This is a genomic window from Streptomyces sp. NBC_01296 (assembly GCF_035984415.1).
In the GTDB taxonomy this organism is placed as follows: domain Bacteria; phylum Actinomycetota; class Actinomycetes; order Streptomycetales; family Streptomycetaceae; genus Streptomyces.
The window spans coordinates 1522738-1578999 of record NZ_CP130720.1 but is presented as its reverse complement, the minus strand read 5'-3'; the positions used below and the strand labels follow the sequence as shown (position 1 = coordinate 1578999).

51 protein-coding genes and 2 pseudogenes (2 of these 53 cut by a window edge) are annotated in these 56262 nt (G+C 72.6%); 25 read left to right on the top strand and 28 right to left on the bottom strand.

From position 1 onward, the window contains the following. From OG299_RS07510 to OG299_RS07500, 3 genes are all read left to right on the top strand, one after another. Positions 1-204: the 3' end of a SpoIIE family protein phosphatase gene (locus OG299_RS07510; protein WP_389866463.1), read on the top strand. Its footprint begins 1896 nt before the window's first position; the window shows 204 of its 2100 coding nt (coding positions 1897-2100); the start codon falls outside the window, past its left edge; it ends in the stop codon at positions 202-204. A 99-nt stretch (positions 205-303) separates the two neighbouring features. Beyond that, positions 304-1164 carry an Fpg/Nei family DNA glycosylase gene (locus OG299_RS07505; protein ID WP_327360984.1) on the top strand — a complete coding sequence of 287 codons (861 nt, stop codon included), beginning with the start codon at positions 304-306 and terminating at the stop codon, positions 1162-1164. A 26-nt stretch (positions 1165-1190) separates the two neighbouring features. Further along, positions 1191-1604 (top strand): hypothetical protein, encoded by a 414-nt coding sequence (locus OG299_RS07500; protein WP_327360983.1) that lies wholly within the window; start codon positions 1191-1193, stop codon positions 1602-1604. A gap of 63 nt (positions 1605-1667) precedes the next feature. Here OG299_RS07500 and OG299_RS07495 read toward each other — a convergent pair whose 3' ends face one another. Together OG299_RS07495 and OG299_RS07490 are read right to left on the bottom strand one after the other, a co-directional pair. After that, a complete protein-coding gene (locus tag OG299_RS07495; protein ID WP_327364474.1) occupies positions 1668-2132 on the bottom strand; it encodes a hypothetical protein in 465 nt (154 codons plus the stop codon). Positions 2133-2357: 225 nt separating this feature from the next. Continuing rightward, the gene (locus OG299_RS07490) at positions 2358-2897 is read right to left on the bottom strand and encodes a sigma-70 family RNA polymerase sigma factor (protein WP_266635337.1); all 540 of its coding nucleotides are present in this window, start codon (positions 2895-2897) and stop codon (positions 2358-2360) included. Between the two features lie 264 nt (positions 2898-3161). On the opposite strand from OG299_RS07490, the gene OG299_RS07485 reads away from it, so the two are divergent. Further along, positions 3162-4370: a CapA family protein gene (locus OG299_RS07485; RefSeq protein ID WP_266635338.1), complete on the top strand. Its 1209-nt coding sequence runs from the start codon at positions 3162-3164 to the stop codon at positions 4368-4370. A gap of 36 nt (positions 4371-4406) precedes the next feature. Here OG299_RS07485 and OG299_RS07480 read toward each other — a convergent pair whose 3' ends face one another. After that, the gene (locus OG299_RS07480; protein WP_266635339.1) at positions 4407-4868 is read right to left on the bottom strand and encodes a universal stress protein; all 462 of its coding nucleotides are present in this window, start codon (positions 4866-4868) and stop codon (positions 4407-4409) included. Positions 4869-4928: 60 nt separating this feature from the next. On the opposite strand from OG299_RS07480, the gene lysX reads away from it, so the two are divergent. Continuing rightward, the gene (gene lysX / locus OG299_RS07475) at positions 4929-8258 is read left to right on the top strand and encodes a bifunctional lysylphosphatidylglycerol synthetase/lysine--tRNA ligase LysX (RefSeq protein WP_327360982.1); all 3330 of its coding nucleotides are present in this window, start codon (positions 4929-4931) and stop codon (positions 8256-8258) included. A gap of 103 nt (positions 8259-8361) precedes the next feature. Next, on the top strand, positions 8362-9261 hold the full coding sequence (locus tag OG299_RS07470; protein ID WP_327360981.1) for a polysaccharide deacetylase family protein: 900 nt from the start codon (positions 8362-8364) through the stop codon (positions 9259-9261). A gap of 36 nt (positions 9262-9297) precedes the next feature. Here OG299_RS07470 and OG299_RS07465 read toward each other — a convergent pair whose 3' ends face one another. Further along, positions 9298-9996: a class F sortase gene (locus OG299_RS07465; RefSeq protein ID WP_266635342.1), complete on the bottom strand. Its 699-nt coding sequence runs from the start codon at positions 9994-9996 to the stop codon at positions 9298-9300. A gap of 352 nt (positions 9997-10348) precedes the next feature. On the opposite strand from OG299_RS07465, the gene OG299_RS07460 reads away from it, so the two are divergent. Further along, positions 10349-10891, top strand: a complete 543-nt coding sequence (locus OG299_RS07460) for a hypothetical protein (protein ID WP_266635343.1) — start codon at positions 10349-10351, stop codon at positions 10889-10891. A gap of 174 nt (positions 10892-11065) precedes the next feature. Here OG299_RS07460 and OG299_RS07455 read toward each other — a convergent pair whose 3' ends face one another. The 3 genes from OG299_RS07455 to OG299_RS07445 form a co-directional block, all read right to left on the bottom strand. Further along, a complete protein-coding gene (locus OG299_RS07455) occupies positions 11066-11659 on the bottom strand; it encodes a hypothetical protein (RefSeq protein ID WP_327360980.1) in 594 nt (197 codons plus the stop codon). A 259-nt stretch (positions 11660-11918) separates the two neighbouring features. Further along, a complete protein-coding gene (locus tag OG299_RS07450; protein ID WP_266635345.1) occupies positions 11919-12689 on the bottom strand; it encodes a bestrophin-like domain in 771 nt (256 codons plus the stop codon). Positions 12690-12731: 42 nt separating this feature from the next. Further along, complete coding sequence (locus OG299_RS07445) at positions 12732-12890, bottom strand: hypothetical protein (RefSeq protein ID WP_266635346.1); 159 nt, start codon at positions 12888-12890, stop codon at positions 12732-12734. Between the two features lie 872 nt (positions 12891-13762). On the opposite strand from OG299_RS07445, the gene OG299_RS07440 reads away from it, so the two are divergent. Together OG299_RS07440 and OG299_RS07435 are read left to right on the top strand one after the other, a co-directional pair. Continuing rightward, positions 13763-14593, top strand: coding sequence for an SAM-dependent methyltransferase (locus OG299_RS07440; RefSeq protein ID WP_266635347.1), 831 nt, complete (start codon positions 13763-13765; stop codon positions 14591-14593). A gap of 125 nt (positions 14594-14718) precedes the next feature. Next, positions 14719-16884 (top strand): putative bifunctional diguanylate cyclase/phosphodiesterase, encoded by a 2166-nt coding sequence (locus OG299_RS07435; protein WP_323179134.1) that lies wholly within the window; start codon positions 14719-14721, stop codon positions 16882-16884. 104 nt (positions 16885-16988) lie between these two features. On the opposite strand, the gene OG299_RS07430 is transcribed toward OG299_RS07435, so the two are convergent. After that, positions 16989-18107: an FAD-dependent oxidoreductase gene (locus OG299_RS07430; RefSeq protein WP_327360979.1), complete on the bottom strand. Its 1119-nt coding sequence runs from the start codon at positions 18105-18107 to the stop codon at positions 16989-16991. 106 nt (positions 18108-18213) lie between these two features. On the opposite strand from OG299_RS07430, the gene OG299_RS07425 reads away from it, so the two are divergent. Then, positions 18214-18855: a TetR/AcrR family transcriptional regulator gene (locus OG299_RS07425; protein ID WP_327360978.1), complete on the top strand. Its 642-nt coding sequence runs from the start codon at positions 18214-18216 to the stop codon at positions 18853-18855. A gap of 54 nt (positions 18856-18909) precedes the next feature. Here OG299_RS07425 and OG299_RS07420 read toward each other — a convergent pair whose 3' ends face one another. Then, the gene (locus OG299_RS07420; protein ID WP_327360977.1) at positions 18910-19788 is read right to left on the bottom strand and encodes a LysR family transcriptional regulator; all 879 of its coding nucleotides are present in this window, start codon (positions 19786-19788) and stop codon (positions 18910-18912) included. 94 nt (positions 19789-19882) lie between these two features. Here OG299_RS07420 and OG299_RS07415 point away from each other — a divergent pair, with 94 nt between their 5' ends. From OG299_RS07415 to OG299_RS07390, 6 genes are all read left to right on the top strand, one after another. Further along, the gene (locus OG299_RS07415; protein WP_266635351.1) at positions 19883-20587 is read left to right on the top strand and encodes a succinate dehydrogenase cytochrome b subunit; all 705 of its coding nucleotides are present in this window, start codon (positions 19883-19885) and stop codon (positions 20585-20587) included. Between the two features lies 1 nt (position 20588). After that, positions 20589-22571: a fumarate reductase/succinate dehydrogenase flavoprotein subunit gene (locus OG299_RS07410; RefSeq protein ID WP_327360976.1), complete on the top strand. Its 1983-nt coding sequence runs from the start codon at positions 20589-20591 to the stop codon at positions 22569-22571. Next, positions 22568-23314 (top strand): succinate dehydrogenase/fumarate reductase iron-sulfur subunit, encoded by a 747-nt coding sequence (locus OG299_RS07405; protein ID WP_327360975.1) that lies wholly within the window; start codon positions 22568-22570, stop codon positions 23312-23314. The genes OG299_RS07410 and OG299_RS07405 overlap by 4 nt, the downstream gene beginning before the upstream one ends. A gap of 202 nt (positions 23315-23516) precedes the next feature. Then, on the top strand, positions 23517-25244 hold the full coding sequence (locus OG299_RS07400; RefSeq protein WP_327360974.1) for a stealth family protein: 1728 nt from the start codon (positions 23517-23519) through the stop codon (positions 25242-25244). Positions 25245-25457: 213 nt separating this feature from the next. Next, the gene (locus tag OG299_RS07395; protein WP_327360973.1) at positions 25458-26111 is read left to right on the top strand and encodes a hypothetical protein; all 654 of its coding nucleotides are present in this window, start codon (positions 25458-25460) and stop codon (positions 26109-26111) included. Between the two features lie 46 nt (positions 26112-26157). Then, entirely contained in the window at positions 26158-28170 is a 2013-nt protein-coding gene (locus OG299_RS07390) for an SGNH/GDSL hydrolase family protein (RefSeq protein ID WP_327360972.1), read from the top strand. Here OG299_RS07390 and OG299_RS07385 read toward each other — a convergent pair. After that, a complete protein-coding gene (locus OG299_RS07385; protein ID WP_327360971.1) occupies positions 28134-30545 on the bottom strand; it encodes an excinuclease ABC subunit UvrA in 2412 nt (803 codons plus the stop codon). The two genes, OG299_RS07390 and OG299_RS07385, sit on opposite strands and share 37 nt — an antisense overlap. A gap of 92 nt (positions 30546-30637) precedes the next feature. After that, entirely contained in the window at positions 30638-31627 is a 990-nt protein-coding gene (locus OG299_RS07380) for an LLM class flavin-dependent oxidoreductase (protein ID WP_266635358.1), read from the bottom strand. A gap of 53 nt (positions 31628-31680) precedes the next feature. Between OG299_RS07380 and OG299_RS07375 the strand changes: the two genes are divergently transcribed. Beyond that, on the top strand, positions 31681-32175 hold the full coding sequence (locus OG299_RS07375; protein ID WP_266635359.1) for a phosphatase domain-containing protein: 495 nt from the start codon (positions 31681-31683) through the stop codon (positions 32173-32175). A 50-nt stretch (positions 32176-32225) separates the two neighbouring features. Here the strand turns inward: OG299_RS07375 and OG299_RS07370 are convergent, their stop codons facing one another. From OG299_RS07370 to OG299_RS07345, 6 genes are all read right to left on the bottom strand, one after another. After that, on the bottom strand, positions 32226-32831 hold the full coding sequence (locus tag OG299_RS07370; RefSeq protein ID WP_327360970.1) for a hypothetical protein: 606 nt from the start codon (positions 32829-32831) through the stop codon (positions 32226-32228). Beyond that, complete coding sequence (locus OG299_RS07365; protein ID WP_327360969.1) at positions 32828-34003, bottom strand: MAB_1171c family putative transporter; 1176 nt, start codon at positions 34001-34003, stop codon at positions 32828-32830. The genes OG299_RS07370 and OG299_RS07365 overlap by 4 nt, the downstream gene beginning before the upstream one ends. A 1-nt stretch (position 34004) precedes the next feature. Beyond that, positions 34005-34697 (bottom strand): hypothetical protein, encoded by a 693-nt coding sequence (locus OG299_RS07360; RefSeq protein ID WP_327360968.1) that lies wholly within the window; start codon positions 34695-34697, stop codon positions 34005-34007. 178 nt (positions 34698-34875) lie between these two features. Continuing rightward, positions 34876-35430 carry an XRE family transcriptional regulator gene (locus OG299_RS07355; protein WP_266635363.1) on the bottom strand — a complete coding sequence of 185 codons (555 nt, stop codon included), beginning with the start codon at positions 35428-35430 and terminating at the stop codon, positions 34876-34878. A 419-nt stretch (positions 35431-35849) separates the two neighbouring features. Continuing rightward, complete coding sequence (locus tag OG299_RS07350; RefSeq protein ID WP_266635364.1) at positions 35850-36746, bottom strand: RNA polymerase sigma-70 factor; 897 nt, start codon at positions 36744-36746, stop codon at positions 35850-35852. 58 nt (positions 36747-36804) lie between these two features. After that, a complete protein-coding gene (locus OG299_RS07345; protein WP_405706158.1) occupies positions 36805-37944 on the bottom strand; it encodes an NAD(P)/FAD-dependent oxidoreductase in 1140 nt (379 codons plus the stop codon). 308 nt (positions 37945-38252) lie between these two features. On the opposite strand from OG299_RS07345, the gene OG299_RS07340 reads away from it, so the two are divergent. Beyond that, positions 38253-38825, top strand: coding sequence for a dihydrofolate reductase family protein (locus tag OG299_RS07340; RefSeq protein WP_266635366.1), 573 nt, complete (start codon positions 38253-38255; stop codon positions 38823-38825). Positions 38826-38868: 43 nt separating this feature from the next. On the opposite strand, the gene OG299_RS07335 is transcribed toward OG299_RS07340, so the two are convergent. Beyond that, the gene (locus OG299_RS07335) at positions 38869-39435 is read right to left on the bottom strand and encodes a DinB family protein (RefSeq protein ID WP_266635367.1); all 567 of its coding nucleotides are present in this window, start codon (positions 39433-39435) and stop codon (positions 38869-38871) included. A gap of 66 nt (positions 39436-39501) precedes the next feature. Then, the gene (locus tag OG299_RS07330; protein WP_327360966.1) at positions 39502-40653 is read right to left on the bottom strand and encodes an FAD-dependent oxidoreductase; all 1152 of its coding nucleotides are present in this window, start codon (positions 40651-40653) and stop codon (positions 39502-39504) included. Between the two features lie 158 nt (positions 40654-40811). Between OG299_RS07330 and OG299_RS07325 the strand changes: the two genes are divergently transcribed. Continuing rightward, on the top strand, positions 40812-41417 hold the full coding sequence (locus tag OG299_RS07325) for a TetR/AcrR family transcriptional regulator (RefSeq protein ID WP_327360965.1): 606 nt from the start codon (positions 40812-40814) through the stop codon (positions 41415-41417). Positions 41418-41444: 27 nt separating this feature from the next. Here the strand turns inward: OG299_RS07325 and OG299_RS07320 are convergent. Beyond that, positions 41445-42031 (bottom strand): annotated as a pseudogene (locus tag OG299_RS07320) (DNA glycosylase AlkZ-like family protein). A 230-nt stretch (positions 42032-42261) separates the two neighbouring features. Here OG299_RS07320 and OG299_RS07315 point away from each other — a divergent pair. Further along, complete coding sequence (locus tag OG299_RS07315; protein WP_327360964.1) at positions 42262-43251, top strand: helix-turn-helix transcriptional regulator; 990 nt, start codon at positions 42262-42264, stop codon at positions 43249-43251. 73 nt (positions 43252-43324) lie between these two features. Further along, a complete protein-coding gene (locus OG299_RS07310; RefSeq protein ID WP_327360963.1) occupies positions 43325-43882 on the top strand; it encodes a pyridoxamine 5'-phosphate oxidase family protein in 558 nt (185 codons plus the stop codon). A 12-nt stretch (positions 43883-43894) separates the two neighbouring features. Here the strand turns inward: OG299_RS07310 and OG299_RS07305 are convergent, their stop codons facing one another. Beyond that, a complete protein-coding gene (locus tag OG299_RS07305; protein ID WP_327360962.1) occupies positions 43895-44662 on the bottom strand; it encodes a PIG-L deacetylase family protein in 768 nt (255 codons plus the stop codon). 17 nt (positions 44663-44679) lie between these two features. Next, on the bottom strand, positions 44680-45636 hold the full coding sequence (locus OG299_RS07300; protein ID WP_327364473.1) for a GlxA family transcriptional regulator: 957 nt from the start codon (positions 45634-45636) through the stop codon (positions 44680-44682). A 141-nt stretch (positions 45637-45777) separates the two neighbouring features. Here OG299_RS07300 and OG299_RS07295 point away from each other — a divergent pair, with 141 nt between their 5' ends. Further along, positions 45778-46371 carry an MBL fold metallo-hydrolase gene (locus OG299_RS07295; protein WP_327360961.1) on the top strand — a complete coding sequence of 198 codons (594 nt, stop codon included), beginning with the start codon at positions 45778-45780 and terminating at the stop codon, positions 46369-46371. A gap of 45 nt (positions 46372-46416) precedes the next feature. Here the strand turns inward: OG299_RS07295 and OG299_RS07290 are convergent, their stop codons facing one another. Further along, a complete protein-coding gene (locus OG299_RS07290) occupies positions 46417-48465 on the bottom strand; it encodes a calcium-binding protein (protein WP_327360960.1) in 2049 nt (682 codons plus the stop codon). 192 nt (positions 48466-48657) lie between these two features. Then, a complete protein-coding gene (locus OG299_RS07285) occupies positions 48658-48873 on the bottom strand; it encodes a dodecin (protein WP_266635375.1) in 216 nt (71 codons plus the stop codon). Between the two features lie 175 nt (positions 48874-49048). On the opposite strand from OG299_RS07285, the gene OG299_RS07280 reads away from it, so the two are divergent. From OG299_RS07280 to OG299_RS07270, 3 genes and pseudogenes are all read left to right on the top strand, one after another. After that, positions 49049-50311 carry an extracellular solute-binding protein gene (locus OG299_RS07280; protein ID WP_327360959.1) on the top strand — a complete coding sequence of 421 codons (1263 nt, stop codon included), beginning with the start codon at positions 49049-49051 and terminating at the stop codon, positions 50309-50311. A 135-nt stretch (positions 50312-50446) separates the two neighbouring features. Beyond that, a complete protein-coding gene (locus OG299_RS07275) occupies positions 50447-51316 on the top strand; it encodes a GNAT family N-acetyltransferase (RefSeq protein WP_327360958.1) in 870 nt (289 codons plus the stop codon). Further along, positions 51313-51840 (top strand): annotated as a pseudogene (locus OG299_RS07270) (lysophospholipid acyltransferase family protein); the annotation flags it as partial. The gene OG299_RS07275 and the pseudogene OG299_RS07270, both read left to right, overlap by 4 nt. A gap of 239 nt (positions 51841-52079) precedes the next feature. Here OG299_RS07270 and egtD read toward each other — a convergent pair. The 4 genes in view from egtD to egtA are tightly spaced (at most 38 nt apart) and all read right to left on the bottom strand, a layout consistent with a single transcriptional unit that may run on beyond the window. After that, positions 52080-53114: an L-histidine N(alpha)-methyltransferase gene (gene egtD, locus OG299_RS07265; protein ID WP_327360957.1), complete on the bottom strand. Its 1035-nt coding sequence runs from the start codon at positions 53112-53114 to the stop codon at positions 52080-52082. Then, positions 53111-53923, bottom strand: coding sequence for an ergothioneine biosynthesis protein EgtC (egtC, locus tag OG299_RS07260; RefSeq protein WP_327360956.1), 813 nt, complete (start codon positions 53921-53923; stop codon positions 53111-53113). Before egtC ends, egtD begins: the two co-directional genes overlap by 4 nt. Continuing rightward, the gene (gene egtB / locus OG299_RS07255) at positions 53923-55272 is read right to left on the bottom strand and encodes an ergothioneine biosynthesis protein EgtB (RefSeq protein ID WP_327364472.1); all 1350 of its coding nucleotides are present in this window, start codon (positions 55270-55272) and stop codon (positions 53923-53925) included. Before egtB ends, egtC begins: the two co-directional genes overlap by 1 nt. 38 nt (positions 55273-55310) lie before the next feature. Beyond that, positions 55311-56262, bottom strand: the 3' portion of a protein-coding gene (gene egtA / locus OG299_RS07250; RefSeq protein ID WP_327360955.1) for an ergothioneine biosynthesis glutamate--cysteine ligase EgtA. Its footprint extends 377 nt past the window's final position; the window shows 952 of its 1329 coding nt (coding positions 378-1329); its start codon lies off the right edge, out of view; the stop codon is at positions 55311-55313.

Here is a 56262-nt window from a genome sequence, read left to right as displayed (position 1 = left end):
ACCCTGCGGGTCCTGCCGGGTGCGCAGCGCAGACTCCGCGTCGAGGTCGAGGACCGCTCCAGCGCGCTCCCGCGCCGCCGCGAGGCGGGCGAATCGGGCGTCTCGGGCCGCGGGCTGATGCTGGTGGACCGCCTGGCGGACGTCTGGGGCGTGGAGTCCCGGGGCAGCGGCAAATGCGTCTGGTGCGAGTTCGCGATGTCCTGACCTCCACCTCCACCGCCGCCCCGGCCCGAGCGGTGCGGGCCCGGCGTGCAGCTCCCGGTTCGGGTCGCCGGTACGGGGCTCGCGCGGCAGGCTGGGTGCATGCCCGAGCTGCCCGAGGTCGAGGCCCTGAGGGAGTTCCTCGACGAGCACCTCGCCGGGCGGGTGGTGGAGCGCGTCCTCCCGCTCGCCGTCAGCGTGCTCAAGACGTACGACCCGCCGCTCACCGCCCTGGGCGGGCAGCCGGCCGGGTCCACCACCCGGCACGGCAAGTTCCTCGCGATCCGGATCGGCGAACTCCACCTCGTCACCCACCTGGCCCGGGCCGGCTGGCTCCGCTGGCAGGACACCCTGCCCGACAAACCGCCCCGCCCCGGCAAGGGGCCGCTCGCGCTCCGCGTCGTCCTCGAGGGCGGCGGCGGCTTCGACCTCACCGAAGCCGGCACCCAGAAGCGCCTCGCGGTGTACGTCGTCCGCGACCCCCAGGAGGTGCCCGGCATCGCCCGCCTCGGCCCCGACCCGCTCTCCGAGGGCTTCGACCGGGACGCGTTCGCCTCGCTCCTCGCCGGGGAGCGACGGCAGATCAAGGGCGTGCTGCGCGATCAGGGCGTCATCGCGGGGATCGGGAACGCCTACAGCGACGAGATCCTGCACGCCGCGAAGGTCTCGCCCTTCAAACTGGCCGCCTCCTTCGACGAGGAGCAGATCACCCACCTGTACGAGGCCGTCCGGCGGACCCTGCGGGAGGCCGTCGAGCGCGCGCACGGCGTGGCCGCCGGGAACCTCAAGGCCGAGAAGAAGAGCGGGCTGCAGGTGCACGGCCGGGACGGGGAGCCGTGCCCGGTGTGCGGGGACACCGTCCGCTCGGTGTCGTTCGCCGACTCCTCGCTCCAGTACTGCCCCACCTGCCAGACCGGCGGCAAGCCGCTCGCCGACCGCAGGCTCTCCCGTCTCCTCAAATGACGTCCCCCTGCGTAGACTCCGGCCCCATGGCCGAGCAGCAGCCGCAGCACCAGCCGCCGCCGCCCCGGCGGGAGATCGTCACGGGTGTGCCCCGCGGCGCCCGCCGCCGCCCGCCCGCGCACACCCCGGCCCGTTCGGAGATCTCCGAGCAGACCACCCTGGGCGCCACCTACGTACGGGCCCTGATGCGCAGCCAGCTCCGGGCCGGGCTCGGCGTGCTGGGCGCCCTCGCGCTGGTCGTCGGGACGCTGCCGGTGCTGTTCGCGCTGCCGCGCTCCTCCTCGGGGCCGCTGGTCTGGGTGGCGCTCGGCCTGGTGGTGTACCCGGTGATGTGGCTGATCGCCCGGTGGTACGTCACCCGGGCCGAGCGCAACGAGGCCGATTTCACCGGCCTGGTGATGGATCCGGCCGAGGCGCCGGGCCCGCACCGGCCCGCCTGACCCGCGGGGCTTCCGCGTCCGGCACGTGCCCCGCGCCGGTGCCCCGCCTCGGAGCTCCCCGCGTCAGAACAGGTGCATCGCCAAGTGCCCCAGCGGCAGCCCGAGCTGCCAGGCCGGGGTCCACACCCGCGCGTTCTCGTCCAGGCCCAGCGGGGCGTCGGCGTGGCCGTGCCGGCCCGGGTCGAGGTTGGTGGCGAACAGTTCGGTGCGGTCCAGCCAGCGCCAGGCCGCCCGGGCCAGTTCGAGGTCCGGGTCCTCACCGCGGCCGTGCTCCCTCGCCTCCTCGCCCAGCGCGAGGAACCGGGTGTGCACCCAGTCCCGCCAGGGGTGCCCGTACGCCGTCAGCGACAGCCATTCGTCGAGCTGCGAGACCACCCGGATCCCGGAGAGCTCGCCGGCCGCGTCGGAGAGGTAGATCGTCAGCGCGAGCGTGTCCCGCCCGGCGCGGAACTCCAGGGTACTGACCGGGATCAGCCGGCCCGTGCGCAGCAGTTCGTCGGCGATGTACTCCGCATAGAGCCATGCCATGGGCACCGCGAGCCCGCCGTCACTGGTGCCGTTCGTACCCTCGGGCTGCACCGTTCCACCTTCTCCCGCGCGTCGAGCTTCCCGTCGTCAGCCATGAGCCTTCACCGAGCGGCGCGCGGAACGGGGGATGTTTACCCAACTTGAACGCTCTGAGGCCGATTTCGGTGCGCTTTGTGTCCGATCCGCGTGCATTCGGTTCGTTCGCTGCGTGGTTCCCCCGGGTGCTCAGGCGCCGAGGTCGTACCCGTACCCCTGGAGGCCCTTCTTCAGGGCGCGCAGTGCGTAGTACGTACGGGATTTGACCGTTCCTGCCGGAATCCCGAGTTCTGCAGCCGCCTCGGCCACCGAGCGGTCCTGGAAGTAGACCTGCATCAGCACCTCGCGGTGCTCCGGCCCGAGCGAGCCCACGGCCCGCCGGACATCGATCGCCGTGACCGAGCCGGCCACCGCGTCCTCGGGCGCGGGCGCCTGCTCCAGTCCCTCCGGGTCCACCTCCTGCGGCCGTGACAGCCGCGCCCGCCGGGCGTCGATCGCCAGGCGCCGCGCCACGGTGAACAGCCAGGGCCGCATGGACTCGTGGTCGCTCTCCAGCACCTCCGGGTGCTGCCAGGCCCGGACCAGGGTCTCCTGCACGAGGTCCTCGGCGCGCTGGGAGTCCCCGGCCGTGAGGCCGACCAGAAAACCGAACAGGGCCCGCCCGTGGTCGCGCTGGAGTTCGGCCAGCGCCTCGGGATCCGTGCGCAGGAGGGTGGGGGAGAGGGGCACGAGTGGCTCCTTCCTGGGTCCGTTCGGGTCCGACGGACTCACCCTCACCTGCACGGAGCGCCCCGGGAACCGTCCGGTCCCGGCGGTGCGCCCAAGCACCCCGGTCATCCGGTGGGCGGCCGCGCCCGGCGGTGAACGGTCGAACGGCGCGGCGAACGGCCGCCGGGGTGAGGCCGGGCGGTCCCGGAGCCGTTCCCCGACTGGTGACGTCCACCTCCATGGATTACAGATGGTCAGATAGTCCTACTAATGAGAGCTGGCCCCATGACCAAGCACACCCGGCAGGCCCTCGCGCTCCTGTCGGCTGTCCTCCTGGCGGCGGCCGCCGCAGGCTGTTCCGCCGGGAAGGAGCGCGCGCCGGCCCGCCTCGGCAACTCCCGCGCCCCGGCGCCGTCCAGCGGCTCCGGGTCCCACGCGGCCCCGGACGGCGCCGCGAAGGGCTTCACCCTGGTCGCGACCGGCGACGTGCTGCCGCACGACTCCGTCATCAAGCGGGCGGCGGCCGACGCGGACGGCGACGGCCACGACTTCAGGCCGATGTTCTCCCTGGTCAAGCCGGTGGTCTCGGCCGCGGACCTGGCCATCTGCCATATGGAGACCGTGTACGGGGAGGACGGCGGGCCGTTCACCGGCTACCCGGCCTTCCAGTCCCCGCCCGAGGTGGCCGACGGGCTCAAGGACGCCGGGTACGACGGCTGTTCCACCGCCTCGAACCACACCCTGGACGCCGGGGCCGAAGGTCTGAAGCGCACCCTCGACAAGTTCGACAAGGCCGGTCTGAAGCACGCCGGTTCGGCCCGTACGGCGGCCGAGGCGGCTACGCCGACCCTGTACACGGCGGGCTCCGCGAAGGTCGCGCACCTGGCGTACACGTACGACACGAACGGCTACCCGCTGCCGGAAGGCCAGCCGTGGGCCGTCAACCTGATGGAGAAGGACAAGATCATCGCGGATGCGCGGGCCGCCCGGAAGGCGGGCGCGGACGTGGTCCTGGTCAGCGTGCACTGGGGCACGGAGTGGCAGACCGAGCCGGACGAGAAGCAGCTCGCGCTCGGCAAGGCGCTGACGGCCGCGCAGACCGGCGGGCGCCCCGACATCGACATGATCCTGGGCACGCACGCACACATCCCGCAGCCCTACGAGAAGGTCAACGGGACGTGGATCATCTACGGCATGGGCGACCAGGTCGCCGGCGAGATGTTCAACTACTCGGGCGCGCGGGACATGCGCGGCAACTACGGCTCGATCGGCCGCTTCACCTTCGCCCCGCCGGCAGCCGCGGGCCGGCGCTGGCAGGTCACCAAGGCCGAGTTCGTCCCGCAGATGATGGACCTGTCCGCCGGCAAGGTCGTCAACCTGCCCGCCGCCCTCGCGCGGTCCTCGGACGGGGAGTACGAGGAGGCGCAGGAAGCCATCAGCGAGGCCGTCCTCAGCCGCGGCGCGGCCAAGGACGGCCTGACGATGGCCAAGTAACCGCAGCCCCCGGCCGCCCCCGTCACCGCCGGCCCGTCACGGAACCACCGTGACGGGCCAGCGGCCCGCCTTGACCAGGCGGATCGCCACCGAGCCGACGATGCGGTGCCCGGCCTGCTCGGAAGCACCGACCACCACCGCGTCCGCCGTCAGCTCCTGCGCCGCGCTCACCAGGCCTGCGTACGGATCGCCGCGGAAGGTGTGGAACTGCCAGCGCACCTCGTAGATGCCCTTGAGCCGCTCCGCCGCGTCCCGGATCTCGGCCACCAGCCCCTCCGCGATCTCCCCGGTGGTGTCGGCCACCGGCGCGCCCAGCGAGGCCCCGGCCGGCATCACCGGCTGGACGTACACCAGCGCCAGCAGGGCGTTCTGCCGCCGGGCCAGCCCCGCCGCGTACGCCGCCGCCCGCAGGGAGGACTCCGACCCGTCCACCCCGGCGAGGATCACCTTGGGGCCGTCCGTACCGCGTTCGAATCCCGTGTTCACATGCTCGGTCACCCTCCCGAGGCTATTACCTTCGCCGCGCGCAGCGGCGTCGGCCTCCCTACAGTGCGAACCATGAGTGCCACCGTGGAGGAGACCCGGGGCACCCGGAACCGCTTCCTGAACCGGGTGCCCGACGCATTCGCCGCGTTCTTCGGAGCGCTCGGACTGCTGTGCGCCCTACTGGCGCTCTCCCCGACGCTGCGGCACCTCCTGCGGCACATCGTGCGGTTCCTCGACGAGATCGTCGTGCCCGTCAGCGCCAACCTGGCCTACGCCGTCTTCCTCTTCCTGCTCGCCGCCGCCCTCGGCACCCGCAAGAAGGTCGCCTGGTGGATCGTCGTCACCTATCTGGCCCTGCTCGTCCTGGTCGACCTGCTGATCATCGCCGACGACTACTACTGGATCGGCGGCCCCTCGATGGCCATCGCCGTCGCCGCCCTCGGGATCCTGGTCGCCGCCCGCAAGGAGTTCTACGCCGCCTCCCGGCCCGGTGCCTTCTGGCGGGCCCTGCTCGTCCTGGGCCTCGGCCTGCTCGTCGCCGTGCTCCTCGGCTGGGGCCTGGTCGCCCTGTTCCCCGGCACCCTGCCGAAGGGGCAGTGGCTGGACTGGGCCGCCCGGCAGGTCTTCGGCGGCCTCGTCTCTCCCCGCCAGTTCGACGGCCACCCGCCCCGCCCGCTGTACTTCTTCCTCGGCCTGTTCGGCGCCCTCGCCCTGCTGAACGCCGCCTCGACCCTCTTCCGCTCCCAGCGGCTGACCGCCGCCCTGCACGGGGACGAGGAGCCCCGGATCCGCGCGCTGCTCGCCGCCTACGGCCGCGGCGACTCCCTCGGCTACTTCGCCACCCGCCGCGACAAGGCCGTCGTCTTCGCCCCCAACGGCAGGGCCGGCGTCACCTACCGCGTCGAGGCCGGCGTCTGCCTCGCCAGCGGAGACCCGGTCGGCGACCCCGCCGCCTGGACCCCCGCCGTGGACGCCTGGCTCACCGTCGCCCGCCGCCACGGCTGGCAGCCCGCCGTCATGGGCGCCTCCGAGGAAGGCGCGACCGGGTACGCCCGCTCCGGGCTCAGCGCCCTCCAGCTCGGCGACGAGGCGATCCTGCACGTCGCCCACTTCGACCTCGACGGCCGCGACATGCGCGTCACCCGCCAGGCCGTCAACCGCGTCAAGCGCACCGGAGCCTCCACCGTCATCCGGCGCCACTCCGCCCTCAGCGACGACGAGATGCAGCGGATCATCGAACGCGCCGACACCTGGCGCGACACCGAGACCGAGCGCGGGTTCTCCATGGCCCTGGACCGGCTCGGCGACCCCGCCGACGGGGACTGCCTGCTCGTCGAGGCCTTCGACGCCCGGGGCGAGCTGATCGCCCTGCTGTCCTTCGTCCCCTGGGGCAAGGACGGCATCTCCCTCGACCTGATGCGCCGCGACCGCAGCGCCCCCAACGGCGTCATGGAGTTCATGGTCGCCGAGCTGTGCGCCGCGGCGCCCGGCCTGGGCGTACGCCGTATCTCCCTGAACTTCGCGGTCTTCCGCTCGGCCTTCGAGGAGGGCGGCCGGATCGGCGCCGGGCCGGTGCTCAAGCTGTGGCGCAAGCTGCTGCTGTTCTTCTCCCGCTGGTGGCAGCTGGAGGCCCTGTACCGCTCGAACGTCAAGTACGGGCCCGAGTGGTACCCGCGGTTCCTCTGCTACCAGGACGCCGGCTCGCTCGCCCGGGTCAGCCTCGCCTCCGGCATCGCCGAGGGCTTCGTCTCCGTACCCAGCCTGCGCAAACTGTGGGGCAACGCGCACGCCAGGGGGCTCACCGCGCCCGCCTCCACCGAGGGGCTGCCCTCGCTCGACTCCCTCGCCCTCGACCTCGTGGGCGTGGAGGCCGAATCGGCCGCGCGCGCCGAGCGGCTGCCCGAACAGGTCCGGGTCCGCCACGACAAGATGGAGCGGATCCGGGCGGCCGGCACCGACCCGTACCCCGTCGGCATCCGGCAGCGCACCCACACCGTGGCCGAGCTGCGGGCCGCCCTCCCCGGCCACCCGCCGGGCACCCTCCCCGGCCACCCGCCCGGCGCCCGCTCCGGGGAGCAGGCCACGCTCGCCGGCCGCGTGATGCTCGTACGCGACCTCGGCGGCGTGGTCTTCGCCGTCCTGCGCGACTGGTCCGGGGACATGCAGCTGATGTTCACCCGCGACGAGAGCGGCGCCGCCGTACTGGACTCCTTCACCTCCCAGGTCGACTTCGGCGACCACGTGGTGGCGAGCGGCGAGATCGGCGCCAGCCGCAGCGGCGAGCCGTCCCTCCTGGTCTCCTCCTGGCAGCTCACCGGGAAGTGCCTGCGCCCCCTGCCGGACAAGCGCAAGGGTCTCGCCGACCCCGAGGCCCGCGTCCGGCGCCGCTACCTCGACCTGGTCGCGAGCCCCGAGGCGCGGGACGTCGTACGGGCCCGCTCCTCGGCCGTCCAGGCACTGCGCCAGGGGCTGCTGGACCGCGGCTACCTCGAGGTCGAGACCCCGATGCTCCAGCAGATCCACGGCGGGGCCAACGCCCGGCCCTTCCGGACCCACATCAACGCCTACGACCTCGACCTGTACCTGCGCATCGCACCCGAGCTGTACCTGAAGCGGCTGTGCGTCGGCGGCCTGGAGAAGGTCTTCGAGATGGGCCGCACCTTCCGCAACGAGGGCGTCTCCTACAAGCACAACCCCGAGTTCACGATGCTGGAGGCCTACCAGGCCTTCGCCGACTACGACGTGATGCTCGACCTCACGCGCGAGCTGATCCAGGGCGCCGCGACGGCCGCCTTCGGCTCGCCGATCGCCCACAAGGCCGGCCCGGACGGACAGCTCGTCGTCCACGACATCTCCGGGACCTGGCCGGTCAAGACGATGTACGGAGCCATCAGCGAGGCGCTCGGCGAGGAGGTCGACGCCGACACCGCGGAACCCGTGCTGCGCCGGCTGTGCGAGCGGGCAGGAGTACCGCACGCGCCCGAGGACACCCGCGGCGACGTGGTGCTGGAGATGTACGAGCGGCTGGTCGAGGAGAAGACGAAGCTGCCGACCTTCTACAAGGACTTCCCCACCGACGTCTCCCCGCTGACCCGGCAGCACCGGAGGGACCCGCGCCTCGCCGAGCGCTGGGACCTCGTGGCGTTCGGGACGGAACTGGGCACCGCGTACTCGGAGCTGACCGACCCGGTGGAACAGCGGCGCCGGCTCACCGCCCAGTCGCTGCTCGCGGCGGGCGGCGACCCCGAGGCGATGGAACTCGACAACGACTTCCTGGACGCCCTGGAGTACGCCATGCCGCCGACCGGCGGTCTGGGCATCGGGGTCGACCGGCTGGTCATGTTCCTCACGGGCCTGACGATCCGCGAGACGCTGCCGTTCCCGCTGGTGCGGCGCGGCTGATCGGGTGAGGGGAAGCCTGCGCGTTCGCGCCTCTCGACATCAGCGGGGATGTCGTTGATACGTAGTAATAATGAAAAATGACGAGCCGACAGTAGGGCGACGCATGCTCCTGCGTACCGCCGTCTTCCTCGGAGTGGCCGCCGCCTCCGGACTCCTCACCGGCGGCGAGACCGGAGCCCCCGGACAGAACACGGCGGGCGGCGCACCCGGCGCGGGCCTCGGCGCCGGACCCGGCGGCGGCCCGGCGGTCGGACAGCCGGGACCCGGCGGAGCCGCCGGACCGGGCGGAGTCCGCGCCCTGCGGCCGCAGGCGCCCGGGCAGGCCGCGTACCGGCTGAGCCCCATGACCTCCGAGACCCCGCTGCGCCCGCCCGCCGCGAAGCCCGCCGTACGGACCCGGCCCATCCTGGAACTGCCCGCCGACGCGAGCACGGCGAGCGCCATGGTGCTCACCTTCGACGACGGGCCCGACCCCCGCTACACGCCCGACATCCTGGACACCCTCGCCCGGTACGGCGTCCGCGCCATGTTCTTCGTCTGCGGGGAGATGGCCACCGACAACCGGGACCTGCTGCGCCGGATGGCCGCCGAGGGCCACCTCATCGGCAACCACACCTGGACCCATCCGCTGATCCCCACGCTCAGCCGGCCCGCCCTCGCCTCCGAGATCGCCCGCACGAGCGAGGTCGTACAGCAGGCGGTGGGGGAGGCCCCGCAGTGGTTCCGGGCGCCGTACGGGGCGTGGAACCGGGCCGCGTTCGAGATCGGGGCCGAGCTGGGCATGGAACCGCTCGCCTGGACCGTGGACACCCTGGACTGGAAGGAGCCGGGCACCGCCACGATCGTCTCGAACGTCCTCAAGGGCGCGGCGCCCGGAGTGATCGTGCTCAACCACGACGCGGGCGGCGACCGCTCGCAGAGCGTCCAGGCGGTGAGCACCTACCTGCCCCAACTCCTGGCCCGGGGCTACCGGATGACGCTTCCCGCGCTGCCGCCCCGCTGAGGGGTCCTCTCCCCCGGCGGGGCGGTGCGCCGTCGTTCAGCGCGTCTCCACCATCCGGGCGAAGACGACCACGTTGCCGTCGTAGCCCCGGGCCTTGGAGTAGCCGCCGCCGCAGGTGATCACCCGGAGCTCCGCGTGCCCGGTGTCCCCGTACACCCGGGCTCCGGGGAAGGTCTCCTTCGAGAAGACCTCCACCCCGTACACCTCGAACACCGCCGTGCGCCCGTCGTACCGCTCCACCTCGATGTGGTTGCCCTTGCGCAGCGAACCCAGGCCGTAGAAGACCGCCGGGCCCTGTGCGTTGTCGACGTGGCCCACGATCACCGCCGAGCCGCGCTGCCCCGGCGAGATGCCGTTGAGGTACCACCCGGCCAGATTCGGGTCCTGCGGCGGCGGGGCTTCGATCCAGCCCTGCCGGTCGAGCCCCACCGTCATCACCGGCGCGTCCACCCTGATGTTGGGGATCCGGACGCGCTGGACCGACGAGTGCTCCAGCGGCTCCACCTCCACCGGTGGCGCGGGCTGGTGCTGCATGGGCTGCTCGCCCTGCACCGGCGGATTCGCCGGCAGCTGCTCGGCAGGCACCCCGACCGCCGCGGCGGCGGTCGGCTGCGGCGGGCCGTCGGCGACCTCCGCCCCGTTGCGCATCATGGCGAGGCCGCTGAGCATGACCAGTGCGAGCACGCCCCACGGGGATCGTCTTCTCGGTGGCTGCTCGCTCTCGTCCTCGGTCATGGCTCTCCCTTCCCGACGCGGGGGTCCCGACCCGCGTTCTTGTCCCACCCCTGTACGCCCTTCTCCACGCACGCTAAGGCTGCGTGCGCAAGACGGCGATCGGTGAAGGGCGAACGGGTGGCCGGGCCGGAAGGGGTGCGCCCATCCAGGTATTCGTCACATAAATGCCTGACGGGTCGTGACCTGCGGATCCGTCAGCCAGGCCGCGCGAGCCTCGGCGTGTCGCTCAACCTTGCGGCCCAAAGCCGGAAATGCGCTGGTTGCGAGCCGCCCGGAGGGTTCGTCGTGGGAGGCGTTCTCGTCGATCTTCCCGGGCGACCGCTCCGGGGCGCTTCCCGCTGGAGGTTCCACCATGCGTGTTCTCCGCGCCCTCACCGTGGCCGCGGCGGCCTTCGTCGCCGTCGGGCTCAGTACCCCGTTCGCCGCCGCGAACCCGTCGGACCCGCTGGGCGGATCTCCGTCGGGTCTGGGAGGCAACGGGGGCAACACCGGCAACGGGCCAAGCAATGTCACCGTCAACCCGTACTCCGTGCACCAGGGCTCGACGATGCAGGTCAGTGCGGCCGGCTGCCGCCACGGCGGCACTGTCTGGTCGGCCGGCAACTTTCCCCAGACGAACCTCTCGGCCGGGTCCATCGGGTTCGCCACCGTCCGGATCTTCAACCACGCCTCGCCCGGCAACCACACGCTGTCGGTCAAGTGCCACGACAACAGCCTGGTCGCCACGCACCGGTTCACGATCCTCAACGGCAACGGCGCACAGGGCGGTCTCGGCGGCTCGTTCGGCCCGTCCACCGCCGAGACCGCCATCGGGGCGGGCCTCGTCGGCGCGTCGGCGCTCGGCGCGGGCGTCCACGTGATGCGCCGGCGCCGTCCCGTCCGCGGGCGGGCCTGACGGCGCCGCCTCCCCGGTCGCAGCCCGGGAACCGCCGGTCGCCCCGAATCCTCGGCCAGGACTCGGGGCGACCGGCGGTCGGTGCTCTTGTGTGTGGTGTGGCTGTGGTGCGGTCTGCCGTTCGTCGCCCGTTGCGTGTTCGTCGAGCGTCGGTCGCGCGTCCGCGGAGGGCGCTCAGTGGCCGCGTGCGCAGCGGCGGCGGCGGAGGAGGGCGTACGCCGTACCGCCGGCGGCCGCGAGGAAGAGCCCGGCGCCCGCGCAGAGCTCCCGGGGATCCATCCCGGCGACACTGCCGCCCAGGCCGCCGCGGACACCGAGGGAGGCGCCGCCGGTGGCGGTGGAGGTGACGGCCGTATTGGCCCTCGCGGTGGCCGTCGACGTGGAACTGGTGGTGGGACGGGTGGTGCCGCCGGTGATGGTGAGGTCGGCCGAACCGGTCTCCCCGTTGCAGGTGAAGGAGACGGAATACACGGCTCCGCGACGGGCGTCGCGGTCGACGGTCACCCGAGCGGTCTGGCCGCGCGCGATGCTCACGGTGTCGAAGACCCCGGAGGAGGCGGTGGCGTAGGCGGCGTTGCAGCCGGTGACGGAGAGCACCGTCTTGCCGCCGGGGGCGACCGTCGACGGGGTGATGGCGAAGCCGAACGAGGTGATGGGCTGGGCCTCGGCCGCGGTCGCGGAGGGCGCGCCGAGGACGCCGAGCGCGAGTACGGCGCCCGTGGCGCCGACGCTCAGCAGGGCTGTGGCGTTGGTACGTATCGCACCCATGGTTGTTCTCCGGATCCCCGAGGAGCAGCCGCGGAACGGTTTCCGCACGTGGGGGGTCGTGCGCCTCGATGCCCGCCACGCTAGGCGCGGCCGCGGTGACCCGCGATCAGGAACGGGCGAATGGGGCACGGCCATGGGCCGAACCGGGGACGGGAGGCCCGTCCCCGGTTTGCCGGGCGGCTGCGGGGGCACGCGGGGGCCCCGGAATCCAGGCACCCCGGCATCCCCGCAGGCCGGGTACCGTCGGCAACCCGGCGCCTCAGTCGCCGAGCCCCAGATGCGGGAACTGTGCGAGGAAGGGCTCGGCGGTCGCCGCGATGCCCCGCCCGAACGGTGCGTCGAAGTCCCAGATCAGGAACAGCAGGAAGGCGATCAGCGCGCTGAACAGGCCCGCCAGCAGCAGCTCCCGGAACGAGCGGCGGATCTGCAGGGTGAAGACGAGGCCCACCGTCACCAGCGCGCCGGCGATCAGCCCGAACCACACCACCCCGGGCATCGTCGCCCCCGCGCTCTGGCCGCGGGCGCTGCGCGCGTCGTCCACCAGCGCGACCTGGTCCACCAGCGGCTGGTACGCCTGCCCCTCGTGGTCGGTCTGCGGCGCGTAGTCCGTGACGTCCCGGCGGATGCGGTCCAGCAGCTCCCCGCTGCGGTCGGTGAGATTGCCGCTGTCGGCCATCTCCTTCCACTCCGTGTCCACCACGTACGTCACGTACGCGTCGACGTCGGACCTGATCTTCCCCCGCACCTCGGCCGGATAGACCTCGGAGCGGACGCTGATCTCGTGCAGGGCCTGGGCCTCCTGGCGCACGTACTCCTGGGCGGCGCCGCGGCCCTCCCAGACACCGGCGATCGCCAGGCCCAGCACGATCGCGTAGATCACCCCGATCATCATCGTCATGTACTCGATGACGTCCGGGGTTTCGTTGGGATCGTCGTCGTCGCCGATCCGCCGGTGGTTGAAGAAGGCGATGGACAGCACCACGGCGCAGGCCGCGGCCATCGCGAGGGACAGGACGAGCCATTCCGACAAGATGACTCCCAAATCGGTCACGAGGGGGTGTGCGGGGCGGGTCTAGCGCGGGCGCAGTGCGACGATCGCGAGCACTGCGGGAGCCGCGGTCATCAAGGTGAAGGTCACCGGTGAGATGTGGTGCTCGGGCCGCTTGGCGACCGTCGTGCGGTAGGCCGGCCTGGCCACGGGCTTCTTCGGGGGCGGGGCCGGGGGCGTCATCGCGGGGGCCGGCGCCTTCACCTCGAGCGGCGGGGGCGGTACCGGCCTGGGCGGGGCGGGCGCGGGAGGCTTCGGCTTCGCCCGCGGAGCGGGCGGGGGAGTGGGCGGGGGAGTGGGCTTCGGAGCCGGCGGAGGCGGAGGCGGCACGGGCGGCGGAGTCGGCTTCGGGGGCGGCTTCGGCGCCGGGGGAGGCGGTGGGGTCGGGGTCGGGGTGGGGGTCGGCTCCGGCGGGCACGGCGGGGGAGGCGGTGGCGGGCAGTGGTGTGCCCCGTGTCCTGCGTGGCCGCCGCCTCCGGGGTGGCCCCCGTGTCCGTTGTCGTGTCCGTTTCCGTGGCCGCCGCCCTGCCCGCCGGGAGGCCCGTCGCCGTGATGTCCGCCACCCCGGCCGCCTGCGGTCGCACCGCTTCCGGCGGCCGCGACCAGCCGGACGGCGGCCGCGCCGTCCCCGGCGTCGATCGTTGCGTAGGCGCAGCTATCAGCCACGGCCGGCGTGGCGGACAACGCCGCCCACAGCAGGACCGGGACCACCAGCAGGCGTCTGGTACAGGCTCTGTTCACCCGGGGAGCATGGGCTCACGTGCGCCCGCGCACGCGGGGCTCGGCCGTGGTTCGCCTGAACGGGTGGAGCGAAGACCGTAGAGGTTTGAGCCACGGAACGAAGTATTCCGGTCATGTGTCCGCGTATTCCCATAAGCGATTTATCGGTTTCGGTCATTCGCTGCGGGAGGGGCCGCGGAGGTCTTTGGTGTGTGATGAAGAACGGATCACCAATTTCCGCTTTTACTCGCTCCGTTGGGCAATGATCAGTACATTCGGCTCGGACAGGCGTCCGATCCCGGACGATCGCGCAGGACTACGGCTTGGAGACCCCGATGGAGCGCCCCGCCTGGGCCCCGCCAGGTATCGACATATCGGTGCCGAGCGTGTCCCGCATCTACGACTACTACCTGGGCGGCTCCCACAACTTCGAGGTCGACCGCCAGGCCGCCCGCCGCGCCATGGAGTTCCTGCCGGGCCTGCCCAAGATCATGCAGGCCAACCGCGCCTTCATGCGCCGCGCCGTCCGCTACGCCGTGGCCCAGGGCGTCACCCAGTTCCTCGACATCGGCTCCGGCATCCCGACCTTCGGCAACGTCCACGAGATCGCCCAGGCCGCCAGCCCCGAGGCCCGCGTGGTCTACGTGGACCACGACCCGGTGGCCGTCGCACACAGCCGCGCCGTCCTGGCCGGCGACGACCGCACCGGCATCGTCGCCGCCGACCTGCGCAAGCCGCGGGACATCCTCGCCGCCCCCGAGGTCTCGCAGCTGCTGGACCTCGAACGCCCGGTCGCCCTGCTGCTCGTCGCCGTCCTGCACTTCCTGGAGGACGCGGACGACCCGTACGCCGCCGTCGCCGAACTGCGCGAGGCCCTGGCCCCCGGCAGTCTCCTGGTGCTCACGCACGCCTCCTACGAGGGCATCCCGCTCTCCCAGGAGGTCGCGGGCGGGATGGTCGGCGTCTACCGGGACATCCGCAACCCGCTCGTGATGCGCAGCGGTGAGCAGATCACCCGCTTCTTCGACGGGTTCGAGGTGGTCGATCCCGGTGTCGTGTCGATGCCGCTGTGGCAGCCCGAGGGCACCGAGGACCCGGAGGACAGCGAGGCGCCCGAGGACCCGTACGCGTTCTCGGGCTTCGGCGGAGTGGGACGCAAGGCGTGAGATCCACGGCCGCGGTGCCTTCCGGCACACCGACCCCGAAGAACGCAGAACCCGCGCAGGCAGCGGAGCCCGCGCAGGGAGCGGAGCCTCCGTCCGCGCTCACAGGCCCGTCGGCTCCGGCGGGCCTGGCGGCGGGTCCCGCCGCGCTGCGGAGCGGGCTGGAGGACCGGATCGGGCGCTTCGCGACCATCTGGGGACGGGCGATCTTCCCCGTCACCGCGACCTCGCTGACCCGAGTCGAGTTCGAACAGCACCTCATCCCGCTCGCCCGCACCCTCGCCGAGGCCCTGCACGCCCGGCCCTTCGACGCGGGCGTCGCCCAGCGGGTCGGGGCCGAGCTCGTCGCCGTGCACTGCACCGACCCGGAGGCGCTGGCCGGCACGCTCGGCGTGGTCGAGTCGTACCTCGTGCTCTACTGCGGACCCGACGGCGTCGGCGTGGAGGGCACCGAGGAGTACCGGTCGCGCTGCGCCCGTCTCCAGCACGGGATCGCGGCCGGGTTCGCCCGCGCCCTGCGCGAGCGGACCCTCAAGGAGCAGGAGGCCATCGCCCGCTCCGCGCTGACGGCCCGCATCGACGCCCAGCAGGCCCTGCACGCGAGCGAGGAACGCTTCAAGGCGGTCTTCGAGGGCGCGGCCATCGGCATCGGCATCGCCGACCTCCAGGGCAACGTCCTCGAGGTCAACGACGCGCTGCTGCAGATGTTCGGCGGGATGGGCGGGCACGTCCGGGGCCGCAACGTCAGCGAGTGGGGCCACCCCGACGACGCCCCGCACGTCTGGCGGATGTACGGGGAACTCGTGCGCGGCGAGCGCGAGAGCTACCGCGTCGAGAAGCCGTACTACCGCCACGACGGGACCGTGCTGTGGACCAACCTGACGGTGTCGCTGCTGCGCGACGCCGAGGGCGTGCCGCAGTACCAGCTGGCGCTGATGGAGGACACCACCGAGCGCCGGCTGCTGAACCTGCGGCTCCGCTACGAGGCCACGCATGACGCCCTGACCGGGCTGCCGAACCGGACGCTGTTCTTCGAACGCCTGGAGAAGGCCCTGAGCGGGGCCGGCGGCAGCCGCTTCGGGCTGTGCTACCTGGACCTCGACGGGTTCAAGGCGGTCAACGACAGCCTCGGCCACTCGGCGGGCGACCGGCTCCTGGTGGAGGTCGCCGACCGGCTGTCGAGCTGCGCGACGGGCCCCGGCGAGGTCGTCGCACGACTCGGCGGCGACGAGTTCGTGGCGCTGACCACCGGTTCGGACACCGAGGAGAAGGTGACCGAACTCGCCGTCCGGATCCTGTCCGCCCTGTCCGTGCCCATCCGGATCGAGGGCCGCGAGCTGTCGGTCCGCGGCAGCATCGGCATCGTGGAGGGCCCCGCCCGGGAGCGCACCGCGGCGGAGGTGCTGCGCAGCGCCGACATCACCATGTACCGGGCCAAGGCGGCCGGCGGCAACCGCTTCGAGTTCGCCGACGCCGAGGCCGATGCCCGCGCGATCACCCGGCACGGCCTGACCAACGCCCTCCCGGCGGCGCTGGAACGCGGCGAGTTCTTCATCGAGTACCAGCCGCTGGTCCACATGCACGACGGCAGCGTCCACGGCGCCGAGGCGCTGGTTCGCTGGTCGCACCCGCAGTACGGGGTGCTCGGGCCGGACCGCTTCATCCCGCTCGCCGAACGGACCGGGCTGATCGTGCCGCTCGGCCGCTGGGTCCTGGAGGAGGCCGTCCGCCAGGCCCGCAACTGGCAGCGCCAGCACGGCGGCTCCGCCCTGCGGATCAACGTCAACCTCTCGCCGACCCAGCTGCACCACCCCGGCCTGGTCGCCGACACCGTCGCGGTGCTGGAGAACTCGGGCCTCGCCCCGGGCGCCCTGTGCCTGGAGGTCACCGAATCGGCCCTGATCGGCGCCGACGACGAACTCCTGGAACCGCTGCGCCGGCTCGCCGCCCTCGGCGTGGACATCGCGCTCGACGACTTCGGCACCGGCTACTCGAACCTGGCGAACCTGCGCCGCCTTCCGGTCAGCGTCCTGAAGCTGGACCGCTCCTTCACCAAGGGGATGCAGCAGCAGCCCGCCAACCCGGTCGACGTCAAGATCGTGGAAGGCATCGTCGCGCTGGCCCACAGCCTCGAACTCGCCGTCACGGTCGAGGGCGTCGAGACCGGCGCCCAGGCCGCCCAGCTGCGCGACCTCGGCTGCGACACCGCCCAGGGCTGGTACTACGCCCGCCCCGGCGCCCCCGACCGCATCCACACCCTCTCCCTGTCGGACGCCGTGCCCACGCCTTCCTGACGCCGGCTGCGGACTCGGACCCCCGACCCCGAGCGGCCGGTCGGCCCGACCTGCCGCGTCTGCCCGGACCCGGCCGGGCTGACCGGCTCCCCGGCGGGCGCCGGTCACTCCAGGCCGGCCTCTATGCCCCGGCCGGGCGTCCGGACAGCTTCCACGACGCGCTCGTACCGCCGTGAGGTGTCGGCCACCACCTCGGTGACCACCGGCAGCCGCTCGGCCTCGTAAGCGTCGAGCACCTCTTCCCCGGCTTCCCCGCCGAGAGCGGCCCCGAGGGTCCGCGCCAGGGCGGCCGCATCCGAGATGCCGGTGTTCATCCCGAGCCCGCCGGCTATGGGGTGGACGTGTGCGGCGTCCCCGGCGAGGAAGACCCGCCCCTCGCGCATCCGGCCGGCCACCCGGGCGTTGACCCGCCAGGTGGAGAGCCAGGTGGCGTCAGTGAGCCGGATCTCGGGCATCCGGGCGTGCCGGTCGAAGAGCCGCTGGAAGCTCTCCAGCGAGGGCGGCAGCTGCTCGCCGTGCTCGTCCGTCTCGGGTGTGGCCTGCAGCTGGAAGGTGTCCGTCCCCGGCATGGGGCAGAGCATGGTCCCGCCGCCCTCCGAGGTGAACCACTGGTGCCAGTGGTCCCGGCTGAGCCCGGGGGCCCGGACGTCCCCGACGACCATCGCGGTTTCCTCCTCCGTGCTCCCCTCGAAGGGGATTCCGAGGAGCTTGCGGGTGGTGCTGCGCCCGCCGTCGCACCCGGCGAGGTAGCGGGCCTCGATCACGCTGCCGTTCGCGAGCTCCGCCCGGACCCCGGTGGCGTCCTGGGTGATGCCGGCGAGCCGGGCGCCGTACTCGATCGTCACGCCCAGCCCGGCGAGCCGCTCGCGCAGCGCCCCCTCGATCTGCCACTGCCCGATCAGGATCCCGGTGCCGGCCACGGGGGTGTCGTTGATGTGCTCCCCGTCGAAGTACTTGCGCAGGACCACCTCCTCGTAGCCGATGGCGGTCAGGGACTCGGCCACGCCGAGCCCCTCGAAGATGTCGAGGCTGCTCTGCTGGAGTCCCTTGCCGCGGGACTCGTGGTGCGGCTCGGTGCGCTGGTCGATGAGGCGGACGGAGGCCCCGCGCAGGGCCAGGTCGCAGGCCAGGGTCAGCCCCGTGGGCCCGGAGCCGACGATCAGCACGTCGGTCGGCGCGTCGGTCACCGAGTCGGTCATCGAGTTGGTCAGTACGTCGGTCATCGGAGTTCCTCTCCTCGTCGTTGCCTCAAGGAAAGCGGCTCCCGACAGAAAATGCAACCCGGTTAAGAAAATTACCGAGTCACGCATTTCGTGGTACGCTCGCGTCATGGAGAACACGAAGGGTCTGCGCGAGAACAAGAAGCTCCGTACGCGGGGCCGACTGGCTGCCACGGCGCTGGAGCTCTTCCTGGAGCGGGGCTTCGATGCGGTGTCGGTGGCCGATGTCGCCGCCGCGGCCGAGGTGTCCAAGCCCACCCTGTTCCGGTACTTCCCGAGCAAGGAGGACCTGGTCCTCGACCGGTTCGCCGACCATCAGGACGAGGCGGCGCGCATCGTGCGCGACCGGCCCGCAGGGCAGACGCCGGTGGGAGCGGTCCATGCGCACTTCCTGGGCGCCCTCGCAGAACGGGATCCGATCACCGGCCTGTGCGACCACCCCGGGGTGCTCGCGTACCAGCGGCTGCTCTACACCACGGCCAGCCTGGAGACCCGGCTCGGCCACTACACCGACCGCGAGGTGGAACTGCTGGCCGCCGTGCTCGAAGCGGAGTCCGTCCCGCCGCTCGCCGCCCGGCTCGCGGCGACGCACGTGGTGGCGGTCCGGCACGAGCTGGGCCGCGAGAACTGGCGGCGTCTGGACTCCGGCCAGAGCGCCGACGACGCCCACCCGGCGGCCGTGGCCGACGCGGAGCTGGCCTTCACGATGCTGGCCGGCGGGCTCGACAAGGCTCTCCCCATAGCCGGTTAGCCGGGTGGCCGGAGCCCGACGCCCTCCCGCGGGAAGGTGCGGGCGGCGGCGGATTCAGCCGAGCAGGATGCGCTTCAGCTCGCGGGCCGCGCGTGGCGGAGCGACGTCCGTGCGGTGGGCCAGGGCGATCGTGCGGCGCAGGGGGGAACCCGCCAGAGGCGTGGCGCGCAGCCCCGGGCCGGCGTGGTCGACGACCATCGCCGGGACGACCGCGACGCCGAGCCCCGCGCGGACGAAGCCCAGGATCGCGTCCATCTCCCCGCCCTCCACCGTGAACACCGGCTCGAAGCCCTCCGCCCGGCAGGCGGCCACCGTCAGGTCGCGCAGGTCGTAGCCGTGGCGGAACATCACCATCGGCTCGTCGCGCAGCGCGGACACCGTGAGCGGACCGCCGCCCGCCGGAGGCGGCAGCTCCGCCGAGGAGACCACCACCAGGTCCTCCGTCAGCAGCTCCACCGTGCTCAGTGCCGGAGCCGAGGGCGGCAGCGGCAGTGCGATCAGCGCCAAGTCCAAGGCACCGCGCGCGAGTTCCCGTACGAGGTCCAGCGAACCGCTCTCCTCGATCAGCAGCTCGATCCCCGGATGCGCGGTGTGGAAGGACCGCAGCACATGCGGCAGCAGGCCCGTACACACGCTCGGCGTGGCCCCCAGCCGGACCCGCCCGCGCCGCAGCTGCGCCAGTTCCTGCACCTCGAGCCGCGCGGTGTCCGCATCCGCCAGGATCCGCCGGGCCAGCGGCAGCAGCGCCTCGCCGGCGTCGGTGAGCGCGATGTTCCCACGCGCCCGGCTGAACAGCTCCGCCCCCAGCTCCCGTTCGAGCGCCTTGATCTGCTGCGAGAGCGAGGGCTGGGCGACATGCACCCGTTCCGCAGCGCGGGTGAAGTGCCGGGTCTCGGCGACGGCCACGAAGTACAGGAGCTGCTGGAACTGCATCGCCCCAGGATACGCCGTACATAGGGAGCACCTATCGAGATGAGCGTCATCATGTCTTGGACCTCTTGGGACTTTGGTCCCTACCGTCTGTGGCATGGCTCTGGCAACGCGGACGGGCCGACGACCGTCCACCACGCGAACGCTCTGGGACTCCACCGTCGGCAAGAAGTCCGTGATGGCGGTGTCCGGGCTGATCATGCTCGGATACCTGGTCGTCCACATGATCGGCAACCTCAAGATCTTCTTCGGTCCGGGGGACTTCAACGGGTACGCCCACTGGCTCCGCCACATGGGCGAGCCCTTCCTGCACAGCCACTGGGGCCTGTGGGCGGCCCGCGTCGTCCTGCTCGCAGCCGTCGTCGCGCACGCCGTGTCCGCGTACCAGCTCAGCCGCCGCGACATCAAGGCCCGCCCGGTCAAGTACGCCCACAAGCGCCGCCGCGCGAGCTACGCCACCCGCACCATGCGCTGGGGCGGCGTCATCCTCGCCCTGTTCATCGTCTGGCACCTGCTCGACCTCACCACGCTCACCGTCAACGAGCGCGCATGGGCCGGCCACCCCTACGAGAACGTCCTCGCCACGTTCTCCACCTGGTACGGGAACACGATCTACATCGTGGCGATGGCCGCCCTCGCGGCGCACGTCCGGCACGGCTTCTGGAGCGCCGCCCAGACCCTCGGCGCGGGCAACGCCCGGCGCGACCGCGCCCTCAAGGTCCTCGCCAACGCCCTGGCCCTCGTCCTCTTCGCGGGCTTCGTCTCCGTCCCCGTAGCCGTCATGACCGGAGTGGTGAGCTGACATGAGCAACGACTACGCCCACACCGACTACGTCCACAGCGACTACACCCGCTACGGCACCGGCGAGCCGATCGCCGACACCAAGGCCCCCGACGGCCCCATCGCCGAACGCTGGGACCGCCGCCGTTTCGAGGCCAAGCTCGTCAACCCGGCCAACCGCCGCAAGCACACCGTGATCGTCGTCGGAACCGGCCTGGCCGGCGGGGCGGCCGGCGCCACCCTCGCCGAACAGGGCTACCACGTCGTCCAGTTCTGCTTCTCCGACTCCCCGCGCCGGGCCCACTCCATCGCCGCGCAGGGCGGCATCAACGCCGCCAAGAACTACCGCAACGACGGCGACTCGGTGCACCGCCTCTTCTACGACACCGTCAAGGGCGGCGACTTCCGCGCCCGCGAGTCGAACGTCCACCGCCTCGCCCAGATCTCCGTCGAGATCATCGACCAGTGCGTGGCCCAGGGCGTCCCCTTCGCCCGCGAGTACGGCGGCCTCCTCGACACGCGCTCCTTCGGCGGCGTCCAGGTCTCCCGCACCTTCTACGCCCGCGGCCAGACGGGCCAGCAGCTCCTCCTCGGCGCCTACCAGGCACTGTCCCGGCAGATCGCCGCAGGCAACGTGGAGATGCACGCCCGCACCGAGATGCTCGACCTGATCACCGTCGACGGAGTGGCCCGCGGCATCGTCGCCCGCGACCTGGTCACCGGCAGCATCGACACGTACTACGCGGACGCGGTCGTCCTGGCCAGCGGCGGCTACGGAAACGTCTTCTACCTCTCCACCAACGCCATGAACTCCAACGCGACCGCCGTCTGGCGGGCGCACCGGCGCGGCGCCTACTTCGCCAACCCCTGCTTCACCCAGATCCACCCCACCTGCATCCCGCGCACCGGCGACCACCAGTCCAAGCTCACCCTGATGAGCGAGTCCCTGCGCAACGACGGCCGCATCTGGGTCCCCAAGGCCCAGGGCGACACCCGCCCCGCCGCCGAGATCCCCGAGGCCGAGCGCGACTACTACCTGGAGCGGATCTACCCCTCCTTCGGCAACCTCGTGCCCCGCGACATCGCCTCCCGCGCCGCCAAGAACGTCTGCGACGAGGGCCGCGGGGTCGGCCCCGGCGGGCAGGGCGTGTACCTCGACTTCGCCGACGCCATCCGCCGCATGGGCCGGGACGAGGTCGCCGAGAAGTACGGCAACCTCTTCGAGATGTACGAGCGGATCACCGCGGAGGACCCGTACGAGGTCCCCATGCGGATCTATCCCGCCGTGCACTACACGATGGGCGGCCTGTGGGTCGACTACGACCTCCAGACCACCGTCCCCGGCCTCTTCGCGATCGGCGAGGCCAACTTCTCCGACCACGGGGCCAACCGCCTCGGCGCCTCCGCCCTGATGCAGGGCCTCGGCGACGGCTACTTCGTGCTCCCCTCCACCATCAACGACTACCTGGCCCGCCACCCGCACCAGGAAGCCGTCGACGACAGCCACCCCGAGGCCGCGGCCGCGATCCGCGAGACCCGCGACTGCCTCGCCAAGCTGATCGCCGTCGACGGCGACCGCACCCCCGACTCCTTCCACCGCGAGATCGGCGAGCTCATGTGGGAGTACTGCGGCATGTCCCGCACCGAGGAGGGCCTGCGCAAGGCGCTGGACCGGATCCCGCACATCCGCGAGGAGTTCTGGAAGCGGATCAAGGTCCCGGGCAGCGGCGAAGAGTTCAACCAGTCCCTCGAGAAGGCCAACCGCATCGTCGACTACCTGGAGCTCGCCGAGCTGATGTGCCTCGACGCCCTCCACCGCGCCGAGTCCTGCGGCGGACACTTCCGCGAGGAGTCCCAGACCCCGGACGGCGAGGCCGCCCGCCGAGACGAGGAGTTCGGCTACGCCGCCGCCTGGCAGTACCAGGGCACCGGCGCGGCCCCCGTCCTGCACAAGGAAGACCTCGTCTTCGAGTACGTCCACCCCACCCAGCGGAGCTACGCATGAGGCTCAACCTGCGCGTCTGGCGCCAGCAGAACCCCGACACCCCCGGCGCCATGGTCACGTACGAGGTCGACGGCATATCCCGCGACATGTCGTTCCTGGAGATGCTCGACACCCTCAACGAGGACCTCATCCTGCGCGGCGAGGACCCGGTCGCCTTCGACCACGACTGCCGCGAAGGCATCTGCGGCGCGTGCAGCCTCGTGATCAACGGCGACGCCCACGGCCCCGAGCGCACCACCACCTGCCAGCTCCACATGCGCTCCTTCGCCGACGGCGACACCATCGACGTCGAGCCCTGGCGGGCCTCCGCCTTCCCGGTGGTCAAGGACCTCGTCGTGGACCGCAGCGCCTTCGACCGGATCATCCAGGCCGGCGGCTACGTCACCGCCCCGACCGGATCGGCCCCCGAGGCACACGCCACCGCCGTGCCCAAGGCCGACGCCGACTTCGCCTTCGAGCACGCCGAGTGCATCGGCTGCGGTGCCTGCGTGGCGGCCTGCCCCAACGGCTCCGCGATGCTCTTCACCTCCGCCAAGGTCAACCACCTGAGCGTGCTGCCGCAGGGCTCGCCCGAGCGGGAGACCCGCGTACTCGACATGGTGGCCCAGATGGACGGCGAGGGCTTCGGCGGCTGCACCCTCACCGGGGAGTGCGCCACGGCCTGCCCCAAGGGCATCCCGCTGCCGTCCATCGCCGCCATGAACCGCGAGTGGCTGAGGGCGGTCCGCAAACACGGAGCGTGAGGCCGCAGGACCGGAGCCTGAGAAGTGCCTGTGAGATGCGGACAAAGGGACTCCAGACACTTGCGTGAAAAATGAACGACGGGAAAGGTGGAGGTGAACGAGGCATCCGCCCCTGCCTGCCGGACGGCACCGCACCCCCTCACGCCGGGTGCCGCCCGCATCCTCGGGTGCCGCACACCGGCGCCGTCCCGCGAGGTCGTATATGCAGGGCCTTTCCCGTCTTCCCCTCCCCGTCGGCCTGCGCCGGATCGTACGGACGCTGCGCCGGCCCGGCGGCGTACCGAAACAGCCGGACGCCTCCCAGCGGGAGCGCACGGGGAGCGGGAGCCAGGCGCTGCCCCCGCGCGGCCGCACCCGTGAGGACGAGCTGCTGGAGAAGCTGCCGGGCCTGGTCCGGCACCGCGGCCGGCTCGCCCGGGTCCGCGACGACCTGCTGCCGGCCGGCGCCCGGGACGCCAGCCTGAACGCGGTCGCCGAGGCACTCGAAGCGGCCGCCGTCCCGTACGGACTGGTCCCCGACGGCGGGCTCCGGCACCGGGTGGCCATCGCCCCGGACGACCGCGCCGCCGCCCTGAAGGCATGCGCCGGAGCCTTCGCAGGGCTCCCCGTGTACGCCCGGCTCCTCGGGGACGGCGGGGAAGCGGGGGAGATCCTCGCCGAGGCACTCCCCGAAGCGGTCGCGGCCCGAGAGTCCGGGCCCGCCGACCCACCGCACCCGAAGATCAAGGGCGTCCGCCTCTTCCAGCCGGTCGTCACCTCCGGCCGGACCCTGGCCTACGGCCCCGACACGGGCTGCGACCTGGAGTTCTGGGAAGCCGCCGATTCCGGCGTCGGCGCGATCGCCGGCCTGCGCGAGACCCCGTACGGCTGGTGGGTGCCCACCCTCGAAGCGACCTCCAGCACCCGCATCGGCGAACGCGACCACCCCGTCGTCGACGCCTTCGCGGGCCGCTTCCCCGACGACATCGACTTCCCCGTCGACGCCGTGATCACCTGGGTCGACGCCGCCGACCCCGCCTGGCGCCGACGCCGGGACCACGCCGCCGCGGCCGAGGCCGGCACCGGCCGCCACGCCCTCGTCGACCACGCCGAGAACCGCTACCGCGACCGCGGGGAACTCCGCTACTGCCTGCGCTCCATCGCCGCCCACGCGCCCTGGATCCGCCGCGTCTTCGTCGTCACCGACGACCAGACCCCGCCCTGGCTCGCCACCGGCCACCCCCGGCTGACCGTCGTCGACCACCGCGAGCTGTTCGCGGACCCCGCCGGCCTCCCGGTGTTCAACTCCCACGCCATCGAGAGCCAGCTCCACCGCATCCCCGGCCTCGCCGAGCACTTCCTCTACTTCAACGACGACATCTTCCTCGGCCGCCCGCAGCGCCCGCAGAACTACTTCCTCTCCTCCGGACTGCCCAAGGTCTTCCACGACCGGCGGGCCGTGGCCCCCGACGCCCCGAGCGATGACGACGACGTCTTCACCGCCTCCCAGAAGGCCACCCGGCACGCGGTGGAACAGGCCGTCGGCCGCACCTACCCGCACATCCTGGCCCACACCCCCTACCCGCTCAGCCGCTCCCTCTTCGCCCACGTCGAGGAACGGCTGCCCGGCCGGCTCACCACCACCAGCCGCTCGGTCTTCCGCAGCGCCGACGACCTCGCACCCGTCACCCTCGCCTCCCACCTCGCCCTCGCCGACGCCCGCGCCGTCGAGGGCGAACTGCACCACGCGTACGTCAGCACCGGCCGGGCCGACGAGATCGACCGGCTGCCGGGCCTCGCCGCCGACCGCTCGGCCGACGCGTTCTGCCTCGCCGACGACGACGCCGGACCCGGCCTGTCGCCCCTGGAGCAGCAGCGAGCGGTCACCGCGTTCCTCGAGGCGTACTTCCCGGTGCCCTCCCCGTACGAGAAGTCCCGGCCGACGGGCTGACCGGCTGACCGGGTCGGCTCACCGGGTCGGCTGACCGGGTCGGCTCACCGGGTCGGCTCGCCGACCGGCTGACCCCGACCGGCTGACCCCGACCGGCTGACCCCGACCGGCGGACCCCGATCGGCGGATCCGATCGGCCGACCGGGCGCTCGTGGCGGCCGTACGACGCGCCGCGCCCCGCCGGCGTCCGGCACGTGGGGGACAGTGGGCCCCATGCCACAAGCCCCCGCCGGGTCCGGACCGCGCCGCCGCACCCTCCTGGCGGCCGCCGCCCTCGCCCCGCTCGCGATGGCCGGCTGCTCCGGGGAGGACCTGTCCGGCACCTCGGGCCACGGCCCGAAACCCGCGCCGAAGGACGCCCTGGTCATGCTGATCCGGCATGCGGAGAAGCCGTACGCCGGGGACCTGGGCGAGGACGAGGACGGCAACGAGAACCCCGGATCCCTCGCCGGGCGCGGCCGGCGCCGCGCTGAGGAACTGCACCGCCTCTTCCCGCCCGCCGGCGGTTCCGATCTGCCCCGCCCCACGGTCGTCTTCGCGGCCGGCGGCCCGGCAGGAGCCCCCGCCCGCTGCCGCCAGACGGTCGAGCCGCTGACCGCGGCCCTGCGTACCCCGCTGCGTGGGGAGTTCGCCGTCGGCGCCGAACCGGCCCTGGCCCGCGCCGCACTGGCCGCGCGCATGCCCGTACTCGTCTGCTGGGAGCACACCGGCATCCCGCGCCTGATCCACGCCCTCGGCGCCCACCAGGTCCTCGGTATCCCCGCCGTCTGGCCCGACCGCTACGACCTGGTGTGGGTGCTCACCCGCCGGCAGGGCCGGTGGAGCTTCCGCGAACTCCCGCAGCACCTGCTGCCGGGGGATGCCTAGGGGGTGTCCGCAAGTCGTCGTCCGACCGGCAGAAGGGTGCAGGGACATGCACGGTGACGAGTCGGCAGGGCCGGCCGGCCGGCGGGACGTGCGCGGCATGCTGATGTGGTGGGGGCCGCGGGCGCTGTTCGTGGTGGGCGCCGTGGTGCTCGTCGTGGAGTCCAGCCGCGGGGTGCCGCTGCCGGAGCTGTACGGGGCCCTGGGCTTCTTCGGCGTCTGCAGTGCCGTCTTCGTCGGACGACAGCTGGGGGTCGGGCACGAGCGGGACCCCGGCGGGCGCATCCCGCGGTGGCTGCTGCGGGCGGCCGGCCTGCTGAGCACCGCCGGAGTGGTGGTGCTCGTCCTCCATCTGGTGGGAGTGGAGGGGGACGCCCTGCCGCTCGTCGGGTCGGTGCTCCTGCTGCTCGGTCTGGGCTGGTTCGTCGAGGCGTGGCGGGGAATCGATCCGGGCCGGCCGAGGAGGCCCCTGGTGCTGTGGGGCGTGGCCCTGATGGCCCTGACCGCGCTGGTGGCGGTCATCGCAGCCCTCGTGTTGCCCAGGGCCAAGGGCGGTCTCTACACCGGCCTGCTCATCACCCTCGGCGCGGCCCTCTTCGTGCTCCTCCCGCTCGGCCTCAACCTCCTGTCCGAATGGGGTGTACGCCTCTTGCGGACCCGGCGCTCCGCCGCGGGACCGGGGGCCGGTGTGGGAGTCGTCGGGATCCTGGGCCTCGTCGTCACCGCCGGAGTCGTCCTGTCCTGCCTGTGGCTCGTACAGCAGGACCGGGTGCCGGCCGCGGTGCTCGTCGCGGCGGCGCTGCTCCTGCTGGCGGCGATCGTCTCCAACACGCATGCCGACGTCGCCCTGGTCCTCGCGGGGCTCTGCCTCCTCGCGGCGGCGCCCCCGGAGCACCGCCTCCCCCAGGCGCTCGACCCTGCGGGAGGGCAGCGCGTCCTGGTGGCCCTGGGCGACTCCTACATGTCGGGCGAGGGCGCGAGCAGCTACTACGAGGGAACCGACGACGGCGGCGGCAACGAGTGCCGGCGCTCGCCCTCCGCCTATGCGGTCGGACTCGCCGCCGCCGGCCCGCGGTTCGACCGCATGCTGTTCCTCGCCTGTTCCGGCGCGCGGACCTACAACGTCAACCCCCGCTCCGGAGCCGGCCACTCTCGCGTGCAGCCGGGCGAACCGGCCACCCAGCTCGACCAGCTGAACAGCCTGGCGTCCACGTTCCACCCGGCCCTCGTCATCGTTGCGCTGGGCGGCAACGACGCCGGATTCGCCATCCTCGGAGAGGCGTGCCTCGCCCCCGGCGACTGCGAGACCCGCAGGCCCCTGTTCGTGAACAACCTGCCGAAGGTCCGCCAGGACCTCATCGCGACCTACCGCTCCCTGCGGCAGGCGGTGCCCGCCGACGTGCCCATCGTGGCCGTGCCCTACCCGCAGCCGATCGCCGCGGCCGGCAGCTGCTCCGGAGTGGCCCTCACGAAGGCCGAGCGCGATTTCATCCGCACGTTCGTGGAACAGATCGACACCACGGTGCGCCAGGCGGCCGACACGGCGGGCATCACGTACATGGCCGACATGAAGGACAGCTTCGCCACGCACCGGCTCCAGCTGTGCGAGCGCAGAAAAGGCGCGGCCGGAGTCAATTTCGTGGGCATCGAGACGGTCAACGGGCTCGCCTCGCAGCGCTTCAGCCCCGCCAAGTGGCTCCACAACAGCCTGCACCCGAACGAACGCGGCCACGCAGCCATGCGCGACACCTTCACCACCTGGCTCGACGCCCACCCCGAACTCGTGGCGCCCCGCACGCCCACGGGCCAGGAACAGGCGACGGTCGCGTCCGCGGCCGAACCCGAGCCGCTGTGCGGCATGACCGACGACGCGGTGACCGCGCACTGCAAGGTGCAGCTCCGGGCCTGGGAGCTGGAACAGGTCCGCGGTGGCTGGCCGTGGCTGCTGCTCGTGCTGTTCGGACTGGGCTTGGTGTGGGCCGCGAGCGTCGCCGTCTTCAGCCTGCTCCCCGGAGGCGGGCGGTCCTACCGGGATCCCGGATCCAGCGCACGGGCGAGGTAGGGGGCGGTGCGGCTCGCCGCCTCCCGGGCCACCCGCGCGGGCGGACCCGCCGCGACGATCCGGCCGCCGTCGGCGCCGCCGCCCGGGCCCAGGTCGATCACCCAGTCCGCGCCCGCCACCACCTCCATGTCGTGCTCGACGACCACCACCGAGTGCCCGGCGTCCACCAGCCCGTGCAACTGCCGCAGCAGCACCCGCACATCGGCCGGATGCAGCCCCGTCGTCGGCTCGTCCAGTACGTACAGGGTGTGGTCGCGGCGCCGGCGCTGGAGCTCCGTGGCCAGCTTGATCCGCTGTGCCTCGCCGCCCGACAGCTCCGTGGCCGGCTGCCCCAGCCGCAGATAGCCCAGCCCGATGTCCTCCAGCGCCCGCAGGCTGCGCGCCGCCGCCGGGACCTGCGCGAAGAACGCGGCCGCGGACTCCACCGTCAGCCCCAGCACCTCCGCGATGTTCAGCCCCTCGTACCGCACCTCCAGGGTCTCGGTGTTGTACCGGGCCCCGGCACACTCCGGGCACGGCGCGTACGTACTCGGCAGGAACAGCAGCTCCACCGAGACGAAGCCCTCGCCCTGGCAGGTCTCGCACCGGCCGCCCGGCACGTTGAAGGAGAACCGGCCCGCCTTCCAGCCGCGCGCCCGCGCCTGCGGGGCCGCCGTGAACAGCTTGCGCACCACGTCGAACAGCCCCGTGTACGTGGCCAGGTTGGACCGCGGCGTGCGGCCGATCGGCTTCTGGTCCACCTCCACCAGCCGCCGCACCGGATACCCCGGATCCGCCAGCCGCTCGCCGACCTCCCGGGCGAGCACCTGACCCACCAGCGTGGACTTGCCCGAGCCCGACACCCCGGTCACGGCAGTGAACACCCCGAGCGGGAACTCCGCGTCCACGCCCCGCAGGTTGTGCCGCTCGACACCGGTGAGCCGGACCGCACCGCTCGCCTCCCGCACCTCCCGCCCCGGCCCCGGCTCCGGCTCGCGCGCCGCGAACAGGTGGCGCGCGGTCGCCGATCCGGCCACACCGGCCAGCTCCTGCGGCGGCCCGCTGTACAGCACCCGCCCGCCGTGCTCCCCGGCCAGCGGGCCCACGTCCACCAGCCAGTCCGCATGCCGCACCACGTCCAGGTGGTGCTCCACGACGAACACCGTGTTCCCCGCCGCCTTGAGCCGGTCCAGTACGCCGAGCAGTGCCTCCGTGTCGGCCGGGTGCAGCCCCGCCGACGGCTCGTCCAGTACGTACACGACCCCGAACAGCCCGGACCGCAGCTGCGTGGCCAGCCTGAGCCGCTGCAGCTCGCCCGCCGACAGGGTCGGCGCGGTGCGGTCCAGGCTCAGGTAGCCGAGCCCGAGCTCCACGACGGGCCCGATGCGGGACCGCAGGTCCTCGGCGAGCACCCGGGCCGCCTCCCCGTCCGGGGCCGCGGAGGCCAGTACGCCGTCCAGGGCGGTCAGCGGCAGCGCCGCCAGCTCGGCGATCGTACGGCCCGCGAACGTCACGGCCAGCGCCGCAGGTCCCAGCCGCCGCCCCGCGCACACCGGGCACGGGGAATCGGCGAGGAACCGCTCGGCGCGGGCGCGCAGCGTGGCGCTCTTGCTGTCCGAGAAGGTCCGCATCACATAGCGGTGGGCGCTCATGTAGGTGCCCTGGTACGGCCGTTGGATCCGGTCCGCGTCCCGTACCGGGTGCACCGTGACCACCGGCTGCTCCTCGGTGAACAGGATCCACTCGCGGTCCTTCGCAGCCAACTCCCGCCAGGGCGCGTCCACGTCGTACCCGAGCACCTCCAGGACGTCCCGGAGGTTCTTGCCCTGCCAGGCGCCTGGCCAGGCGGCGATCGCCCCCTGGCGGATCGACAGCTCGGGGTCCGGTACGAGGAGTTCCTCGCTGGTGCGGTGGATGCTGCCGAGGCCGTGGCAGGCCGGGCAGGCCCCGGCCGCGGTGTTGGGGGAGAAGGCGTCGGAGTCGAGCCGTTCGGCGCCCGGCGGATAGGTTCCGGCGCGGGAGTACAGCATCCGCAGGGAGTTGGACAGCAGGGTCACCGTCCCGACCGAGGACCGTGAGCCGGGGGAGGAGCGCCGCTGCTCCAGCGAGACGGCGGGCGGCAGCCCGGTGACGGAGTCCACCTTCGGGGCGCCGATCTGGTGGATCAGGCGGCGGGCGTACGGGGCCACCGACTCGAAGTACCGGCGCTGGGCCTCGGCGTAGAGCGTGCCGAAGGCCAGCGAACTCTTCCCGGAGCCGGAGACCCCGGTGAACACGGTCAGGGCGTCGCGCGGGATGTCCACGTCGACGTCGCGCAGGTTGTGCTCCCGGGCACCCCGCACCCGTACGAAGGAATCGGGGCGGGCCTGGGGTGCGGAGGCGGTGGAGTGGTGCATTCGCCCCAGTTTACGGGCCACGCGTACGGGCGGCGCGTACGGGCCGTGCGTACGGGCCGTGCGTACGGGCGGCGTCTGCGGACCGCCCCCGATCAGAGCCCGGCCACCCGGGCCAGCCGCTCGAAGGAATCCAGCAGCGCTGCGCGGTCGTACGTGGACGTGGTGACCAGCAGCTCGTCCGCACCCGTCAGCTCGGCCACCTCGGCGAGCTCCGCCGCGACCTGCTCTTCGGTGCCGTGGATGTGCCCGGCGAGCCCTCCCTCGTACAGCTCCCGCTCCTTCGGGGTCATGGCCAGGGCTTCCACCTCCTGCGCCGGGCGCAGCGGCGGAAAGCTGCCCCGGGTGCGGGAGTACGCGAGGGACCAGGCCTCCGGGATGAGGATGCGCCGGGCCTCCTGCGCAGTCGGCGCCACCGCCACCGTCCCGGAGACCACCACGTACGGCTGCGAGCCGCCGGCCGAGGGGCGGAACTCCTCGCGGTAGCGCCCGATGATCTCCGCGGCCCGCCCCCGGGCCCGCAGGTCGCCCACCACCACCGGCAGCCCGGCCCGGGCCGCGATCCCGGCGCCCTCGCCGGTGGCCAGCACGTACGCCGGAATCCGCAGCCCCTGCGCCGGGTGGGCGTGCACCTCGGGATGCGCCCGCTGGCTGCCGTCGAGCCAGCCCAGCAGCTCCGCCAGCTGCTCCTCGAACCGGTCGGCGTCCCCGGTGTCGCGGCCCAGCGCCCGGCGGATCCCGCCGGTGAAGCCGACGGAGCGGCCGAGCCCCATGTCGATCCGGCCCGGGAACAGTGACTCCAGGACCCCGAACTGCTCGGCGACCACGAGCGGCTGGTGGTTGGGCAGCATCACCCCGCCGGTGCCGACCCGGATCCGCTGCGTGGCCCCGGCGACGGCGGCGGCCAGTACGGTCGGCGCGGAGCCTGCGACCCCGGGGACGCTGTGGTGCTCGGACACCCAGAAGCGGTGGTAGCCGAGCCGCTCCGCCGCGCGGGCGAGCTCCACGGTGTCGCGCAGGGCCTGCGGGGGCGGGTGCCCCTCACGGGTGCGGGACCGGTCGAGGATGGAGAGTTTCCGGATCACACAGGGCTGTAACGCATGCGCGCCGAAAGGATTCCCTGCCTACTCTGACCCGCATGAGCGACAGCAACCACCGTCGGCCGCTGGCCGTCTTCGACATCGACAACACCCTGGCCGACACCGACCACCGCCAGCACTTCCTGGAGCGCCGCCCCCGGGACTGGGACGGCTTCTTCGGCGCGGCCCCGGCCGACCCGCCGCTCGCGCGCGGGGTGGCGCTGGCGGTGGAACAGGCGGCCGACTGCGAGGTCGTGTACCTGACCGGGCGCCCGGAGCGGTGCCGCGCGGACACGGAGGAGTGGCTGACCCGGCACGGGCTGCCGCAGGGGAGGGTGTGGATGCGCGGGAACCAGGACCGCAGGCCGGCCCGGACCACCAAGCTGGAGGTGCTGCGGCGGATCGCCCGGGGCCGGGAGCTGCGGATGCTCGTGGACGACGACGAGCTCGTCTGCCAGGCCGCCCGCGCCGAAGGCTTCAAGGTGGTCCTGGCGGACTGGGCGGCGGACGCGCCGGAGCTCAAGACCGCCCAGGAGGGCGAGGGCCGCACCTGAGGCCGGGTCGGCCGGGCCGCGGGCGAACGCGCCGCGCCGGCCCGGGTCGCCTATCGGACCAGCGCGAAGGTGCCGGCCGCGACGGCCCCGCCCACGCCGGCGCCCACCAGAACCTGGGCAACGGTGTGGTCCTTGAGCTCGACCCGGGACCAGCCGACGACGGCGACCAGGGGGTAGGCGAGGAGCGCCCAGGGCCCGTACGTCATGGCGAGCATGGCGACGCTTCCGCAGGAGACGGCTGCATGCACGCTGATCTTCCACGCAGGGGTCACGGCGAGGAGGGCCGCGAGCGTGACCAGCATGGCCGAGATCAGCGCGATCATGGCCCGGGGGGCGCCGAAGGCCCACAGCAGCGCGATACCGGTGGCGACCGAGCCGGTGACGAAGGTCATCACGATGATGCGCTGACGCCGCTGGCCGACGTGCCGGTCGGCCCAGCGGCCGCGGCGGATGCCGAACTTGATGAAGGCCAGCGGAATGGCCGCGGCGAACAGGCAGCCGAGGAGGCCCCATCCGATCCCGGCGAGCCGGCCGGTGTGCCAGCCGATGAGGACGGTGTCGGCGATGATCCAGGTCTTGGGGTCGAGCCCGTCGGTGATCAGGCGGGCGGCCCGGGACTCGCCGGTCCGGGTGGTCGGCGTCATCGCGGTCGTCACGCCGTTGCCTCCGCGCTGGTCGCGGTGAGGAAGTCGTCGGCCACGGGGGAGTGGTAGACCCGGGCGAGCTGGACGAGCCTCGACACCTCGGTGGCGAAGTCGAGGTCGTCGATTCCGACGGTGCCCGGCTCCTGGGTGCTTGCGGCGGGCAGGGCGCCGCGGGCCTTGCCTTCGCGTGCGGCCCGCATCCAGAGGGCTTCGGCCGCCGGGCTCGTCGCCGGGTCGAACCCTGCCTGCCGCGCGGCGCTGTGCGCACGCTCGCGTACGCCGTCGTCGGCGTACGCGTCGAGGGCCAGGGCGGCGTCACGTATCTCGATCACCCGCCGGTACAGCCGCAGGCGCGGGCTGCGCAGGAGTCCGGTCTTGAGGACGATGTCGGGAGTGACGGCGGTCAGGTCCTGCCAGAGCGGCCGGAGCCGGCGGTGGTGGCGGCCGTCCTGGACGGTGCGCCAGGCCACGCCGAACGCGGGGATGCTGCTTCCGACGAGGATGAAGCCGATCGCGACGTACTTCAGGGCGTCGGTGGCGTTGTCGACCGCGATGTCGCCGGTGCTGTCGGTGAGGCCGACGAGGCGGCTCGTCATGTACCCGGACCGCACCAGGGTGTAGAGGACGCCGACGGCGGTCCCGATGCCCATGAGGCGTACGCCGGTCCGGAGCCATCGGGCGCTGGCGTGCCGCGCGCTGCCCCAGAAGAGCCAGGTGGCGGTGGCCATCGCGATGCCGAGGTAGGTGACGAAGACGAGGTAGTAGACCGTGGCCCAGCCGTTGCCCGCGCTCTCCTCGAAGAACTCGGTCATCTCGTGGTGCCGCGGGACGAAGAAGGCGAAGAGCACCGCCATGGCCGCCATCGCGGTCAACGCGACGTAGTGGCGGGCGCGCAGCCGGCCGCCGGCGCCGGTTTCCGGCCGGGCGATGGCGACGACGAAGTCGACGACCGCGCCGGCCGCGATCACACCCAGCCAGTGCTTGACGAGGGTGGACAGGTTGTTGACCCCTGCCCGGTCGTCCAAGGCGTGCATCAGCCCGGGGAGGCGGAGCGTCATGGAGAGGGTCAGGGCGGCGAACGCCCTCCACAGAGCTCGTTGCTTGACGGTTCGAACGGCCGAGGGGACCCGCCAGATCGTCACCGCCCAGAGCATGATCAAGACGGCGATTTCGAGGTGTTTCACTTCACGACCACGTGTTTCGAACGGGGTGCCCGAGGGCGTCATGGAGGCGTACGAGACGGTCCTCGGCCTCGCCGGAAGTCGACTGCGCCGTATAGCGGCCGGCCCGCTCGTGGATGAGCGTGGCCAGGGTCTCCGCCTGTCGCTCCTGCGGGCTCGCGAACTTGCTGCGCCCCATGAGGTGCGCCAGGCGGCCGATGTCGAGGCCGAGTTCCTCGTCGATGGATTCGGTCATGCGGGCCACGGTCCTGATCCGGGCCGCCTCGGTGCGGATGATCGAGGCCACGGGAAGGTCGGGGCGGTCGAGACCGGAGACGGTCGTCTGCGTACGTGTCAGCAGGCGGTGGAAGTGCTCGGAGGCGCGGGCGATCTCGCCCTGCGACGGCTGTTGCGGCAGCTCGAGCTCGGGGGCGACATGCCCGAGCAGCATGTGGGAGATCTCGTGGAGGACGATCTGCACCTTGAGGATCTCGGCCGCGACGGCATCGTAGAAGACGAGGTCGGCGACCTCCAGGCCGAGCCAGATCCCGCACGGCAGGGCCGGGTCGGGAGGCCCGTCGAGGGGCAGCAGGATCAGTGGCCGGCCACGCTGCTCGGCTATGCCTGCGCAGAACACCCCGAGGTCGAACGGCTGGGGGATGACGAGTCGGTCCGCAACGGTGGTGCACTCCGCATCGGCGCGCTTCCACCAGCGCATAGTTGCTCTCCCCGCACGTCAGCTGTCCCCGGCGCGGAGCTCAACTGCTCCGTGCCGCTCGCCTGCTTCGCACTCCTGATCGGCTCGAGGGTAGCCGGAAGCGTGCAGTGGCGGAAAAAGGGTGTCTCGACAGACTGAAACTCGCTTGTTCATGCGGGTCGCGTGGCTGAATCTCGCCTCACGATTCCTTGGGGCGGCGACGGCGGGGCTTCACGTCCGGAAGCCCTTCGGCTTTCCGGAGCTGCTTGATCAGACCGGTGACGGACCTCATGGACCCGGCGGACAGTCCGCTGAGGCGGAAGGCCGCAGCCTTGACCTGCTCGTCCTCCAGGACCTGGGCGAACTCGTCGGCCGCGGCGGCCTTGTCCATCTCCTCGCGCAGCCGCGAGATCCTCTCCTCGATGCGCTGCTCGATCGCGTCGGCGTTCTCGCCGTCGGCGAGGTATCCGACGGTGACGCCGAAGAAGTTGGCGATCGCGCGGATCGAGTCGATACCGGGGTTCGGATTGTTGTTCAAGCGGATGGTCTGGACCGTGCCGTGCGAGACGGAGGGGCCGGGCAGCTGCCTCGTGCCGTCGGCGATCTCTTGGTACGTGTACGGACCGCGGCCCGCCGGGTGGATCGTCTCGATCAGGAAACCGAGGCGGTCGCCCATGGTGTCCCGCCGGCCGGTGGGGGTCTCCTCGCCCATCACCGTCACTGCTCCCGTCTCCTGCTGGACTTCGTGGTCCACTGCTGAACCACATCCTCATTATCTACCGGCCTAGATGGATCTCGCCACACAGTGCAACGAAGTCCGTCTACCCGGCTGGCGCACTCCCGTGAAAGTGACCCGCGGCACGTTGCCGCATGTGCATCGTGCCGGTCGCTTGACAGGGCGCATGTGAGACGACGTATGTTCATCCAGCCATCTAGTCCGCTAGATGCATCGGTGCTCAAGTGCTCGACGTTTCACGTCTAGCTCGCTGAGCACGGGAGGTGCGCCCCCTTGCCGGGGGCGCGATGCGCCGGGAGCCGGTCTGCCTCGGCCGTGGGCTGGGGGACGGGGGTCCGCAGCCCACGGGGGCGGTCGGCTCGCCGGTGTGACCCTGCCCGGTCGGCGTAAGAACCCTTACGCCGACCGCGGCTGCTCGGCCACCGCAGTTCAGGCGTTCACCGCAGAGTGAGCGCGGTCTCGGATTCGACGCGGGACAGCTTCTCGGGGTTGCGGACGTAGTAGAGGCCGGTGATACGGCCGTCCTCGACACGGATCGCCAGGACGCCGTCGATCTCCCCGTCCAGCCGCAGGACGAGCGCCGGGTTGCCGTTGACCACGGTGGGGTCGCTGGTGAGCGCGGCTCCTTTCTTGCCGGCGCCGCCGATGATGAAGCGGGCCACCTTGTCCGCGCTGACGATCGGCCGCGGCGCGGCCTGCTTGATGCCGCCGCCGTCGCTCACCAGGACGGCCCCAGGGGCCAGTACGGCAAGGAGGCCCTGCACGTCCCCTGTGGAGAGCGCCCGCCGGAACGACTCCAGGACCGCCCGGGTCTGGCTCGGGGAGACCACCTCGCGAGGACGGCGGGCATCGACGTGCCGGCGCGCGCGGTGCGCGATCTGGCGGACGGCCGCGGGGCTCTTGTCGACGGCCGCCGCGATCTCCTCGTAGCTGACGTCGAAAGCCTCGCGCAGCACGAAGACGGCGCGCTCCGTCGGCGAAAGCGTCTCGAGGACGAGCATCATCGCCATCGACACGCTCTCGGCGAGCTCGGCGTCCTCGGCCACGTCCGGCGCGGTGAGCAGCGGCTCGGGCAGCCACGGGCCGACGTACGCCTCCTTGCGGCGGCTCATCGTGCGCAGCCGGTTGAGCGCCTGCCGGGTCGTGATCCGGACCAGGTAGGCGCGCTGGTCACGTACCTGCTCCACGTCGACCTCGACCCAGCGCAGCCAGGTCTCCTGGAGGACGTCCTCCGCGTCGGCCGCCGATCCGAGCATCTCGTACGCGACGGTGAAGAGCAGGTTGCGGTGGGCGACGAACGCCTCGGTCGCCAGGTCGGTGGCGCGGTCGCTCATGTCCCGCCCTCTCGTTCGCTGATGGGTGTCAGATCTGATCATCCGTTCGATGCGGTGTTCAGCGGGTGGCCGGCGCCTCGACGCGCCTGGCCTCCAGCAGGGGCCGGCGCTTGGTGTCCTTGGCCCAGGACCACGTGAACGAACCGGGCTTGCGGGCCTCGTTGGCCAGCTGCTTGACGGTGCCCCGGCATATCAACTCCTTGAGCTTCCCGGCAGGGCGGCCGTCGAGGTGGAGCCACATCGCGTTGTCGTCCCTGCGGGCGACCTGGAAGATGCCGGTCCGGCGCCCCAGACTGATGCACTGGCCGACGAACCCCAGGGCGATCGCCGCAGGTTGCTCACCCGCGATCCGGTTGAGCACCGTATCGGCGGCGTGCCCGCCCAGCGGCCCGGCGGCCTGGCAGCTCATGCGCAGCGGCAGGTCCGACGGCGCCGCCGAATCCCCGGCCGCGACGATGCGTACGTCGTCCACGCTCGTCAGGGTCTCGTCCGTGCGCAGGCGGCCCAGGGCGTCGGTGCTCAGCCCGCTGCGCGCGGCCAGGTCCGGGACGCCGAATCCGGCGGTCCAGATGGTCACCGGGCTCGGGAGCTGTCGGCCATCGGCGAGCTCCACGGCGTCGCGCGTCACCGCCGTCACCTTCGCGCCGGGGCCCTCGAGCACGGTCACACCGAGTTCGGCCAGCCGCTCGGCGACCGAGCGCCGACCCCGCGGGTGCAGGTACGGGCCGAGCACGTCGCCGCAGACCAGGGTCACGGTCCGGCCCGCCTCCGCCAGCTCGGCGGCGGTCTCGATGCCGGTCGGACCGGCGCCGACCACGGTCACCGCAGCCGTGGCGGGAGCGGCGTCGACGATCTGCCGCAGCCGCTGCGCCTCCTCGAGGTCGGCCATGGGGTGGGCGAACTCGGCCGCTCCGGGCACGCGCGGGTCGGCGCTGCCGCTGCCCACCGCGTAGATCAGGTAGTCGTAGCCGACCGCGCCGCCGCTCGCGAGCGTGAGGCTGCGCCCGGCCGCGTCGATCCGTGCCACGGTGTCGACCACGAGACCGATGCCCCCGGCCAGCACGTCTCGGTAGTCGACGACCGCGTCGTGGGACCCGCCCACCACCTGGTGCAGGCGGATCCGCTCGACGAAGGTCGGGCGCGGGTTGATCAGAGTGACGGTCACGTCGTTGCGCTGCGTCAGTCGATTGGCCGCCATGACCCCGGCGTATCCGCCGCCGATCACGACCACCTCGGTGTTCCCAGTCCCGGTCACGGTGTCTCCTTCGTATTTTGGCTACGGCCTCAAGACACCGCGCGGTCGGCCGTTGTGACACCGTGTGAGGCGGATCACTCCACGGGGCGGTCTCGGCCGAGACACGGCCCCGGACTTCGACGACCGATGAGTTTCTGCGTGATCCGCAGTCGTACGGCATGGTGGGTGCACTGCAGCCGCCGCGCCTGCGGCCGCAGCGTGCACCGACGCGATCCGCTGAGCACCAGACACGAGACACCGAGGAACTTCAGATGCGCACCCTGATCAGCACCGCCTTCATCTCGCTCGACGGCGTCGTGGAGGCCCCGGGCGGCGAGCCCGGATACCGGAACTCCGGATGGACCTTCAAGCACGTCGAGTTCCTCCCCGAGGCGTTCGAGATCAAGGGCCGTGAGCAGAAGGAAGCCGCCGCGATGCTGCTCGGCCGGACCAGCTACGAGGCCTTCAGCCCGGTGTGGCCCGACATGGCGGACTTCGCCGACTACAAGGTGATGCCGAAGTACGTCGTCTCCACCACGCTCACCGAGGACGACCTGGTGACGAACTGGGGCGAGACCACGATCCTGCGCTCGCTCGACGAGGTCGCCGCGCTGAAGGAGACCGAGGGCGGCCCGATCATCGTCCACGGCAGCGCCGCCCTGAACCAGAGCCTTTCGGACGCCGGCCTGATCGACCGCTACCACCTGCTCGTCTTCCCGCTGCTGCTCGGCGCGGGCAAGCGCCTGTTCAGCGCCACGGACAAGGACGCCCAGAAGCTGAAGCTGGTCGAGCACGAGGCCTACGCCAACGGCCTGCAGAAGAACGTGTTCGACGTCGTCCGCTGACGGGGCGCCCGAGGGTGGTGCCGGTCGAGGACCCCGGACGCCGTCACTGGCCCACCCTTCCGTCGATGCACTCGCGCAACAGATCGGCGTGCCCGCAGTGGCGGGCGTACTCGTCGATCCGGTGCACCATCAGCTCCCGAACGGCGATCCCGTCCTTGCCCACGCGCTCGCTCAGGTCCGGGTGCTCGGCCAGCGCAGCGTCGGTCGCGGCCTGCTCACGCTCCAGATCGGCGTACGCGGCGTCCACGGCGGCCTGCTCGGCGACCGCTCCCTGGAAGTCCGCGTCCCTCGCGCCGTACAGCTTCGACAGCGGCTCGCCGTCGCTGATCCAGTTGCGCCAGTCCCGTTCCACCTCGGCGAGGTGCCGGATCAGCCCGAGCAGCGACATCGTCGACGGCGGAACCGACCGGCGGGCCAGCTGCTCCGCATCCAGACCCTCGCACTTCATCCGCAGGGTGATGCGGTAGTTCGTCAGGAAGTCCAGCAGTGTCGCCGGCTCGCCCTCCGGACTGTCCTCGTTGTTGCGGAGGTCGTCGTCCGGGTCGGCCCACATGTCGGGGTAGACGGTGGCCTGGGTCCATCGTGCGGGTCGGTCGCTCATGCGTTGCATGATCGTCCGTGACGGCCCGAGTCCGCTACCGACTTCCTGCTCCGGCTTCCGGTTCTGCGCTTGCCGTCAGTGGTTTCGGGACATGTGGGCGAGGGTCTGGGCGGCGCTGTCGGGCGCGAAGGCGCTGTCGATCCCCTCGGCGGCGCCTTCGGCCGCCTCCCTGGAGCGGGGAAGCAGCAGGTTCTCGTAGGCGCGGACGGCGTCGTCGACGGAGGTGTGGTCGATGAGGGCGCGGGCGAGATCGGCGCCGTCGAGCATGGCGAGGTTCGCGCCCATCCCGGAGAACGGCGACATGAGATGGGCGGCGTCGCCGAGGAGGGTGAGGCCGGGGGTGCGCTGCCAGGCGTGCGGGACGGGCAGGGCGTACAGGGGCCGGTTGACGTACCCGGTGTCGGTGTCGGCGATGAAGTCGAGCAGGCCGCGACCCCAGCCGGTGAACTCCTCGAGCAGCGCTTCGCGGACGGCGCCTTCGTCGGCCAGGTCGACGCCGGCCTTCTGGTGCCAGTTCTCGTCGGTGCGCATGCCGATGTAGACGCGGATGTGCTGGTGGCTGTTGCGCTGGGCGACGAAGCCCCGGTTGTCGTCGAGGGCCATCATGGTGCCGTCGCCGGTGAGGGACGCGAGCGCGGGATGGCGGGTGTCGGCGTCGTCCAGACCGGTTTCGACGAAGGTGACGCCGGTGTAGACCGGCGTTGCGCCGGAAAGCAGGCGGCGGACTTGCGACCAGGCTCCGTCGGCTCCGACGACGAGGTCGGCCCCGGTGGTGGTGCCGTCGGCGAAGTGCAGGCGGTGGGTGCCTCCGGTGAGGGGTTCGACGTGCGCGAGCTTGTGGTTCCAGTGCACGGTGTCGGGTTCGAGGGAGTCCAGCAGGAGGTCGCGCAGCCGGCCGCGGTCGATTTCCGGGTTGCCGTCTTCGGTGTCGGCCCCGGGCGGTACGGCGTCGAACAGGACGCTTCCGTCGCGCCCGACCAGGCGCATCTGCTGGCCTTCGGGGCGGGCCAGCGCCAGGAAGTCTTGCAGCAGCCCGGCTTGGCGCAGGGCGTCCTGGCCTGAGTGGGGGTGCATGTCGAGGGTGCCGCCCTGGTCGCGGGCGGAGCGGGAGGCGTCCCGTTCGTGGACGGTGGCGGCGATGCCGTGCTGCTGGAGGATCCGGGCGCAGGTCAGGCCGCCGGGTCCGGCGCCGATGATCGCGATGCGGGGCGCGCTGGAGCTGGTCATGGTGGTGCTCCGTTTCTAGGAGGCTCGTCAGGCAGGAGAGGGGAACGCTGCGGCCGGGCAGTGCCACGCGGCCGAGCCGTTCCAGAAGAGCACGCTCGATCCAAAAGTGCAACAACGCAACTTTTGAAGCTGCTCAACCGGAGATGTAGGGTTGGGGCATGAGCGAGAAGACCACGAACCCCGTGCCGCCGGGACGCCGCGAGCGCAAGAAGGCCGCCACCCGGCAGTCCCTGGCCGATGCCGCTCTGCGCCTGTTCCTCGAACGCGGCTACGACCAGGTCGGTATCCGCGACATCGCCGACGCGGCAGACGTGTCCACCACCACCCTCTTCAAGCACTTCCCCGTGAAAGAGGCACTCGTCTTCGACGAGGACGCCGACCAGGAAGCCCGGCTGCTGGCCGCCGTACGCGACAGGCCCCGGGGCCAGTCCGTGCCCGCGGCCCTGCGCGAGCACGCCCTGCGCCACCGGGTCGGCGCCCGGGACGGCGACGCGGACTTCGCCGCGTTCGTCGAACTCGTGGAGAGCACCCCGGCCCTGCGCGACTACGCCCAGAGCATGTGGCTGCGCCACGAAACCGCGCTCGCACACGCCATCGCCGAGGCGACCGGAGCTCCCGCCGACGATCCGCACTGCGCGGCGCTCGCCCACTTCGCACTGGAAGCACCCCGCACCGCGCGCGGACGCGCCGACGACCGCGAAAGGGTGGTCCGCGCCTTCGACCTCCTCGAACGAGGGTGGAACGGCGTCGGTCCGGGAGCCTGAGGCACGGCAACCGGATAGGGGGTGGTCTCAGCCGTTGTAGGCAGCGATGCGTACGCGGTCGATGTCCTCGGCCAGGAAAGTGGTCAGCGCCCGGGCTTCGGCGTGGACGGCCTCTCGCTCCGGGGCGGAGAGGGGGCGCAGTGGGGCGACGGTGAGCCGGTCATCGTGCACGGTCCAAGTGGCGGCGACACGTCCGTCGACGAGGACGGCGCGCCGGCCGGCGACGGACAGGCCGAGGTGGGCGTCGTCGATGATCCGGCTGCGGTCCTGGTAGCCGAGGATCGCGTTGTCGAATGCCGGCAGGAACCGTACGGGCGCGGGGGTGTCCCGGTGTGGGCGCGGGGCGTCCGGCAGGTCGAGGAGCTCGCGGCCGCGTTCGTCGCGGAAGGTGACGAGCTCCTCGCGGACGGCCTTGACGGCGGCGGGCAGACCGGCGAGGCCGCACCAGGAGCGGATGTCGGCCACCACAGTCCGATGAAGGGCTCCTGGGGTTGCTGCGCCTGCATTCCGCACAGGTGCGCCACGGCGTCGCGGACGGGTGTGTCCGCACGCTCGAGCAGGTACTGACGGGCGAGGGTGGCACGGTTCAGGGCGCGTGTGTCGAGGACGGTCATGGTGTGCTCAGGCGGCTGCGTGTCCGCCGGCCGGAGGCCGAAGGCGGGTGGGGGCCGTGACGGACATGGCTGCTCCTTGCTGTCGGTTCCTCGCATGTGAGCCGCCGCGGCGAGAGCCGGGCCCGGCGCGGCCGCCGTGGCCGGGGGCGTTGCTCCCCCGGCGGCTCTGATCCCACCCTTGCAGGGGTAGCGGACAGGATCTGTCCTGTACTGCGGGCAGGATGACGGACATGCACAAGACGTCCTCGCGCCTGCTCGCGCTGCTCTCACTGCTCCAGACGCGTCCTTCTGCTGCCTGGTCGGGCGAGGACCTCGCCGGGCGGCTCGGCATCACCCCGCGCACGGTTCGCCGCGACATGGACCGCCTACGGGAACTCGGCTACCCGATCACGGCCGTCAAAGGACCCTCCGGCGGATACCGCCTGGATGCGGGTGCGCATCTGCCCCCACTGCTGTTCGACGACGACCAGGCCGTGGCCCTGACCATCGCACTGCAAACGGCCGCAGCCGGCACCACGCTCGCCGAGGACGCTGCCCGCGCCCTCGCCACGATCCGCCAGGTCATGCCGCCCCGGCTGCGCCACCGCATGGACACGCTGCGCATCACAGCCGTCCGCCCGCCGGCGAGCGGGGACGCACCTCCGGCCGACGCCCACGTCCTGAGGGACCTGAGCACCGCCGTCCACACCCATGCGGAACTCCGCTTCGACTACGCCACGGACGGCACGGCGGCTGCCGGGCAGCGCCGCCGGGTACAGCCCCACCACCTGGTCACCCGGCGCGGCCGCTGGTACCTCCTGGCCTGGGACCTCGACCGTGCGAACTGGCGGACCTTCCGCGTCGACCGAGTACAGCCGCGCACCCCCACCGGCCCCCGCTTCACCCCGCGCGAACTCCCCGCAGGCGACGTGGCGGCGTTCGTCACGAGCCGGTTCCGCGGCTCCGACGGCACCACCACCGACTGGCCCTGCCGAGGCGAAGTCGTCCTCGGCCTCCCCGCCACCGCAGTCGCCCCCTTCGCCCGAGACGGAATCGTCGAAGAACTCGGCCCCGACCGCTGCCGGCTCACCCTCGGTTCCTGGTCGTGGACCGCCCTGGCCGCCACCATCGGCAGCTTCGACACCGACATCGAGGTCATCGGCCCACCCGGACTCAACGACGCATTCGCCCGCCTCGCCGCCCGCTGCGCCCACGCCGCCCGCAAGCCCATCCCGTCCTGACCTCACGACCTTCCTCGGCCGCGCGTTTCCGGGCGGTCGGCCGGTCGTTATGGGGGGAGGAAGGAGGTCCGACATGCCGGCACAAGGACCTGCGCAGCAACCCACGACCGAGCTCGACGCGCGCTACAGCTCCGCGCTCAATCCCCGCCCGGGTGCCGCGGACGTCACCGCGACCGAATGGGACGCGGCCCAGCGCCAGTTGGAGGCCGCCGAGATCTTCTGGGTCTCCACGGTGCGACCCGACGGCCGATTGCACGTCACCCCCGTGATCGCGACCTGGCACGGCGGGATGCTGTACTTCTCGACCGGCGCGGGCGAGCAGAAGGCGAAGAACCTCGCTCATGACGGGCACTGTGCGCTGACCACCGGAGGGAACTCGCTCACCGCAGGGCTCGACCTCGTGGTCGAGGGCACGGCTGAGCTGGTCGCCGATCCTGCGGTGCTGGAGGAGGTGATCGCGGCGTACGAGGCGAAGTACGGGGCGCACATCACCTCGGCCGAGGGCACCTTCCACGGGATCGGGGACGCGTTCCGGAAGGGGGACGCGGTGGTGTTCGCGGTGACCCCGACCACGGCGTACGGCTTCGGCCGGGACAACGGGGTGTACAGCCATACGCGCTGGGCGTTCTGAGCGACAGGGCCATCAGGGCACCAGCAGCGGGTCCCGCCCCGTCGCGGGGGCGAGGTCGTGGCGGATGTACCACTCCGTGCCCATGACGCGACGCTGGACCTCGGGTGCGAGGGCGGCGATGCGGCCCGGGGCGGCGCCCCGCTCCACCTCGCTGCGGTGGGCCGCGATGGCGGCCAGCTTCTGCTCGACCCAGGGCCGGACGTCGACGGCCGTGACCATCTCGTCCGGCACGGAGTACGCGCTGTCCACCGCTGTGCCGGGCCGGAGGAGGTATCCGCCGAGGGCCCGGGCGGCTGAGTGGGGGTGGGCGGCGAGGTGGAGGGCCGTCGGCTGCCAGGGATCTCCGGCAGCCGGGTACAACCGGCCGAGACCGGCCGCGTGGACGGCGAGGACCGCGAGCCTGTGGGCGTGAACGTGGTCCGGATGCCCGGTCAGGCCCCCGCAGGCGTCGTTGGCGATGACGACCTGCGGCCGGAACTCCCTGATCCGGGCGACCACGGCGCCCACCGCCTCGTCCAGTGGGGCGTCGCAGAACCGTGGCCGGCCCGGGGCCGAGGAGGGGACGCGGGCGTCGGCGTAGCCGAGCAGTCGGGGCGCACCGGCACCGAGGATCTCGAGGGCATCGGCGAGCTCGGCGGCCCGCCCGGTCCCGGCCGCCCAGGTCGCGGTCACGACCGCGGTCCGGGCGCCCGCAGCGGCGTGCCGGGCGAGGACGCCGCCTGCGAACAGGGCCTCGTCGTCGGGATGCGCGAAGAACGCCAGAACGCTCGGCGCCGGCATGGGGCACCACCTTTCAGTCAGCCCACGGGGGGCAGGAGTGGTGGACGTGGTGCGCGGACGGGTTCCTGCGTCGTGCGGGTGAAGGCGCGGCGGTAGGCGCGGGGCGGGACTCCGCGGCGGCGTACGAACTGTTCGCGCAGCACCGCGGCGCTCCCGTATCCGACCCGGCGGGCGATCTCCTCGACCGGGAGGTCGGTGGTTTCGAGGAGTTCCTCGGCCTTGCTCAGGCGCAGGCTGCGCAGCCAGGCGTGCGGGGTCGTGCCGGTCGCGGCGGTGAAGCGGCGGGCGAAGGAGCGTCTGCTCATCATCGCGCGGCGGGCCAGTTCCGTGACGGGCAGCGGCTCGTGGAGGTGCTCGCGGGCCCAGCCGAGGACCTCGGCGAGCCGCTCGTCCCGGCCGTTCTCGGGGACCGGCGCGGCCAGGTACTGGGCCTGCCCGCCGTCGCGGTGGGAGGGCAGCACCATGTCCCGGGAGACCCCGTTGGCCAGCGCGGCACCGTGCTCCCGCCGCAGCAGGTGGAGGCACAGGTCGAAGCCCGCCGCGGCCCCCGCGCCCGTGACGACGCTCCCTTCGTCGATGTAGAGCGCGTCGGGTTCCACGGTGACGTCCGGGTGGCGGCCGGCGAGCAGTTCGGCGAACCTCCAGTGGGTGGTCGCCCGCCGGCCGTCGAGCAGGCCGGCGGCGGCGAGCGCGAACGTCCCGACGCAGTGGGCCGCGACCACGGCGCCGCGCTCGTGCGCGGCCCTCAGCGCGTCGAGTACGGCGGGGGCGGGTGGCGTACGGAATCCGGCCCCGGGCAGGGCGATCAGCAGATCGGCGCCCGCGAGCCGGTCCAGTCCGTGCGCGATGGAGAGCGCTACGCCGCAGTCCGTGGGCACAGGGCCGGGCCGGTCGCCGCACAGGGCGAAGTCGAAACCGGGCAGCGCCGCTCCGTGGGGACCGAACACCTCGGTGACGATGCCGACGGCGAGCATGCCGACGCCGGGAGGGGCGTACGCGGCAACGGTCTTGAAGGGCGGCACGGTCGCAGTGTGGCACACGGTTGGCACGAATCCTGCGATCAGGGGCAGCAGTGCCACTCGTGAACTCCCGCCGGGCCCGGAAGGATTGAGGCCATGACAGACGCACCGCTCGGCCGCAGCGCCGCATACAAGGTCCTGACCACCGGCTACGTGGGCTCCACCGGCCCCGGAGTCGCCGCGACCGTCTCCTACGTACACGACGCGGGACGGCACGTGATCTTCGACCCGGGCATGGTGGCGAGCCACGACGACATCCTTGCCCCGCTCGCGGAACTGGGCCTCGGCCCCGAGGACATCACCGACGTGGTGCTCAGCCACCACCACCCCGACAACACCATGAACGTGGGCCTCTTCGGCCGCGCCCGGGTGCACGACCACAAGGTGGAGTACCTGGGTGACCAGTGGACGAACCGCGACGCGGAGGGCTACGAACTCACCCCGTCGCTCCGGCTGATCCGCACCCCGGGCCACAGCCACGAGGACATCACGCTGCTGGCCGGCACGGACTCGGGCGTGGTGGCCTTCGCCGGCGACCTGTGGTGGCACGCGAACGGCCCGGCGGACGACCCGGTGGCCCCGGACCGCGAGGTACTGCGCGCCTCCCGCCTGCGGGTGCTGGCCGCGGCGGATCTGATCGTGCCCGGCCACGGAGGCCCCTTCAAGGGCGATGACACCACCCCTCGTTAAGGGTGGGGCGGGCTGCGCCTCGGCGGGCGCTCCGGGGCGGGCAGGTCAGGGGCAGCTGATGCGGATGTCGCCCGGGTCGGTGGTGCAGGTGTCGGTGCCGGTTCCGCCGTTGGCGGTGTCGTTGCCCGAGACGGAGTCGGTGGTGGTGAGGCGGTCGTTGCCGTAGTAGCCGGTCAGGGTGTCGTTGCCCGGGCCGCCGTTCAGGGTGTCGTCGCCGAAGCCGCCGTCGATGTTGTCGTTGCCGTAGCCGCCGTGGACGGTGTCGTTGCCGTAGCTCGCGCGGACGGTGTCGTTGCCGCCGAGGGCGCAGATCACGTCGTTGCCGTAGCCGCCGGTCAGCGTGTCCGCACCGCTGGTGCCGATGATCGTGCAGCCGCGCGCGTTGTTCACCGAAGTGGTCGCGGTGGCCCTGTTGTCGGTGGTCACCGGGTCCTGCTGGGTGGCGCTGACGTTCGCCGTGTTCGTGACCGTGCCGGTGGCCCGGGGCTCGGCCGTCACCGTGACCGTCGCGCTCGCGCCCGGGGCCAGCGAGCCGAGGGCGCAGTTGGCGCCGGCCGCAGTGGTCGTACACGTCCCTTGCGAGGGAGCGGCCGAGGTGAGGCCCGCACCGGCGCCGGAGAGCGTGTCCGTCAGCGTGACGCCGGTCGCGGTGGCGGTGGATGCCGCGGAGTTGGAGACCGTCACCGTGTACGAGGCACGGTCGCCGATGCTCACGGTGGCCGTACCGGTCTGCGTCACCGACAGGTCCGCACTCGGCGGCGGGGGCGGCGCCGTGCCGTCGCCGCCCTGGTAGCGGGCGACGGCGAAGGCGTAGCCTGCCCCGTAGCCCGCCGCGACGATCTTGCCGTCCGGCTGTACGAGCACCCCGCGGGCGTCGTCCCAGTCCAGGAAGCCCGTGACGACGAAGCCGTCGCCGTCGAAGCCGGTGTCCACCGTGCCGTTGGTGTTGAAGCGGGCCAGGCCGAAGTCGTTGCCCTCCTGGCTGTTCGGGTCGTCGGCCTGCCCCGCGATGACGATCTTGCCGTTCGGCTGGAGCGCCATGGCGTTCGCGCCGCCGCCGTCGCCGGGGAAGCGGACCGAGGTGCGACCACCCGTACCGAAGCCGCCGTCGGGACTGCCGTCGGCGTTGTAGCGCAGCAGGGCGACGCCGACACCGCCGGATCCCGCGGCGACGACCTTGCCGTCCGGCTGCACCGCCACGGCGTTGCCGAACTCGGTGCCGCCGAAGTCCGCGGTCACCATGCCGTCACCGCTGAAGGCGGGGTCGAGGCTGCCGTTGGGCAGGTAGCGGGCCACGCCGATGTCGAAGGCGGTGTTGCCCACGTACCCGACCGAGACGATCTTGCCGTCCGGCTGGAGGGCCATGCCGCGGGCGGTGCCGCCGGCGTCCTGGGGCGAGGCGGGCGTGAACCCCGCGACCACCGCGCCGTCGCCGCCGAGGCTCGGGTCCAGGTTTCCGCCGGCGTCGAGCCGGACCAGCGCGAAGCCTCCGCCGCCGCCCTTGCCCGCGGCGATGATCTTGCCGTCGGGCTGCACCGCCACGTCCGCGCCGTCCGCGGACCCGCCGAACTCGTCGACCCGTACCAGGCCGCCGTTGCCGAAGCCCGAGTCCAGGGTGCCGTCGGTGTTGTAGCGGGCCACGGAGAAGAAGCAGCAGCCGCCGCCTTCCTCCGCGAGCACCTCGGTGGTGCCCGCCACGACGATCTTCCCGTCCGAGGGCTGGATCGCCACCGCGTTGGCCGAGTGGTTGCCGCCGCCGAAGTCGCTGGTCACCGTACCGTCTCCGGCGAAGGCGGAGTCGAGGCTGCCGTCGGTGTCGTACCGGGCGAGCGCGAAGCCCGCCTCGCTCAGGCCCACCACGACCAGCTTGCCGTCGGCCTGCCGCGCGATGTCGTGGCCCTCCGCGGACCCGGGGAAGGAAGTGACCACCCGGCCGTCGGGTCCGAACGTCGGATCCAGGTCGCCGGGTGCGGCCACCGCGGCGCCGGGCAGCGCGAGTACGAGCGCCAGGCCGAGCGCGGCGGCCAGCACCCCGGTCGTCCGGCCCGGCCTGCGGCGCCGCCGCCCCGCCGGTCTCAGGTGTGCGTGGGTCATGGGCGTACGAACCTCCGGCCTCGCGGGGTGCAGGGAGCAGCGCACAGCTTCGTGCCGCTGCCCGCCCGCGCCCCTGCGGGCCGTGCCGTACTGCGCCCACTCGGCCCCGGGAACCACCCCCGCGGGGGAGCGCACGGGGGTGATGGGGATCCCGTGCCGACCCGGGCCGGGGGTTGTGCGGTCCCGCCGGGCTCAGTCCTCGCCGTCCAGGCGGAAGCCGACCTTCAGGCCCACCTGGTAGTGCGCGATCGCGCCGTTCTCGATGTGGCCGCGTACCTGTGTGACCTCGAACCAGTCCAGGTTGCGCAGCGTCTGGCCCGCCCGGGTGATCCCGTTGTGGATGGCCTGATCGATGCCCTCGGGGGAGGTGCCGACGATTTCGGTCACCCGGTAGGTGTGGTTGGACATGGGTTCTCCCGACGGTGGGTGCTTGTGCCTCGTTCCACGGTGCCCCAGTAAGTCCGTCTCCGCGAACTTTGTGTGAACAGTCCCGAGCGAAAGGCCCTTGACCCGCCCATTGGTCTATGCCAATTTCGAGCCATCTGAGATCCGTCTGAGATCGATCCCCAGAAGGTGACCCCTCGTGAAGATGCGCCTCCTCGCCGTGTGCACCGCCCTCGCCGCCGCGACCGCCCTCACCGGCTGCAGCCGGCTGGCAGGATCGGCCGAAGGGACGCAGAAGGTGACGCTCTGGCTGATGAAGGGCAGCGCGTCGGAGGACTTCATCGCGAAGTTCACCGCCTCCTTCGAAAGGGAGCACGCCGGCGTCGACCTCGACGTCAAGATCCAGGAGTGGACGGGCATCGGCGAGAAGGTCAATGCCGTGCTCGCCGGCAAGAGCAGCGAGAGCGCCGACGTCATCGAGGTCGGCAACACACAGGTCGCCCAGTACATCGAGGCGGGCGGCCTGTCCGAACTCACCCTCGAGGGCCTGCGCGAGTGGGGCAACAAGGACTGGCTCAAGGGTCTCTCCGACCCCGGAAGCATCAACGGGGCCCAGTACGGAATCCCCTGGTACGCCGCCAACCGGGTGGTGATCTACAACAAGGACCTCTTCGCGAGCGCCGGGATCAAGACCCCGCCCAAGAACCGGCAGGACTGGATCCAGGCCACCCAGAAGCTCGACAAGGGCGACCAGCAGGGCATCTACCTGGCCGGGCAGAACTGGTACGTCCTCTCCGGGTTCATCTGGGACGAGGGCGGCGACCTCGCCGTCGAGACGAGCGGACAGTGGACCGGCACCCTCGACGACGAGAAGGCCCTGGCCGGCATGGAGTTCTACAAGCAGCTGCAGGCCCTCGGCGACGGCCCCGAGGACGCCGACGAGGAGACGCCCCCGCAGTCCGAGGTCTTCGCCCGCGGCCACGTCGCCCAGATCATCGCCCCGCCCGGCCAGGCCGCCGCGATCGAGGCCGCCAACCCCGCGCTCAAGGGCAGGCTCGGCTTCTTCCCGATCCCCGGCAAGACCTCCGACAAGCCCGGCGCCGTCTTCACCGGCGGCTCCGACCTGATCATCCCCGAACGGACGAAGCAGCGGGCCCGAGCCGTCGACGTGATCACCGCCCTGGTCAGCGAAACCTGGCAGACCGAGCTCGCCCGCACGATGAGCTACGTACCGAACAAGACCACCCTCGCGCACGTGGTCGACGGCAACGAGGGCGCCGCGAGCATGGCGCCCGGAGCCGCCCAGGGCCGGGCCACCCCGAAGTCCGCCCGCTGGGCCCAGGTCGAGGCCGAGAACCCGATCAAGCCCTACATGACGGCCGTACTCACCGGCCAGGACCCCCGGCAGGCCGCCAAGGCGGCCTCGGACGCGATCACCAAGGTCCTCAACGCCGACCGCTGAGTCCGCCGAGTTCAGCGTTCGCACATCCAAGTGCCGCTGAGCGGTCATGTCGAATCCAGCCGGTCACGGAAGAAGTAAAGGAGCCAGGCCACCACACCTGCCGGCCTGGCTTCCGTGCCCGGATCAGGAGCCGCCATGACCATCGCCCCCCTGTCCCCGTCCACCCTTCCCCCCACCGTGAGCCCCATCGTCACCGCCGCGGCCGTCCCCGCTGCCGTCACCCCCGCCGCCGTCCCCGCGGCCGCACCCCTCGCGGCACCCGCCGCCCTCCCCGCCACCCCCCACTACGCCGTCCGCCTCGCCCGCAACGAGGACGAGGTACGCGCCGCCCAGCGGCTGCGCCACCAGGTCTTCGCCGGCGAGCTCGGCGCCCGCCTCGACGGACCCGAGCCCGGCCTGGACTCCGACGCCTTCGACGCGTACTGCGACCACCTCCTCGTCGTCGAGGAGGAGACCGAGCAGGTCGTCGGCACCTACCGGCTGCTGCCCCCCGAGCGCGCCGCCGTCGCCGGCCGGCTCTACTCCGAGAGCGAGTTCGACCTCTCCGCCCTCGCCCCGGTCCGCCCCGACCTCGTCGAGGTCGGCCGCTCCTGCGTCCACCCCGACCACCGCAACGGCGCCGTCATCGCCCTGATCTGGGCCGGCCTCGCCCGCTACATGGACAGCTCCGGCCACAACTGGCTCGCCGGCTGCTGCTCGATACCGCTCGCCGACGGCGGGGTCCTGGCCGCCGCCACCCGCGAGAGCGTCCTCACCCGCAACCTCGCCCCCGAGGAGTACCGGGTCACCCCCCACCTCCCCTGGAACCCCGAGGGAATCACCTTCCCGGCGCGCATGGAACTGCCCCCGCTGCTCCGCGGCTACCTGCGCCTGGGCGCCTGGGTCTGCGGCGAGCCCGCCCTCGACGCCGAGTTCGGCTGCGCCGACCTCTACGTCCTGCTTTCCCTGCGGCGCACCAACCCGCGCTACCTCAAGCACTTCCTCTCGCTCGCCCCGGCCGCATGAGCGTCTGGCTGCCCACCTCGCCCTGTACCCCCGAGGCCTGCGCCGGCCACGAGGGGGACAGAGCGGGCGCTGCCCGCGCGGTGCTCCGGCTCACCGCCGCCGTCGCCCTGATCCTGCTCGGGATCCTGGGCGCCCCGCCGGTCCGGCTGCTCCCCGCCCGTCCCCGCCACATGATGGTGCGGGCCTGGGCGACCGCCCTGCTCCGGGCCTTCGGCATACGGGTCACCGTGCACGGAAGTCCCGGCCCGGACGGCGGCCGCCTGATCGTCGCCAACCACATCTCCTGGCTGGACATACCGCTCGTCGCCACCGCCCTGCCCTGCCGGATGCTGGCCAAGAGCGACATCCGCGACTGGCCGGTGCTCGGCCCGCTCTCCCGGCAGAGCGGAACCCTGTTCATCGAGCGGGACCGGATCCGGGCCCTCCCCGACACCATCGAGACCATCACCCGCGCGCTGCTGGCCGGCGACCGCGTCACCGTCTTCCCGGAGGGCAGCACCTGGTGCGGACGCGCCCAGGGCCCCTTCCGGCGGGCCGCCTTCCAGTCCGCCCTGGACGCCCGGGTGCCCGTACAGCCCGTCCAGCTCGCGTACCGGCTGCCGGACGGGAGCCTCGCCGCGGCGCCCGCCTTCGTCGGGGACGATCCGCTGACCGCCTCCCTGTGGCGGATCGCCCGGGCCCGCGGGGTGCAAGCCGAGGTCCGGCTGCTGCCGCGGATCCCGCCGGGCCGCTACGCGGACCGGCGGGACCTCGCGGCCGCGGCTCAGGCCGCGCTCGCCTGCGACCCGGTCCCCGCCTCCTCACTGCTCGCAGGAGTGCCGGCCCAGCCGTCCTCCCCGTCGGCCACCGCCAGGGACAGCGCGAAGCGGCCCTCGGTGTCCGTCCACCACTGCGTCAACTCCAGCCCCGCCTCGGCGAGTTCCTTGCGTACGCCCTCCTGACGGAACTTCGCGGAGACCTCCGTCAGGATCTCCTCACCCGCCGCGAACGGCACCACCAGATCCAGCGCCCGGACCTTCACCACCAGCTCCGACCGGGCCCGCAGCCGCATCTCGATCCACTCGTGCTCCCGATTCCACACCGCGACGTGCGCGAAGTCGTCGGTGTGGAAATCCGCGCCCAACTCCCGGTTGACGACGGCCAGGACGTTCTTGTTGAACTCGGCCGTCACCCCCTGCGCGTCGTCGTACGCGGCCACCAGGACGGCCTCGTCCTTCACCAGGTCCGTCCCCATCAGCAGGGCGTCCCCGGGCGACAGCATCGCCCGTACGGAGGCCAGGAACGCGGCGCGCTCCGGCGGCAGCAGATTGCCGATCGTGCCGCCGAGGAACACCACCAGCCGCGGGCCGGGAGCCGGCGGCAGTTGCAGCGGCTTCGTGAAGTCGGCCACCAGCGCGTGCACGTGCAGCCCCGGGTGCTCGGCCAGCAGCGTCTGCGCCGCCCCCTCCAGGGCGCTCCCGCTCACGTCCACCGGGATGTACGTGTCCAGCGCGGGCATCGCCTCGATCAGGTGCCGCGTCTTCTCCGAGGAGCCGGAGCCCAGCTCCACCAGCGTGCGCGCCCCGCTCGCCGCGGCGATCTCCCCGGCCCGTGCCAGCAGGATCTCCCGCTCGGCGCGCGTCGGATAGTACTCCGGCAGCCGCGTTATCTCCTCGAAGAGTTCACTGCCCCGGGCGTCGTAGAACCACTTGGGCGGCAGCACCTTCGGGGACACCGTCAGCCCGTGCAGGACGTCCGCGCGCAGAGCGGTCTCGGCGGAGTGCTCGTCGAGGGTGCGGGTCAACTGGAAATCGCTCACTGGGAGATCTCCTTCAGCGGGGTCAGGACGACCCGTGTGCCATGGGTGGTCAGCAGGGTCCGGTCGGGCACTTCGCACCAGCGGGGGTCGTCGTCGTACGGCTCGGACGCCACCACGATGCGCTGCGCCGCCGTGTCGGCGGGACGGGCCGTGTCGGCCGGATGCCCCGTCTCGGCCGGATGCACCGTGTCGGCCAGGTACCAGAGCGAATCGCCCCAGGCCGTCGCGGCGATGCCGGTGCCGTCGGTCATCAGCAGGTTCAGCCGGGAGTCGGGCGAGGCCGCCGCCACCTCCCGCACCGGCTCGGCGAGCGCCGTGCCGAGGTCGTCCCCCCGGTGCAGCCGGTGCAGCACCAGCGCCCAGATCAGCGCCGAGTCCGTGCCCGCCGCCAGGGACAGCAGCTCCTCGGGCGGCAGGGCGGCCGCGAGCGGCGTCGCCGCCTCCGGCCAGCCGCGCACCGCGCCGTTGTGGCTGAACAGCCACGGCCCGGACGCGAACGGCGCCGCCGCGGCCTCCCCGTCCGCCCCGAACACGGTGGCGTCCCGTACGGCGGCCAGCGCGGCCCGCGTCCGAACCACCCGGGCCAGATCGGCGAAGTTCAGGTCGCCCCAGATCGGCCCGGCCCGCCGGTAGCGGGCGGGGACCGGGTCGCCCTCCGCGTACCAGCCGACGCCGAAGCCATCGGCGTTGACCGTGCCGTGGCGCTGGCGCCGCGGCTCCCAGGACTGCCGTACGAGGGAGTGCTCCGGCTCGCTCAGCAGCCGGGCCAAGGGCGCCTCCGGCCCCAGGAACGCGATATGACGGCACATCAGACGTCCCTCGCGGTCCGGAAGCCGGAGAAGATCTGCCGGCGCACCGGCAGGTCCCAGTTGCGGAAGGTGCCCCGGCAGGCCACCGGATCCACGGCGAACGAGCCGCCGCGCAGCACCTTGTGCTCCGTGCCGAAGAACACCTCCGAGTACTCGCGGTACGGGAAGGCCCGGAAACCCGGGTACGGCAGGAAGTCGGAGGAGGTCCACTCCCACACGTCGCCGATCAGCTGGCGCACCCCGAGCGGGGACGCCCCGGCCGGGTAGCTGCCCGCCGGGGCCGGACGCAGGTGGCGCTGGCCCAGGTTGGCGTGCGCGGGGGTCGGGTCCTCGTCGCCCCAGGGGTAGCGGGTGGAGCGGCCCGTGGCCGGGTCGTGCCGGGCGGCCTTCTCCCACTCCGCCTCCGTGGGCAGCCGCCGACCCGCCCAGCGGGCGTACGCGTCCGCCTCGTACCAGCTGACGTGCAGCACGGGCTCGTCGGCGGGCACCGGCTCGGTCACGCCGAAGCGGCGGCGCAGCCACTGCCCGGCCTCCCGGTGCCAGAACAGCGGCGCCTCGATCCCGTGCCGGCGTATCTGCTCCCAGCCTTCGGCCGCCCACCAGCGGTCGTCCCGGTAGCCGCCGTCGGCGATGAACGCCTGGTACGCGGCGTTGGTCACCGGCACCGTGTCGATCCAGAACGGCCCGGTGTCGCGGGTGTGCGCGGGCCGCTCGTTGTCCAGCGACCACGGCTCGGCCGAGGTGCCCATCGTGAACGGGCCGCCCGGCACCAGGACTTCGGGCGCCGGCGGGGCCGCGCCCTGCGGCGGATCCGGATCCGGGGCGGTGAGCACCGGCCCGCCCCGGCGCAGCTGATGGGTGATCAGCATGGTCTCGTCGTGCTGCTGTTCGTGCTGGGCGATCATCCCGAAGGCGAAACCGTCGTCCAGCAGCGCGGAGCCCTCCAGCGCAGTGCGCTCCAGCAGGTCGAAGACCCGGCCGCGCACCTCGGCCGCGTAGCGCCGGGCCTCCGCCGGCCCCAGCAGGGGCAGCTTCGGCCGCTCGGAGCGCGGATGCCGGAAGGCGTCGTAGAGCGGGTCGATCTCGGGGCGCAGGGATTCGTGCCCGGCCACGTTGCGCAGCAGCCAGAGCTCCTCCTGGTTCCCGATGTGCGCCAGGTCCCACACCAGCGGGGACATCAGCGGGGAGTGCTGTTCGGTGAGGTCCCGGTCGCTCACCGCGTCGGTGAGCAGCGCCGTACGGGCGCGGGCGGCGGTGAGGGCCGCGAAGGCGCGCTCGCGCAGGGCCGCGGGTGAACGGTCCGTGGGCGAACGGTCCGTGGGCCTCGGGTCCGTGTGCGTGCGGCCCATGTGCGTCCGGTCCGCGGAATCGGCGGTAGGTGATGCGGTCATGAGCGGGCCCCCGTCCCGGTGAGCTGCAGGAATCCGTCGTCGGCCGGACAGCGGCCGCGGAGTACGAAGCGTTCCGTGAACGCGCCGACCACGTCCTGGACGTGCCGGCTCGCGCCGAGCCGCGGCAGCGCCTCGGCGGCGGCCAGGAAACAGGCGGCCGCGGCCGTGCGCAGCTCCGGATCGGCCAGGCCGTGCCGGGCGGCGGACTGCCACAGCGGGTTGCGCGGCGCGGGCCGCGACCCGTGCGTGTCGGCCAGCGCCTTCGCCACCCGGTACGCGCTCTCGGCGGCCTCCGGGTCGTCGAACAGCGCGTGCACCACCGCCACCGGGACCAGCCAGCCGTCGTCGCCGGGCTGGGCGTCGATCATCCGGAACTCCAGGTGGCCGCGCGGGCGCACCGGCGGGAACAGCGTGGTCAGGTGGTATTCCAGGTCCTCGGCGGTGGGCGCCCGTAGGCCGTCCGGACCCCGGGTGCCGGCGCCGCTGTCTGCGGCCCGGAGCCAGTCGCGGAACGTGAGCCCGCGGGGGGCCGCCCAGGGCCCGCCGTCGGGCGACCGTACGCACATCACCTCGGTGTCCAGCGCGTGCCGGGTCCACCCGGCACGCGGTTCGGCGTCCGGCGGCGGGGCCAGCGCCCGCCTTGCGTCGATGTCGCTCCAGATCCCCTGGCGGGCGCACCGCCAGCCGGCGTACGGACCCTCGTGCGCGGGGGAGTTGGCGAAGGCCGCCACGAACACGGCGCCCAGCAGATGGGCCAGCCGCCAGCGACGGCCGTACCCGAGGGGGCCCGGTTCCTCGTACCCCGCGTCCACGCAGACCTGCACGGAGGCGGAGGCGCACATCATGGCGCGGCCGGCCGGGCCGGTGCGGTCGAAGTGGATCTCCATCGCGTCGTAGCGCGGGCTGGACAGCAGCCGGCGAAGGGGCAGACGCGGATCGCGGCCGGTC

Bases quoted from the DNA above. Each gene is read 5' to 3' on its own strand.
- OG299_RS07405 (WP_327360975.1), top strand. From the start codon at position 22,568: ATGAGGCTCAACCTGCGCGTCTGGCGCCAGCAGAACCCCGACACCCCC.
- OG299_RS07455 (WP_327360980.1), bottom strand. From the start codon at position 11,659: ATGGGTGCGATACGTACCAACGCCACAGCCCTGCTGAGCGTCGGCGCC.
- OG299_RS07330 (WP_327360966.1), bottom strand. From the start codon at position 40,653: ATGACCAGCTCCAGCGCGCCCCGCATCGCGATCATCGGCGCCGGACCC.
- egtC (WP_327360956.1), bottom strand. From the start codon at position 53,923: ATGTGCCGTCATATCGCGTTCCTGGGGCCGGAGGCGCCCTTGGCCCGG.
- OG299_RS07390 (WP_327360972.1), top strand. From the start codon at position 26,158: ATGCACGGTGACGAGTCGGCAGGGCCGGCCGGCCGGCGGGACGTGCGC.
- OG299_RS07275 (WP_327360958.1), top strand. From the start codon at position 50,447: ATGACCATCGCCCCCCTGTCCCCGTCCACCCTTCCCCCCACCGTGAGC.
- OG299_RS07485 (WP_266635338.1), top strand. From the start codon at position 3,162: ATGACCAAGCACACCCGGCAGGCCCTCGCGCTCCTGTCGGCTGTCCTC.
- OG299_RS07495 (WP_327364474.1), bottom strand. From the start codon at position 2,132: ATGGCATGGCTCTATGCGGAGTACATCGCCGACGAACTGCTGCGCACG.
- OG299_RS07395 (WP_327360973.1), top strand. From the start codon at position 25,458: ATGCCACAAGCCCCCGCCGGGTCCGGACCGCGCCGCCGCACCCTCCTG.
- OG299_RS07460 (WP_266635343.1), top strand. From the start codon at position 10,349: ATGCGTGTTCTCCGCGCCCTCACCGTGGCCGCGGCGGCCTTCGTCGCC.
- OG299_RS07305 (WP_327360962.1), bottom strand. From the start codon at position 44,662: ATGCCGGCGCCGAGCGTTCTGGCGTTCTTCGCGCATCCCGACGACGAG.
- OG299_RS07445 (WP_266635346.1), bottom strand. From the start codon at position 12,890: ATGACGCCCCCGGCCCCGCCCCCGAAGAAGCCCGTGGCCAGGCCGGCC.
- OG299_RS07315 (WP_327360964.1), top strand. From the start codon at position 42,262: ATGCACAAGACGTCCTCGCGCCTGCTCGCGCTGCTCTCACTGCTCCAG.
- OG299_RS07500 (WP_327360983.1), top strand. From the start codon at position 1,191: ATGGCCGAGCAGCAGCCGCAGCACCAGCCGCCGCCGCCCCGGCGGGAG.
- OG299_RS07420 (WP_327360977.1), bottom strand. From the start codon at position 19,788: ATGCAGTTCCAGCAGCTCCTGTACTTCGTGGCCGTCGCCGAGACCCGG.
- OG299_RS07430 (WP_327360979.1), bottom strand. From the start codon at position 18,107: ATGACCGACGTACTGACCAACTCGATGACCGACTCGGTGACCGACGCG.
- OG299_RS07440 (WP_266635347.1), top strand. From the start codon at position 13,763: ATGGAGCGCCCCGCCTGGGCCCCGCCAGGTATCGACATATCGGTGCCG.
- OG299_RS07410 (WP_327360976.1), top strand. From the start codon at position 20,589: ATGAGCAACGACTACGCCCACACCGACTACGTCCACAGCGACTACACC.
- OG299_RS07375 (WP_266635359.1), top strand. From the start codon at position 31,681: ATGAGCGACAGCAACCACCGTCGGCCGCTGGCCGTCTTCGACATCGAC.
- egtB (WP_327364472.1), bottom strand. From the start codon at position 55,272: ATGGGCCGCACGCACACGGACCCGAGGCCCACGGACCGTTCGCCCACG.
- OG299_RS07350 (WP_266635364.1), bottom strand. From the start codon at position 36,746: ATGAGCGACCGCGCCACCGACCTGGCGACCGAGGCGTTCGTCGCCCAC.
- OG299_RS07290 (WP_327360960.1), bottom strand. From the start codon at position 48,465: ATGACCCACGCACACCTGAGACCGGCGGGGCGGCGGCGCCGCAGGCCG.
- OG299_RS07415 (WP_266635351.1), top strand. From the start codon at position 19,883: ATGGCTCTGGCAACGCGGACGGGCCGACGACCGTCCACCACGCGAACG.
- OG299_RS07345 (WP_405706158.1), bottom strand. From the start codon at position 37,944: ATGGCGGCCAATCGACTGACGCAGCGCAACGACGTGACCGTCACTCTG.
- OG299_RS07465 (WP_266635342.1), bottom strand. From the start codon at position 9,996: ATGACCGAGGACGAGAGCGAGCAGCCACCGAGAAGACGATCCCCGTGG.
- OG299_RS07505 (WP_327360984.1), top strand. From the start codon at position 304: ATGCCCGAGCTGCCCGAGGTCGAGGCCCTGAGGGAGTTCCTCGACGAG.
- OG299_RS07300 (WP_327364473.1), bottom strand. From the start codon at position 45,636: ATGCTCGCCGTCGGCATCGTCACCGAGGTGTTCGGTCCCCACGGAGCG.
- OG299_RS07360 (WP_327360968.1), bottom strand. From the start codon at position 34,697: ATGCGCTGGTGGAAGCGCGCCGATGCGGAGTGCACCACCGTTGCGGAC.
- OG299_RS07335 (WP_266635367.1), bottom strand. From the start codon at position 39,435: ATGCAACGCATGAGCGACCGACCCGCACGATGGACCCAGGCCACCGTC.
- OG299_RS07385 (WP_327360971.1), bottom strand. From the start codon at position 30,545: ATGCACCACTCCACCGCCTCCGCACCCCAGGCCCGCCCCGATTCCTTC.
- OG299_RS07425 (WP_327360978.1), top strand. From the start codon at position 18,214: ATGGAGAACACGAAGGGTCTGCGCGAGAACAAGAAGCTCCGTACGCGG.
- lysX (WP_327360982.1), top strand. From the start codon at position 4,929: ATGAGTGCCACCGTGGAGGAGACCCGGGGCACCCGGAACCGCTTCCTG.
- OG299_RS07400 (WP_327360974.1), top strand. From the start codon at position 23,517: ATGCAGGGCCTTTCCCGTCTTCCCCTCCCCGTCGGCCTGCGCCGGATC.
- OG299_RS07285 (WP_266635375.1), bottom strand. From the start codon at position 48,873: ATGTCCAACCACACCTACCGGGTGACCGAAATCGTCGGCACCTCCCCC.
- OG299_RS07295 (WP_327360961.1), top strand. From the start codon at position 45,778: ATGACAGACGCACCGCTCGGCCGCAGCGCCGCATACAAGGTCCTGACC.
- OG299_RS07340 (WP_266635366.1), top strand. From the start codon at position 38,253: ATGCGCACCCTGATCAGCACCGCCTTCATCTCGCTCGACGGCGTCGTG.
- OG299_RS07470 (WP_327360981.1), top strand. From the start codon at position 8,362: ATGCTCCTGCGTACCGCCGTCTTCCTCGGAGTGGCCGCCGCCTCCGGA.
- OG299_RS07325 (WP_327360965.1), top strand. From the start codon at position 40,812: ATGAGCGAGAAGACCACGAACCCCGTGCCGCCGGGACGCCGCGAGCGC.
- OG299_RS07310 (WP_327360963.1), top strand. From the start codon at position 43,325: ATGCCGGCACAAGGACCTGCGCAGCAACCCACGACCGAGCTCGACGCG.